The organism is Psychrobacter sp. DM8, assembly GCF_051307025.1.
In the GTDB taxonomy this organism is placed as follows: Bacteria; Pseudomonadota; Gammaproteobacteria; order Pseudomonadales; family Moraxellaceae; genus Psychrobacter.
In genome coordinates this window covers 1,153,428-1,211,098 of record NZ_CP195538.1, presented here as the reverse complement: position 1 = coordinate 1,211,098, position 57,671 = coordinate 1,153,428, and the positions used below count along the sequence as shown (strand labels likewise).

The 57,671-nt window shown below is 43.4% G+C and carries 44 protein-coding genes (2 of these 44 cut by a window edge); 14 read left to right on the top strand and 30 right to left on the bottom strand.

Annotation, left to right across the window (positions count from 1 at the left end):
• The 11 genes from betA to ACR64J_RS05215 form a co-directional block, all read right to left on the bottom strand.
• Positions 1-339, bottom strand: partial view of a choline dehydrogenase gene (gene betA, locus ACR64J_RS05265; RefSeq protein ID WP_435950826.1) — the beginning only. Its footprint begins 1,362 nt before the window's first position; only the first 339 of its 1,701 coding nucleotides appear in the window; it begins with the start codon at positions 337-339; its stop codon lies beyond the left edge, outside the window.
• Between the two features lie 158 nt (positions 340-497).
• On the bottom strand, positions 498-2,012 hold the full coding sequence (gene betB, locus ACR64J_RS05260; protein WP_435950825.1) for a betaine-aldehyde dehydrogenase: 1,515 nt from the start codon (positions 2,010-2,012) through the stop codon (positions 498-500).
• 135 nt (positions 2,013-2,147) lie between these two features.
• Positions 2,148-2,729, bottom strand: coding sequence for a TetR/AcrR family transcriptional regulator (locus ACR64J_RS05255; protein WP_435950824.1), 582 nt, complete (start codon positions 2,727-2,729; stop codon positions 2,148-2,150).
• Positions 2,730-2,760: 31 nt separating this feature from the next.
• The gene (locus ACR64J_RS05250) at positions 2,761-3,105 is read right to left on the bottom strand and encodes a DMT family transporter (RefSeq protein ID WP_198336581.1); all 345 of its coding nucleotides are present in this window, start codon (positions 3,103-3,105) and stop codon (positions 2,761-2,763) included.
• 404 nt (positions 3,106-3,509) lie between these two features.
• The gene (locus tag ACR64J_RS05245; RefSeq protein WP_435950823.1) at positions 3,510-4,712 is read right to left on the bottom strand and encodes a low temperature requirement protein A; all 1,203 of its coding nucleotides are present in this window, start codon (positions 4,710-4,712) and stop codon (positions 3,510-3,512) included.
• Between the two features lie 117 nt (positions 4,713-4,829).
• The gene (locus tag ACR64J_RS05240) at positions 4,830-5,555 is read right to left on the bottom strand and encodes a DUF3726 domain-containing protein (RefSeq protein WP_435950822.1); all 726 of its coding nucleotides are present in this window, start codon (positions 5,553-5,555) and stop codon (positions 4,830-4,832) included.
• Positions 5,552-7,315, bottom strand: coding sequence for a hypothetical protein (locus ACR64J_RS05235; protein ID WP_435950821.1), 1,764 nt, complete (start codon positions 7,313-7,315; stop codon positions 5,552-5,554). The genes ACR64J_RS05240 and ACR64J_RS05235 overlap by 4 nt, the downstream gene beginning before the upstream one ends.
• A 161-nt stretch (positions 7,316-7,476) precedes the next feature.
• On the bottom strand, positions 7,477-9,147 hold the full coding sequence (locus ACR64J_RS05230; RefSeq protein ID WP_435950820.1) for a BCCT family transporter: 1,671 nt from the start codon (positions 9,145-9,147) through the stop codon (positions 7,477-7,479).
• A gap of 184 nt (positions 9,148-9,331) precedes the next feature.
• Positions 9,332-10,321 (bottom strand): membrane dipeptidase, encoded by a 990-nt coding sequence (locus ACR64J_RS05225; protein ID WP_435950819.1) that lies wholly within the window; start codon positions 10,319-10,321, stop codon positions 9,332-9,334.
• A gap of 199 nt (positions 10,322-10,520) precedes the next feature.
• A complete protein-coding gene (locus tag ACR64J_RS05220) occupies positions 10,521-11,996 on the bottom strand; it encodes an aldehyde dehydrogenase family protein (protein WP_435950818.1) in 1,476 nt (491 codons plus the stop codon).
• Positions 11,997-12,061: 65 nt separating this feature from the next.
• Positions 12,062-12,451, bottom strand: coding sequence for a RidA family protein (locus tag ACR64J_RS05215; RefSeq protein WP_435950817.1), 390 nt, complete (start codon positions 12,449-12,451; stop codon positions 12,062-12,064).
• Positions 12,452-12,677: 226 nt separating this feature from the next.
• On the opposite strand from ACR64J_RS05215, the gene ACR64J_RS05210 reads away from it, so the two are divergent.
• Complete coding sequence (locus tag ACR64J_RS05210) at positions 12,678-13,616, top strand: LysR family transcriptional regulator (protein WP_435950816.1); 939 nt, start codon at positions 12,678-12,680, stop codon at positions 13,614-13,616.
• 132 nt (positions 13,617-13,748) lie between these two features.
• Complete coding sequence (locus ACR64J_RS05205) at positions 13,749-14,453, top strand: sulfite exporter TauE/SafE family protein (protein ID WP_435950815.1); 705 nt, start codon at positions 13,749-13,751, stop codon at positions 14,451-14,453.
• Positions 14,454-14,958: 505 nt separating this feature from the next.
• Here ACR64J_RS05205 and ACR64J_RS05200 read toward each other — a convergent pair.
• The 15 genes from ACR64J_RS05200 to ACR64J_RS05130 all read right to left on the bottom strand — a co-directional run bounded on the left by ACR64J_RS05200 (position 14,959) and on the right by ACR64J_RS05130 (position 34,991).
• A complete protein-coding gene (locus tag ACR64J_RS05200) occupies positions 14,959-16,026 on the bottom strand; it encodes a hypothetical protein (RefSeq protein WP_435950814.1) in 1,068 nt (355 codons plus the stop codon).
• Positions 16,027-16,036: 10 nt separating this feature from the next.
• A complete protein-coding gene (locus ACR64J_RS05195; RefSeq protein WP_435950813.1) occupies positions 16,037-18,106 on the bottom strand; it encodes a hypothetical protein in 2,070 nt (689 codons plus the stop codon).
• Positions 18,107-18,295: 189 nt separating this feature from the next.
• Positions 18,296-18,733, bottom strand: coding sequence for a hypothetical protein (locus ACR64J_RS05190; protein ID WP_435950812.1), 438 nt, complete (start codon positions 18,731-18,733; stop codon positions 18,296-18,298).
• Positions 18,733-20,202, bottom strand: coding sequence for a hypothetical protein (locus ACR64J_RS05185; protein WP_435950811.1), 1,470 nt, complete (start codon positions 20,200-20,202; stop codon positions 18,733-18,735). Before ACR64J_RS05185 ends, ACR64J_RS05190 begins: the two co-directional genes overlap by 1 nt.
• Before the next feature lie 74 nt (positions 20,203-20,276).
• A complete protein-coding gene (locus ACR64J_RS05180; protein WP_435950810.1) occupies positions 20,277-23,201 on the bottom strand; it encodes a contractile injection system protein, VgrG/Pvc8 family in 2,925 nt (974 codons plus the stop codon).
• Positions 23,202-23,247: 46 nt separating this feature from the next.
• Positions 23,248-24,378 carry a type VI secretion system protein TssA gene (gene tssA / locus ACR64J_RS05175; protein ID WP_435950809.1) on the bottom strand — a complete coding sequence of 377 codons (1,131 nt, stop codon included), beginning with the start codon at positions 24,376-24,378 and terminating at the stop codon, positions 23,248-23,250.
• Positions 24,378-27,332 carry a type VI secretion system ATPase TssH gene (gene tssH, locus ACR64J_RS05170; RefSeq protein ID WP_435950808.1) on the bottom strand — a complete coding sequence of 985 codons (2,955 nt, stop codon included), beginning with the start codon at positions 27,330-27,332 and terminating at the stop codon, positions 24,378-24,380. Before tssH ends, tssA begins: the two co-directional genes overlap by 1 nt.
• A gap of 104 nt (positions 27,333-27,436) precedes the next feature.
• Positions 27,437-28,456 (bottom strand): type VI secretion system baseplate subunit TssG, encoded by a 1,020-nt coding sequence (gene tssG / locus ACR64J_RS05165; protein WP_435950807.1) that lies wholly within the window; start codon positions 28,454-28,456, stop codon positions 27,437-27,439.
• The gene (gene tssF, locus ACR64J_RS05160) at positions 28,420-30,243 is read right to left on the bottom strand and encodes a type VI secretion system baseplate subunit TssF (protein ID WP_435950806.1); all 1,824 of its coding nucleotides are present in this window, start codon (positions 30,241-30,243) and stop codon (positions 28,420-28,422) included. The genes tssG and tssF overlap by 37 nt, the downstream gene beginning before the upstream one ends.
• 74 nt (positions 30,244-30,317) lie before the next feature.
• Positions 30,318-30,797 carry a type VI secretion system baseplate subunit TssE gene (tssE, locus tag ACR64J_RS05155; RefSeq protein ID WP_435950805.1) on the bottom strand — a complete coding sequence of 160 codons (480 nt, stop codon included), beginning with the start codon at positions 30,795-30,797 and terminating at the stop codon, positions 30,318-30,320.
• 231 nt (positions 30,798-31,028) lie between these two features.
• Positions 31,029-31,532 carry an Hcp family type VI secretion system effector gene (locus ACR64J_RS05150; RefSeq protein ID WP_435950804.1) on the bottom strand — a complete coding sequence of 168 codons (504 nt, stop codon included), beginning with the start codon at positions 31,530-31,532 and terminating at the stop codon, positions 31,029-31,031.
• Positions 31,533-31,585: 53 nt separating this feature from the next.
• Positions 31,586-33,076 carry a type VI secretion system contractile sheath large subunit gene (gene tssC / locus ACR64J_RS05145; RefSeq protein WP_435950803.1) on the bottom strand — a complete coding sequence of 497 codons (1,491 nt, stop codon included), beginning with the start codon at positions 33,074-33,076 and terminating at the stop codon, positions 31,586-31,588.
• 3 nt (positions 33,077-33,079) lie between these two features.
• Positions 33,080-33,592 (bottom strand): type VI secretion system contractile sheath small subunit, encoded by a 513-nt coding sequence (gene tssB / locus ACR64J_RS05140; RefSeq protein WP_435950802.1) that lies wholly within the window; start codon positions 33,590-33,592, stop codon positions 33,080-33,082.
• Between the two features lie 61 nt (positions 33,593-33,653).
• Positions 33,654-34,406, bottom strand: a complete 753-nt coding sequence (locus ACR64J_RS05135; protein ID WP_435950801.1) for a hypothetical protein — start codon at positions 34,404-34,406, stop codon at positions 33,654-33,656.
• Positions 34,407-34,535: 129 nt separating this feature from the next.
• The gene (locus ACR64J_RS05130; protein ID WP_435950800.1) at positions 34,536-34,991 is read right to left on the bottom strand and encodes a hypothetical protein; all 456 of its coding nucleotides are present in this window, start codon (positions 34,989-34,991) and stop codon (positions 34,536-34,538) included.
• Between the two features lie 226 nt (positions 34,992-35,217).
• Here ACR64J_RS05130 and ACR64J_RS05125 point away from each other — a divergent pair, with 226 nt between their 5' ends.
• The 7 genes from ACR64J_RS05125 (at position 35,218) to ACR64J_RS05095 (ending at position 45,032) form a co-directional block, all read left to right on the top strand.
• On the top strand, positions 35,218-38,208 hold the full coding sequence (locus ACR64J_RS05125; RefSeq protein ID WP_435950799.1) for a contractile injection system protein, VgrG/Pvc8 family: 2,991 nt from the start codon (positions 35,218-35,220) through the stop codon (positions 38,206-38,208).
• The gene (locus ACR64J_RS05120) at positions 38,201-40,702 is read left to right on the top strand and encodes a LysM peptidoglycan-binding domain-containing protein (RefSeq protein WP_435950798.1); all 2,502 of its coding nucleotides are present in this window, start codon (positions 38,201-38,203) and stop codon (positions 40,700-40,702) included. The genes ACR64J_RS05125 and ACR64J_RS05120 overlap by 8 nt, the downstream gene beginning before the upstream one ends.
• Positions 40,680-41,597 carry a hypothetical protein gene (locus ACR64J_RS05115; RefSeq protein ID WP_435950797.1) on the top strand — a complete coding sequence of 306 codons (918 nt, stop codon included), beginning with the start codon at positions 40,680-40,682 and terminating at the stop codon, positions 41,595-41,597. The genes ACR64J_RS05120 and ACR64J_RS05115 overlap by 23 nt, the downstream gene beginning before the upstream one ends.
• A 64-nt stretch (positions 41,598-41,661) precedes the next feature.
• A complete protein-coding gene (locus ACR64J_RS05110; protein ID WP_435950796.1) occupies positions 41,662-43,182 on the top strand; it encodes a hypothetical protein in 1,521 nt (506 codons plus the stop codon).
• Positions 43,183-43,185: 3 nt separating this feature from the next.
• Positions 43,186-43,821 carry a hypothetical protein gene (locus ACR64J_RS05105; protein WP_435950795.1) on the top strand — a complete coding sequence of 212 codons (636 nt, stop codon included), beginning with the start codon at positions 43,186-43,188 and terminating at the stop codon, positions 43,819-43,821.
• A gap of 398 nt (positions 43,822-44,219) precedes the next feature.
• A complete protein-coding gene (locus ACR64J_RS05100; protein ID WP_435950794.1) occupies positions 44,220-44,702 on the top strand; it encodes a hypothetical protein in 483 nt (160 codons plus the stop codon).
• A 165-nt stretch (positions 44,703-44,867) separates the two neighbouring features.
• Positions 44,868-45,032, top strand: a complete 165-nt coding sequence (locus ACR64J_RS05095; RefSeq protein WP_435950793.1) for a hypothetical protein — start codon at positions 44,868-44,870, stop codon at positions 45,030-45,032.
• Between the two features lie 271 nt (positions 45,033-45,303).
• Here ACR64J_RS05095 and icmH read toward each other — a convergent pair whose 3' ends face one another.
• The 4 genes from icmH to ACR64J_RS05075 all read right to left on the bottom strand — a co-directional run bounded on the left by icmH (position 45,304) and on the right by ACR64J_RS05075 (position 49,333).
• Positions 45,304-46,116, bottom strand: a complete 813-nt coding sequence (gene icmH / locus ACR64J_RS05090) for a type IVB secretion system protein IcmH/DotU (RefSeq protein ID WP_435950792.1) — start codon at positions 46,114-46,116, stop codon at positions 45,304-45,306.
• A gap of 104 nt (positions 46,117-46,220) precedes the next feature.
• Positions 46,221-47,567, bottom strand: a complete 1,347-nt coding sequence (gene tssK / locus ACR64J_RS05085; protein WP_435950791.1) for a type VI secretion system baseplate subunit TssK — start codon at positions 47,565-47,567, stop codon at positions 46,221-46,223.
• A gap of 9 nt (positions 47,568-47,576) precedes the next feature.
• Entirely contained in the window at positions 47,577-48,260 is a 684-nt protein-coding gene (locus ACR64J_RS05080) for a hypothetical protein (RefSeq protein ID WP_317200891.1), read from the bottom strand.
• 50 nt (positions 48,261-48,310) lie between these two features.
• On the bottom strand, positions 48,311-49,333 hold the full coding sequence (locus ACR64J_RS05075; protein ID WP_435950790.1) for a M15 family metallopeptidase: 1,023 nt from the start codon (positions 49,331-49,333) through the stop codon (positions 48,311-48,313).
• Positions 49,334-49,647: 314 nt separating this feature from the next.
• Here ACR64J_RS05075 and ACR64J_RS05070 point away from each other — a divergent pair, with 314 nt between their 5' ends.
• The 5 genes from ACR64J_RS05070 to ACR64J_RS05050 form a co-directional block, all read left to right on the top strand.
• Positions 49,648-51,285 carry a hypothetical protein gene (locus tag ACR64J_RS05070; RefSeq protein ID WP_435950789.1) on the top strand — a complete coding sequence of 546 codons (1,638 nt, stop codon included), beginning with the start codon at positions 49,648-49,650 and terminating at the stop codon, positions 51,283-51,285.
• Between the two features lie 86 nt (positions 51,286-51,371).
• On the top strand, positions 51,372-55,391 hold the full coding sequence (gene tssM / locus ACR64J_RS05065; RefSeq protein WP_435950788.1) for a type VI secretion system membrane subunit TssM: 4,020 nt from the start codon (positions 51,372-51,374) through the stop codon (positions 55,389-55,391).
• Positions 55,388-56,368, top strand: a complete 981-nt coding sequence (gene tagF / locus ACR64J_RS05060; RefSeq protein WP_435950787.1) for a type VI secretion system-associated protein TagF — start codon at positions 55,388-55,390, stop codon at positions 56,366-56,368. The genes tssM and tagF overlap by 4 nt, the downstream gene beginning before the upstream one ends.
• A gap of 86 nt (positions 56,369-56,454) precedes the next feature.
• A complete protein-coding gene (locus tag ACR64J_RS05055; protein ID WP_435950786.1) occupies positions 56,455-57,288 on the top strand; it encodes an OmpA family protein in 834 nt (277 codons plus the stop codon).
• A gap of 73 nt (positions 57,289-57,361) precedes the next feature.
• A protein-coding gene (locus ACR64J_RS05050; RefSeq protein WP_435950785.1) for a DUF2345 domain-containing protein crosses the window boundary here: on the top strand, positions 57,362-57,671 show its beginning. It continues 2,369 nt past the right edge of the window; only the first 310 of its 2,679 coding nucleotides appear in the window; its start codon is at positions 57,362-57,364; its stop codon lies off the right edge, out of view.

The window sequence follows — 57,671 nt, the reverse complement described above, 5'->3', positions numbered from 1 at the left end:
GGCCCAGTCGTCAAAATCGAGCGCATTACCACGGATATAGCACATGCCATTGATGAGTGATGAACCGCCCAGCCCTTTACCGCGGCCACAGTCCATGACGCGGTTATTCATATATGGCTCAGGATCGGTTTTGTAGCCCCAGTTATACGTAGTGCCTTGTAGCGGCATCGCGAGCGCCGCTGGCATCTGCGTACGAAAGTCTAGTCGATAATCAGGTCGACCAGCTTCTAATAGCAACACCTTAATGTTGGCATCTTCGGTCAAGCGCGTGGCCAGCACGTTTCCGGCTGAGCCTGCACCGACAATGATGTAGTCATATTCAGGTGTGGTTGATGTCATAAAACGCTCCATAATAGTAAAAATACGTCATGTCATTAGTAAGCTCACATCATGCCGGCGTATTTACCTACATGACGTGCTTACTAACGACAGCTTTCTTTGTACATTAAAACAAGTGGTTAAAACAGATAGTTAAAAAACAAGCAGTTAACAAGCAGTTAAAATACTGACTCAAACTTACCCAGCTCTACTTGGATAGATTTGGTCTGCGTATAGTGTTCAAGGGCTTCGATGCCGTTTTCGCGGCCGATACCTGAATGCTTATAACCGCCAACTGGCATTTGCGCAGGCGACTCGCCCCAAGTATTTAACCAGCAAATACCCGCCTCTATCTGTCCGATGACGCGATGCGCGCGGGTTAGATCTTTGGTTACCACCCCTGCCGCCAAGCCGTACTCGGTATCATTAGCACGGCGAATGACTTCTTCCTCAGTCTCATAAGTCAATATCGACATCACAGGGCCAAAGATTTCTTCACGCACAATAGTCATGTCATCGGTGCAATCGGTAAACACCGTCGGTGCGACATACGCGCCTTTAGCCAGCTCGTCTGTCGTCTCTCGCTCACCGCCCGCCAATAGACGCGCGCCACCCGCTTTACCTTGCTCGATATAGCCAAGCACTCGCTCCATATGAGGGAAGCTCACTAGTGGTCCCATATTGATATCTTCATCCATCGGATCGCCGAGTTTGATACGTTTGACCCGCGTCAAGATCGCTTCTTCAAACTTAGCTTGTAGCGCTTTTGGGATAAATACACGCGTGCCATTGGTACAGACCTGACCGGTGCTATAGAAGTTCGCCATCATGGCGATATCCGCTGCCATATCGATATCAGCATCGTCAAAGATAATCAATGGCGACTTACCGCCCAGCTCTAAGGTTACGTCTTTGAGAGACGATGATGCCGCGCTTGCCATGACTTTTTTGCCCGTTGGCACGCCGCCTGTAAACGAGACTTTGGCAATATCAGGATGCTGAGTTAATGCTTCGCCTACTTTATAATCGCCTTGTACGACGTTAAAGACGCCATCTGGCATGCCCGCCTCAGTAAAGATTTCCGCCAGTTTAAGTGCCGTCAGTGGCGTGACTTCTGAGGGTTTAAAAATCATCGCATTACCAGCAGCCAACGCTGGCGCGGCCTTCCACATTGCGATCTGAATCGGATAGTTCCATGCGCCGATACCAGCGACGACGCCGAGTGGCTCACGGCGCGTATAGACAAAGCTGCTATCACGTAGTGGAATCTGACGACCCTCAATCATTGGCGCAAGACCTGCATAGTATTCAACGACATCGGCACCTGTGACGATATCGACATACTTAGTCTCAGAAAGCGCTTTGCCCGTGTCTTTGGTTTCAAGCAATGCCAGTACATCATTACGCTCGCGCAATATCGCAACTGCCTTTGACAAAATACGGCCACGCTCAACTGCGGTCATTGCCGCCCACACTTTTTGCCCTTGTTGCGCCGCTTTTACCGCTTCATCGATTTGCTCGGCAGTGGTTTGCTGAATGCTCGCCAGCACTTCACCTGTCGCTGGGTTGATATCGTCAAAGGTCGTTAAAGAATCATCAACCGCCAGATAGCGACCGTTAATATAAGCGGTCTGCGTTTGCGTTAAATCAATAATGTCTTGTAAATTATTTACGTTTGTCTGAGTAGTTGTCATAAGTTTTCCTTAAGGCGACTGAGAATTTATAAAAAAGCGTTCAGTCAATCATGCCGTCATAGGTTAAAGATAAAATTTTCTATGTACGTGTTATTGACCAAAGCTGTTTATCAAGTTATTGGTCAAAGTCATTTATCAAAACTGTTTATCAAAGTCTTGCTGCGTCATATTTATCAAGCGCTCACGTATTGAGGCTTTGTCCGAGATATCGATACCCGAAAAGTCAGAGAGCCAAATACCATCGGCGACCAGACGTACCATACATAGCATTTCGCTATTGTCGGTAGCGGCATATTTTTTTAGCTGCTCATTTGACCACTCAGCCCAGCGTTCGCGTAGCATCCGGTCTCCTAGCATCAACACATACAAAGTCGCTTGGCTATTAAACTCGGCCTGCCCTTTTTCGCCTAAGCTGATGGTGGCGTCTATATAAGCGCGGGTAAACGAGCCGTAGCTGACCGGATCCTTTGCCATGGCAGCATTGACTTCTGCCTCAAACTTGGCCATCGCATCATAAAATACCTCTAAGATAAGCGCGTCCTTGGTAGCAAAATGATGCATCACTCCGCCTTTGGTCACGCCGACGGCATCTGCCACCGCTTGAAAAGTCACTTTAGACAAGCCCTGCTCTAGCGTGATACGTGCTGCCTCATCGAGCAGCGCCCGCCGCACCAGCTCTGGCTGTTTTTTACGTTTATGCGCGTTTTGTGTTTCCATTTTTGTGTCCATGTTCATTTTTACCTACCTGTCAGTGCACCACCGAGTTTGACAATACGTTCATCACCACCACGCCGCCGACGATCATCGCGATACCGACCACCGCCGCGGTATCAAGACTTTGCTTAAAAAAGAACACCCCAACCAGTGAGGTCAGTACAATCCCCAGACCGCCCCACAGCGCATAGGCGATGCCAAGTGGTATAGTCTTGATGGCCTGGGTCAACAAATAAAACGAGATGGCATAAAGCACGCCCATAATCAAGGTCGGCACCAAACGGGTAAATTGCTCTGACTTGACCAAAAAGGTCGTGCCAACCACTTCACAAATAATAGCGATGGCGAGATAACCGTAAGCAATGATGGTAGGACTCATAGCTAAGACACCTATGTTAAATCCAGCGTACACGCTTGATTGAGTGAAATGGATAAGCAATAAATAATAGAATGCAGACCCAAAGAAACCACACGGTCGGTATTTTATAGAAATAATCCAGCAATGTGAAGGGCTAGTATGCCATTTCGTTGACCTAGCCAGTATTCTTTAGGGTCTATTCAGATCTATTTAGTCAATTCTTAGCGACATAAAAAAACCGATCTACTTATAGATCGGTTGCTCGTTTCATATGCCAAGTTATTTAGAGCTAGTATTTTTGAATCTGCTTTATTACGTCACCATGTCGTATGTATACGTTGTGAACAATGCCTGCGGTGGTATGACCTAAATTGCACAGCATAAATTCAATACGTTTTATAAAAAGTTGAAACTGTTAAACGCACTTAGTGTCTAACTTGCGGCTGCCATTTTTTGTTGTCTTGTTTAAAGTACCAAGTCATGATGGTAGGCGCAAGAATGCTCAGCCAAATACCGTAGGTAATAGGTAAGCCTTGAGTGACTGCCAGATAACTTAAGCCAACGATAATAGTGGCAAAGATAAGAGCGATGAGATTGTGACTTGATTGTCGGCACATTAAGCTGCGAAGTAAGGTTAAGCTCATTAAAAACGCCAACAGCATAACCATTAATAGCCCCATAGCATAAGGCTGCGTAATGCTCTGATCCATCGTATTCGCCCGAGCATTAGTCACTAAGTCCAATGCGCTGCCAAGAGCCGCAAGGGTTGCTAAAACAAAAAAGTGCCCATAACCGAATAAAAAAAAGTCATAACTGCGGCGCATATTATCTAAGATAGTACCAAAGGGAATAGTAAAGTATAGCCACCATAATGCAAACACTAGTGCCACTAGGCTTGAGCCTACTAAAATAATGACACTAGCCGCTGAATCGGAGTTCACTAAAAAGTACTGAATACTATTGCTGACGCCGAGCACGCCCTCGCCTAAAACAATAATGGTCAACAGACCATAACGCTCGGCAATATGACGGGGGTGCCAATTGAGGTTCTGCGCTGCACGCTCCCATAGCGGCATCACCAGCTCAGCAATGATAAAGATAAATAACGCTGGCATCTGCATCGAAGCAGGTAAAAACAGCCAAAGGATCCACAGGCTTTGTAAAAGAAGTAATCCGACAATACTGCGGCCTGCGACCCGCTGATGACCGTCGACTTGTTTATAGACGCGCCACCACTGACTACAGCTGGCAAGGCGCATAATCGCGTAACCAGTAACCCCTATCCACGTCAGACCCTGCTCAAAAAACTGATTGATATTGGCAGCGATCATCAGCGAGCCAAACATCTGCAGCATCACTGAGAGCCGATAGTACCAATCATCGGGATCATAGCCTGAGGCAGGCCAAGTAAAGCTTATCCAAGCATTCCACAAGATAAAAAAGGCAATGATAAAGGTTAAAAACCCTGAAAAATCATGTGCGAGCAAACGCTCGTGCAAGCCACTTGCGGCAGCAGAAACGGCAATCACATAAACCAAATCAAAGAACAGCTCAAGCGTAGTTGAGGCGCGGTTAGGCTCATTAGGGTCTCTGGCATAGATTTTTTTGATGGTCACATTACCAAACATTTACAGGCTCCAAACTAGAGGCTAAGATAAACCGCACAAAAAAGCGGCTTGTTATCATAACAAACCGCTCTCTTTATTTTATAAATTAACTGTGTTTTTGCTCAAGCGCCCTAGCTACTAGACGCCGCCTGCACCTTTACTGGACGCCTCACTGTTTTCGACCAGTATCGCAGCCGCCGTCTGTTTGAGTATCGCCCACTGCTCATCATCGACATAGATGCCTTGTTTCCATGCGCGCTGATGGGTTTCATATAGCTCATCAGTCGATATCTTATGTCTAAAGTGCTCAATCTCCTGCTCGATATCAAAATTACTCGTGGCAAGCTCGATGACCATATCGTTGGTATCGTGGCGCGTTTGCCTCTCATCAAAGAAGTAGATATCTGGATAAACAAAACCTTGATTCAGGGTAAATAGCGTATGCTTAGGCGCAGTACCGTTATCCCATTTTGCAAGGCAAGCTAAGCCTTTGGCAGCCAAACTCACAAGCTCGCTATAGGCCAGCCAGCGATTGTGGCAGTTGTGCAAGGTCACTTTAAAATGATCGCGATTGTCCATCAGCTCAAGCGCATAGTCCATCACCGCAGGCAGATGACAAGCCAGACTACTATCATGTAGATTTAAACTCACCTCACCTATATCTTGATGCATAATCTCTATAGGCGTATCTTGTTCAGTCAAAATATAGGGCGTGGCGTTGTTAAATTGCCCTACGCCATCGAGTCCTGCCATCTGCAATTCTGCGACCATAGTGGCGACCAGATCGGCTTCCCCGACTTCTCGATGCAAGCCTGAAAACGCCTTGTATACCATAGAGACGATCTCGTTGCGCGAGACGATCATAGCGACGCCTCCTGATCAGACGCTGGTATGGTTAATACCGCTGCGTCGTGTTTAGGGTCGGTCTCAGACTCATCAAGCTTAGGTAATAGCGGAAACAACCACTCATCACTATGCACCTCATGAAATAAAGGCGCACCCTGAAACAAGGTAACGCGTACCCAGCGATCGGATCTGGGATCAAACTTGGTGGCGCCAAACATAGAGAGCTTACAGCGGAGTAAATGAATAGGTAAAGTGTCTTTTTGAAGCACGTTGATCTGGATGTCGCCCATAGGCTTGTGTCCCATCGTCCAGACGCGTCTGGCGATAGCGCGATGTTTGGGCGCACCTAAGACAAACTGCGAGATAAGCTGTTTGGGGTCGACCTGTTTTAGTGCCAAATATAGCTTGTTGGTTTGGCGGGCAATATCCAAGAACAGCTCTCGATCATCGCCAGGCTCTTGTCCGCGTACGCCCATACGCGGCTCTTCTTTGTCCACTGAGCGATACCAAAACCAGTAGCTGTTATCAGGTGCACTGAAATCTATCGTAATTGCCCATTGATAGTGAGTCTCGAGCACCAAGATTAAGTCCTGAACGGTTTTGCCTTTAGGCAGCGATAGCGTCTCATCGGCATTCACCTTTTCTTGAAAGCTATCCACGCGCTCAGGATACAGCTCAATTAAGCAAGAGATTATTACCTCTTGACTCTCGTAACTGAGATGCTCATGATCTTGTAAAAAATCACTCCAACGCTTATAGCCCTTCATTGTCATAAGTAGGTTACTTTGTAATAGCGTGAGCTCTGTGACGACAGTATTGTTCAACGTCACTTGCTGCGCATCAATAGTGACAATCTCAGTGAAATGCTGAATGGCGCGGCTTAGTAAACTTAAAAAATAAGCCACTTTATCAGGCTCAATCGTGCACACTAAAACGGATTGTAGTGCCTCTTCACGCGTGGTAAGCCATTGATCAACGACACAGGGATGATTAATCAGATACGGCGCCATACCCAGACCTGTCGCGTTACCGATACCTAGATAACGCTTAATCTCTGGATGCAAGGTGACCGATTTGCTGCCGCCTTTTTTCTTCGCCAAAAAATCCACCCAATCTAGGCTAAATTCGCGCAGCAAGTACACCGCGCACATCTGCGCGCGAAACGACTGATTAAAGTCCTCGCTGTGATCGAGTGGTTTGAAGTCATAGATACCGAACTTACCATTGCCATAGACCGCCGTGGTACGCAAGATATAACCGACTTGCGCCAAAATATCAAGATCAGGCTGCGCGCCTTTAGCTAAGGAGGTGACGATATGATCAAAGACGCGCACGCTTTTGTTAGCGCGCGCCAGCACCATCACCATGTTGGAGTTGCGTCCGGCTTCTTGTAGTGGCACGTTAGCTTTTAGGTTATCGAGTAGCTCTTGACCGATCTCGCCAAAGACTAGACCAAAGGTGACATCCCACTTTTGTGCGATAACCCGATCATTACGCTCATCATCGGCAAGCTCTTGGCAAAACACCACCAAGTGATAAGTATGCTCGGGCGTTTGCAAGCGATAAATCACTTGCCCATAGCCGCTATCATCCAAATCCCAAAGATGGGTTGAGAGTGTCCATTGCTCCTTATCGATTTTGCGTAGTAACGTGCGCACAAAGCTGATGCGCGTTTGATGCATCGCCCCAAGCCTTTGAGCGTTCATCACTACATCAGGGCTACGTAAAGGCAATACCGCTTCGTTAAGACTATTATTACTTGTATCAATCAAATTCATAATGCCACTACCTTACCTAAAGAGTTGAACCTAAACAGACTCAACCGTTACGACAAACAACCTCTTTTATCTGTTTAGGGTATGTTGTCATTCAAAACGAATACATACCCTATAAATTACTGGTTTTATTAATAATTCACTAGTGAGCCAGTCTCTTTTTCTTAGCGTCCTTGTCTATCCTTAGCAAGCTGCTCCTCAGCGATTTTATAATCAGTCTCAACTCGGTTCGGGCGATACAGATCTTGCTCACGCGCCATTTGCTGCGCAATTTGCGGCCCGTTCCAAAGTGACGGCAGCAAAATAAAGGACACGGGCACCGCAGTAATGACGATAAAGGACTGCAATGCGCTGACGCCCCCTGCACCCAAAGAGATTAGGACGATAGCAGTAATCCCCATCATCACACCCCAAAAGGTACGTATCATAGCGTTTGGCTCATGCTCACCGCTGATGACGACACTAATGGTATAAGTCATTGAATCCCCGGTGGTCACAATAAAGACAGTCGTCAAAATTAAGAACAATATCGAGGTAATCAGAGGAAACGGTAATTGCTGCGTGACCGCAAGGAGCGCGCCTGGCAAGTTAAAGCCTTCAAAAGCGGCGCTCACACTACCTGGATTGGCAATCTCAAAAGCCAGACCTGAACCGCCAACGACAGTGAACCAAAAACAAGTCACTAGTGGTGCAATAATACAAACCGTTGTGATGAGCTGGCGAATGGTACGACCGCGCGAGATACGAGCGATAAAGATCGCCATCATCGGGCCATAACCCAAAAACCAACCCCAAAAGAATACCGTCCACCAGCCAAGCCAGTCCTCATCACCGCGAAACGTCGCCATCGGAATGAAGTTTTGGACCATCGTGCCTACGCCTTGAATATAGCCATTTGTGATAAAGTTGGTTGGGCCAAAGATTAAGATAAACACCATTAGCGCGACGGCTAATATGACATTAAAACGGCTCAATAGCTGCATACCGCGAGCCAGACCACTAATAGCCGAAATCGTATATAGAATAATCGCAAAGACAATAATAATCAGCTGAGTCACAAAAGTATCAGGAATACCAAACAGCTCATTTAGCGCATAGCTCGTCTGTAATCCTAAAAATCCAATAGGCCCAATCGTGCCCGCTGCTACTGCAATAATACAACAGGCGTCAATAATAGCGCCGGTCTGACCGGTGAGCACACGCTCGCCGAACACAGGATATAACAGCGTACGCGGCTTGAGCGGAAGGCCTTTGTCATAATGCAAGTGCATGACAACGATGGCGGTTAAGCTACCAACGATCGACCATGCCAAAAAGCCCCAATGCATAAAAGACTGAGATAACGCATTAAAAGCACGCTGCTGCAAATCTGGCGACTCACCATACAAAGGCGGCGCTGAGACAAAATGTGCGATAGGTTCAGCCGCTGCCCAAAACACCCCACCGCCTGCCAGCAGCGTACAAAACAAGATCGCCATCCACTTAAAATTATCCATCTCAGGCTTAGGTAGATTGCCTAGAATAACTCGTCCCGTGCGACCTGCCCCAACGGCTAAGGCAATGACAAAAGTTGCTAATAGTAATATCTGCCAAAAGGGGCCAAAGATGTTGGCTGACCATGTAAAAGCAGTATTTACAATTATACCTAGCTGCTCTTCTGCAAATATTGCCATCAAGACAAAGAGAGTGATAAAACCGCCGCTATACCAAAAGGCGGGGTTTTTAAGACCCAAAGTATCTGTTGACACCTCCGTGCGCGTTAGATGACCCGTAGCTGCGCGTAGATTATGTGAGCGTCCTTGCTCTTTATCGTTAAATCCCTTTAAATCTGCCATGGTATGGCTCCAGTCCTGTTGCATCAAAATTAACTAAGGTACAAATTCAATGAGAGACAAAATAGGATAATCATCCTTAAAATCTGTATCCTTAAATGGCAATGAGCGCTATAGAACAGCAGGTGCTTTATAGCGAAGTGACTTTTGACGGTAATAAATATCTATGCTTACAAGGTTTTTAATGCTAAGGCGCAGGCTTAAGTCCCTGCTCCAAAAAGTCAAACCAGTTTTGTCCGATGATCTTGCCAGCGTCAACCTCATTAAAGCCATGCTGGAGCAGACCGTTATAAATATTCTCCATACCTTTCTCACCTGCAAACCAAGGCAAGTTATCAGGCCAGCCTGAATTGTTAGCGCTGCCTTCGCCATAGTCCATTGCCTTTGACCAGCGCCCGTTACGCATCCATTCGAGCACAGATTTGGGCTGATTGAGGCATAAGTCACTACCAATCGCTAAATGCTCGACGCCGTACTTGTCCGCGCAGTTGGCAATCATGGTACAAAAATCATCAAGCGTACAGTCGCTACCGTTCGGCAAATGAAACGGGTATAAGCTAAAGCCTAATAGCCCGCCTGCTTGAGTTAAGGCGCTAATGACCGTATCTGACTTGTTACGTAGCGCATCGTGCGCGGTAGTCGGATTGGCATGGCTAATACAGATCGGACGCGACGATACCTCTATCGCCTCAAGCGTGGACTGCTCGGCACTGTGTGACATATCGACAATCATTCCGACGCGGTTCATCTCTTTGATGGCTTGCTCACCAAAACGCGTCACCCCACTATCTTTTGACTCATAACAGCCTGTCGCAAGCAGGCTCTGATTGTTATACGTCAGCTGCATAATGAGTAACCCCAATCGGCGCATGACGCTAATCAGACCTATCTCATCATCGATAGGCGAGCAGTTTTGCGCGCCAAAAAAGATTCCGACTTTGCCTTGCTCTTTTGCCGTTTTGATATCGTTGGTAGAATACACAGGCATAATCAAATCACTATTTTGCTCAAAGCGCGCATGCCACTCAGCAAAACGAGTCATCGTTTGGCGTGCGTTTTCGTGATAGACCAAGGTCACATGCACCGCATTGATACCACTATTTTGCAGCATCTTAAAATAATCATGATCCCAGTTGCTATATTGCAAGCCGTCGATGACGATATGATCTTGGTACATATCTATTCCTTATTGTGCTTTCTTAATTTTACGAACTGGCTTTTAACTTAAGGTTTGCTTAGGGTGGGTTAGCGATAGCGTAACCCACCTTTATTCAACAATTTGTATTTGAAATGGTGGGTTACGTTTTATCTGCACTCTCTGCGAGAGTTTGAAAAACTAACCCACCCTACGCCTTTATCCTTTATCCCTTCAAAGATTAATACGCCTTTTGATAAGCCGTTTTCACGATGGTATAAAACTCTTTAGCGTATTGACCTTGCTCGCGTGGGCCAAAGCTCGACTCTTTACGACCACCAAAGGGTACGTGATAATCCGTCCCCGCTGTCGCTAGATTGACCATGACGCAGCCTGCTTGTACTTGTTCTTTAAACATTGCGCTATTACGCAAGCTTTGGGTGATAATACCGCCAGTCAGACCAAAGCGCGTGTCATTAGTCATGGCAATCGCTTCTTCCAAATCTTTGGCGCGCATCACACAAGCTAATGGCGCAAACACTTCTTCTTGGTTGATATCCCAGCTGTTATCCGTCTCGGTGAACAAGGTTGGTGCCATATAATAGCCATCGTGTGACATCTCTAGACGCTCACCGCCAAAGGCTAAATTGCCGCCCGCCTGCTTCCCTTTTTCGATCCAATCCATATTTGCTGCCAGCTGTTTATCATCGACTACTGGTCCCATAAAGATACCGTCATCTAGAGCGTGACCGACTTTTAGCGTTTTCATCCGCTCGATCATGGCATCAACGAAAGCATCATGAACACCGTCCATAACGATCAAGCGTGAAGAGGCGGTACATTTTTGACCTGAACCACCGAACGCACCAGCGATTGCCGCGTCCACAGCGACTTGCATATCAGCATCATCAGCGATGACCAAGGCGTTTTTGCTGCCCATCTCAAGCTGGCAACGCACAAAGTTTGGCGCAGTAGCCGCAGCGACTTTGCGACCTGTCGGTACTGAGCCTGTAAAGCTGACCGCGTCGATATCTTTTGAGTGAATAAGCGTATCACCGACCGATGAGCCGCCGCCTAATAGCAAATTAAACGTGCCCTCAGGTAGTCCTTGACGATGAATAATCTCAGCCATAGCGACTGCGCTGGCTGGCGTCAAGTTTGCAGGTTTCCAGATGACACTATTACCAAAGGCTAACGCCGGCGCGATTTTCCAAACCGCCGTTGCCGTCGGGAAGTTCCAAGGCGAGATAATCGCGACCACGCCGACCGCTTCACGAGTGACTTCGACTTTGACCCCAGGGCGGACTGAATCTGCGGTATCACCAATTTGACGTAGTACTTCGGCCGCATAGTAATGAAAGAACTGCCCTGCGCGGTAAATCTCGCCGCGACCTTCCGCAAAGGGCTTACCTTCCTCACGTGAAAGCAATGTACCCAACTCATCACAGCGGGCGATCATCTCATCGCCGATCGCTTGCAATATAGATTGTTTTTTCTCAAGTGGCGTCGCTTCCCATTTTGGCTGAGCATGGCGGGCAGCAGCGATAGCGTCTTTGACTTGATCTGCGCTTGCCTGCGCAAAATCGCCAATGCTTTCACTAGTGTCTGAGGGATTGATGTTGTTGATAGTATCGGTGCCCGCTTGCCACTCCCCATTGATATAGAGTGATTGGCTTGGGTCTTGTTGTAATACTTGTTTGGTAGTTTGAATTGACATAAAAAATCCTTAATAAAGGTTAAGAGCGTGATAAATGATTAACATACGTTTTTATAATTATAAATTTATGGCACAGCGGCATAAACGACCAGCTCAACGAGCATCTCTTCTCGCGCCAGTCCTGCGATCACTAAAGCTGCGCGGTTGGGATAAGGCGCTTCAAAGTATTCAGCATAGACTTGATTGACCGTCTTTAGATAATTGCGATCAGTCACATAAATGAGCACTTGCAGTACCGCATCCATGCCAACGCCAGCACTCTCTAGCGTATGCTTGAGGTTATCCAATGTCTGACGCGTTTGCGCCTCGATACCGCCGCTAACGACTTCCCCTTTATCATCAATTGGAATCTGCGCGGTATAAAGCGTACCGTTACTGGTGACTGCCCACTCAAGGGATGCTTTTGAGGCGTATAATGAGGTTTTGACAGCTTGCTTAGGTGAGTGAGTGGTCATAAAACACTAATCCTTTAAGTAGTGGGTATCTAGATTGAGCCAGATACTTAGACGTTCCTTGGGTTAGCATTTATGCTACTCTTTTGGCTTTAACAAATCTAACTCATTAAATATTAATAATGATAAATTTAATCTATCACGTGCTATAGTTCTTATAAATAGCACAGCTTGTGCTTGTCTCAATACATAAGAATTTATCACCTAGGGATTTATCGGATAACAAGGTATGAAGTTACAGCAGCTAAGACACTTCTTATTAGTGGTAGAAGCAGGCGGCTTTCGCGCAGCAGCAGATCGCGCCAATCGTACGCAGGCTGCGTTATCCGCTTCTATTAAAGAGCTAGAAAAGTCGCTCGGTCAAAGACTGTTTGAGAGTGGCAATACCGCAACCCTTAGCGCCTTTGGGCAGACTTGCCTGCCAAAGATTGAGCAGTTTGTAAGTTATGCTCAGACACTTGAGGAGGACTTAAAATCGGTTGCGGCAGGAGACAAGGGTAAGATCAGGATCGCAAGCGTGCCATCCTTGGTCACAAAATTACTGCCAAGCGTACTAGCCGCCTACTCGCAGAGATACCCTGATATTGAGATTGTATTGATAGATGATAACTCTGTCGGCGTCGCCAATAGGTTGTTGGCCGGCGAAGTCGATGTAGCTTTGGGCAACGATATGCAAGTGGATCAAGCAGATATTGACTTCACTGCACTCATCTCAGACCCTATCGGTGTCGTGTGCTTAAAGAGTAATGTATTATGCCAGCAGTTGATGCAACCAAAGCGCGCATCTTCCAAACCCTTGCAAAAGGAATTGACCTCACAACAAGGTTTAACCTGGCAACAGTTAGTCGGTCAGCCATTTATCTATAATGGTACTTGCCGCTTGCTCGAGAACACCCAAGCGCAAGTGCTAAACCGGCAGGCGCGCTATACGGTTGAGAATATTACCTCTTTATTCTCCCTACTTCGGCACGACCTTGGCGTTACAACCCTACCCAAACTCGCCTTTCCCTCTAATGAGTCGGAGCTCATATGGATACCACTACTTGAGCCTGCTTTGACGCGGCAGGTCGGTATTTTTAAACTGACAGACAAAAGCATTTCTCCTGCGGCTACCGCCTTTTATGAGCTGTGCGTTCAACATATTGAAGATCATTATCTGTTGTCATGAGTCTGCTTTCATTAGGTTCTAAATGAGTAAAAGTAGAGGACTATAAAGTAAATAATTATGATTTTAGAGGCGATATTTAACCTTGTGCAAACCATACCTGCTTGGCATTTAGCGGGCCTTTTTGCTATAGCTATGATTGCTTTTATTGTCTCCACCATATCAGGTGGCGGCGGCGCTTTGTTACTGATACCTATAACCTCTTGGATGCTCGGAGCATCAGCTGCGCCGCCAGTCATCAACTTAGGGACTTTTATTAGTCGTCCTGTGCGCTTGTATCTATTTTGGCAAGATATTGACTGGTCACTCATCAAATACTATGTGCCGAGTGCGGTCGTTGGGGCGTGGCTCGCAGCACTGTTATTTAGTCGGCTAGATGGGAGCTGGATTCAGCTATTGGTTGGCGGGTTTTTGATCTCTACCGTGTTTCAGTATCGCTTTGGTAGGATCGATAAGAGCTTCGATATGCCAAAGTTAGGGTTTATCCCATTAGGGTTTGTCACCGCTTTTATCAGTACTTTGGTCGGTGGCCTTGGTCCCGTACTCAATCCATTTTATATGAATACAGGTCTGCAAAAAGAGCGCCTTATCGCCACCAAAACCGCAAACTCATTTTTTGTTGGACTGGCGCAAATTGGTAGTTATGCCTTTTTTGGCGTATTGACCGCCCAACTGTGGATGTATGGTTTAGCGCTTGGACTTGGCGCGGCGCTTGGCAATATCATCGGTAAGCGCTTTTTGGCGGGTATGAGTGTTTATCAATTTAGACTTATGCTAATAGCGCTGATGGTCGTGAGCGGAATAGTAATGATTAGCGCGAATGTAAAAGATTTGTTTTAATGTACTCAAAGCCACTTAAACTCAGTTAACAACACTACTGCACAGTTAAAGAGCCATAATTGTTAAAGTAATAAGACTGTCATCAACAAGGAGTGATCATGACTTTTCTATCGAAGAATAAACCGAGCCTAGTATATATGGCTGACGACACTTGCCATTGCACGAAGTGTAATTGTAGTAGTACGGCCACCTACAAAAACTGTAGCTGCTGTAGCAACTGCTGTCAGTGTGGTTAAAGGCTTAAAGGTAAGCTGTTTAATAAAAGCGTTTATTTAAAAAAGCCAGCATTCTAATTTATAGAGTGCTGGCTTTATTGATTTTATTGCTGTTTAAATAAGCTTAGCACTTGTTGTGCTGAGCCATACAATGACTTAATTAACGTTTTAACATAGTCTAAAAGTTAATTATCTATATTTTTGCTATAGAGATGCTTGACAGGGTTACGAAACTCACTGATATGAGTGGCAAAGTCATTGCGTAGTTGCATGTCTTATCTCAATTCCCATCAACTATTATAAGCCATAACAGCCCAAGCAAACAAACTCACGTTAATCGTAATTGCTATGATCCAGCGTAAGTTAACTTGCCAATTTTTACTCTCAAATGCTTTCTCCGCCTCTTGCGTGATTGGCTTTATCGGATAAGGATTATTCTGACAGTCCCATGTCAGTAACTTTTGAACATCAGGATGTAGGATAGCTCGCTTGGCAGTTTGATAATTATTTCCTTGCAACAAATATCCCAATGCATAGAAGCTACTGGCGATAAGCATAACAATACCGCCCGCGCCTGAATGCTGCGCGTTAAGAATTCCGTATTTACGAAAGACGATATCACTACAAGCAAATAATGATTTGCTTGTGTCTACTGGGTAGGCTTCACAGAACTCAGGGTTTATCGGTAAATCTTCGGCATCGCTTTCCATATAAGTGCGGATAAACGCCCAATGTACACGAGGGTCAACACTGACATCATGCGGTTTTATATGATGAGTAATATCTCCTGTCTTAGGATCTGCAATATATAAGTTTAGCGGCGTATAAGCAGTATTTTGTTTGATTGTGTGTATTTCAGGAATGAGGTCTTTATAATTTACTACTTTTAACTCAAAAGGTTTAAAAAACTGTAGTGAGGGTCGATAGTAGTAGGCTATTTTCTGCTCTTTTTTTAAAAAATAATATTGAATGCGGTATGGATGTTTTTTAATAAACTGATAAAGGAGTACGAAGATAGGTATACCGGCTGCAACAAGATAAAGTAATGTACCTATAATATTAATCAATCCCCATCCTTCAGGTCTAACGTACACGTAAGTAATGTCATCATAGATAAAATTAGATAGGAACAAAGCTGATACGTAAACCCATCCTATTCCAAAATACCAATACCAAAAATAACTAGGAAAAAAGGTTAAATAGTCAGGATCAACATTGGCAATCTCCTTATTGAGATGCTCGATATCCTCGCTATCTTTTAATAACGCTTTATTTATTTCGCTACTGTAAGGACTTTCAAGAACTTCTTGCAGCTCATTGATATGTTTGGCAAATTGACTGTGCTTGTCTTCAATCATTGGCTTATCTCTATTGACTCGTTACTGTTGTACGTAGCAGATAATGAGGATAAGTGCCAGGATTTAATTCATAAATGACCATGATCTTTAACTTTTCCGTCTCCGCGCTTGGGTTGTTTTGCGACTCCCTTTTTGCTTGTGTTGCTTCGTCTTCATCAAAAGCATTATATGTACCTGTCATATCCGTTACTAGATAACCAGAGCTCGGCTGAAAGTGACTGACTGTTGGAATATCTAGACTAAATTTTAGAATGCCCTCTTCGTTTATAGTCGCTTTATTCTGCGTTAGTAGCTCCTCGACCGTATAGCCTCTGATATCACTATTTAAGTCATTGTCATCCTTTATAAAGTCAACGGCTACATAGCTGTTAGCATTGAACTGATTAATACTCACTTCAACTTTTCCTGATAAGGTTTCACGAAAATCTATGACTTTTTTTGTAAATACTGGCGTAACCGTAACTTGAGTCATGGACAGCACATATGCTTTTAGGTCGTGTTCAAGCGTGTGCATATTAGACTTACCCTCTTTACTAAACGGGTTGTTTTGGTATTTATTGACGTCAATCATGTTTTTATTGCCAAAGACGCCAGCATCTAACCAATAGTGAATGGGTAGTATATTGCTTTTGTCATAGGTATGGGCAATCCATTGAGCGATGACGCTTATAGCCCAAGCGACTGCCATAATACCTACAAGCCAAGGCATAACAATAGCACCTGTACCTAGGAATACTAAAGTACCATAACCAAAACCTGCTACACCTGCTGCGCCCGCTGCACCCATCGCGATATTAGTAGCTACTTGACTAACCTCACTCTTATTCTCAATATGTCTTTCACGACTTATGTTTAAACTATACACCTCAAACCCAGCGCCGACTGCACCAAGGACACCTACGCTCAGACCTAGTCTTGCCACCCAAGCACTACGTGCCGCCTTCATCTGTATACCTGCGTTGACGACATCGACGCTAGCGCTAGTGAGTGCCAATGTCAAGCTGGCATAACTGGTCATATACTCAAGACCTATGCGATCGCCTCGGCTTGCCATAGCGCCAATACTGCTTTTGCCGATCCACATACTACGCAACTGAAACAGACCGATACCTGCTGATACTAATGCAGCCTTACCCGCTGATTGGCGCTCTAACTGCTGATGTTGACCATTTATAGGATCAAGATCACGGTTTAGTTGTGCCACTTGTTGCGCCAAGTCCTGATTGATCGTTTGCGTGGCACGTGCTGACTCTTCACTCGTGTACATAGTGACGACCGTTAGCGCGGTTTTGTTATCAGAGGCGGCTTTGTCGAAGACATCCGTCATTTTTTGACCGATACCATAGGTTTTTTGAAAGTCGATTGCAATAGGCGCTTTGGTTGAAGAGGATGTCCCTACCGCGTTAGTATCTATGCTCGCAGGCAGCAAGGCACTATGCGGTTTGGCTTTATTAATAGATTGACTTAGTCTTTGACTACCATAATTTAATATAACTTCTGGGCTATATTTAAGCACTTTTTGAGCAAGACGAAAGCCTGTAGATTGATAAACAGTGGCTTGTGACCACAGATCAAGTTTATACAATAATTTATTATTGTCTCTAATATGAGCCATATTAGTGCTCATAGTGAGTAATATCTGAGCTTTATGATTGGCTAGTTTGTTTATACTATCCCTTTGAGCAGCGATAGCTGTATTGATTTTATTTTGCTGCTGTCTGTTCTTAAATGCCAATACCCAACTGGTGCTCGTACCAACAAAGTCAGCGGCTCGGGCTAAGTTTTCAAAGGATGGAGCATTTTCCATCTTTCGGTTGTCTTCTGGATTAAGCCCAATCAACGCTTTAATCAGCCAGTTATCTTCAATAGGCTTCTCACCTGAGATACAGGGTAGTAGCGATTGCTCAAACTCTTGCTTAGCGGTCATACCTGTTGCTTGCTCGGGCTTATAATCTGCCCATATCGCATCTGGGATGCCGATGTTACTCTCATCAATACCGATACCTTGAATGGCTCGAGCTATGATCTGACAATATCCAGAATGACTGTCCTCGTCGTCCTCCAAAAAGTCTTCACGCATAATAAATGCAAAGTCAGGACTTTTAATAGCATCTATAAAAGGTTGTCGTGCAGCAGCAATCGCTTGTTTGTCTTGACGGCTTTTCTTTGCATCGTCTAAAACAGCTTTAAATTTTGCCTCATTAATATAATCATAGATATTCTTGTTAGTTGCTTTGTTTATCTGATCGAGTCGAATTATAAGTGTTTTCTATTGTCCTACTCGCTTCGCCCACCATATAAAAAAACTACTTCCAATTAACCAAAATAAACCAAGACCTAAAGATACAACATTTAAAACTAGCCACTTATAATGCTTCTTAACCAATAAAAGTGCATTTTTTTCATCTAAGTTAGCATGCATCACACTAGTACCATTACCGCCCTTAAACATTGGCAGATATCCTTTTCTTTTATATACAAAGTGATATTGAATAAAGATGGGAGTTGCGATAAAGGTCATAAAAAACATTTGGTACATGTTTAACTTACCTTCATAAAAGTATTCATCCCCATAAAGGTAATAACATAACGATTTTAAGTTTTTTTGTGTATAACGAATGACTAGTTGATGTGAAATCATTGTAATTATGATACCTCCAATGAATGTAACAATAGCGAGCCACTCTATAATATTCTTCCAGTCCATTATATTCTCTTATTAATTAAATCAGCTATTTCATCACCAATTTCACCACCTGCAAGACCTCCAACCGTACCGCCTATCACTGCACCAGCGCCTAATACAACAAAACCTAACCCACCTGTAGTTACACCAAAAGCGACGGCTAAAATTGCTGCTCCTGCAACAGAGCCATAGTATCCTCCCCCAATACTACCACCAAACTTAAGAGTCTCCGTTATGGCTGTTTTTGTTATATGATCACTATCACCTGTCTTGCGAGCATCTTCAATATTCATATAAGCTTGAGCCGCACCTACTCCAATAAGCACATTACCGCCAAGATAAGTGAACCTGCTAATCTTACCCATATTTCTAAGATTATCAGTATAGGCTGGTATGCCTCCTTTATAATTATGAGGTCTTGCAAAAACGTTTTTATCAATTTGCTTTCTTAGGTTATTAGTTTGAATACCTGTTTCATATTTGAAGAATTCTTGTGAAAATGCGTGATCATAATTTTTGAACAATTTTGCATACTTTTTTCTAAATAGCTTAAAATTCTTAGGGTTTGCTAATTTAGATCCTTTTGATTTTTCATACTCCAATGCTTTGTAAATCTTTGCATAGTTTTTTTGAACTAATTCATTGCTATGCTCGTAAAAAGTAACGATACCTTGAGATGTACCTGCTGCTACGGCAGCAAGATTGATATTACCTGATGGTTTATCTAAACTTTTTACGGGATCTTTAGTCAAAGCTACATAATCTGCTTGCATAAGCATACCTTGTAAGGCGTCAGCATTGTAAGCGAATGATTCAGCATTAAACTTATAGTCCTTTTTTACTTTTTCAAACTCAATCTTAGCGGCTCTAGCCTCTTTTTTTATTTTTGCTAATTCTTTGTTACTACTATTTGATGTGTTAGATAACACAACAACATCACCAGGCAGCAAAGTAAGAATAGGAGTGCCTGTCAGATGTGAGTTGTTTGCTCGGAAAATATTCTCTTCTTTTGAAGTCGGTGTATATATGTATATTCTTTTCAAGAAATCCTTAACTGACTCTTGTCTTTTTACTAAATACCAAGCAACCTCAGTCGTATCAAGCAGTACTTCTTTAATCGTATTAGGACTCTTTTTTGCCTGAGCAGGCGTAGTTTTCAATTCAAATTGAGTACCATTAGTATTATTAGACTTCATTTTCTTAAACACTTCAGCATTGACAGTTGCAACTATGTCGTCACCATCTTTGTCTTTCGTAGTAGCTCTTATAATATATCTGGCTTTAGTAGCATTATCTGGCAATACATATGTCTTTGTCTTACCGTCAGACTTGAATACTAAGTTTTTACCTCCGCTTTTTTTCTCGAGAGACACACCTGGTCTACCATATTTTTTCATTGATACATTGACCCAATACTCAAGATCAAACTTTAATTTCTTGATGTCTGTTTTATTATTTATAATAAGCTTAAACCTAGTATATTTTGCCACTGCTCATATCCTTCTAATCTAAAGGCTATTAAACCTATTTCGTTCAATTCACGACATTTTTTATTATTGTTTATTCAAAACGTTGTGCTCTCACCATCGTATTCTTGATGAACCATAACATGCAACTCATACTCATTCGGTTCATCATCAATAATTATTTTTAACTTACCCTCATAATCAGTCTTGTGCATCTCAATTGAACCATCAGGCTTAGTAAGCATACATTTGGTAAAGGGAAGTGGCTCGTCATCTTGATCACGGACGATATATGTCAGATAGTGATCCATGTTTTCAAGCAGTTTTGCTGTTGGCAGATGCACAGCTGGAAACCCTACACCGCCCCCACTGCCCCAAATCACCTTACTCGCCTTATACCCGACTTGCTTGGGCGTGATAAACGTCACCTTACCCCCTGATATCTCAATACCGCTCCCTGCGGCTTTTAGGGTCAGGGTGTCAGGCGCGATGATCTCAATACTGTCACGGCTATGAATACGTAGCACCTGCTCGCTATCAAGGCGCATCTCATCATGATGCGCGTGAATAGTCACATCGCCATGAGCAGCGGTATGGGTTTGTGCTTTATTGGCGTAGTAGTGAATGTCGCCTGCGACTAATTGGTTCATCTGGGCTTGGCTGTGATGATGGGTGTTATCTGTCGCATGAGCGTGCGTGCTATTCGTGCTGGTTTGCTGACTGTGTTGCCCACTGAGTATGGCGAGGTGACGCTGGGAGTCGATAAGCAGGTGCGGCTGTTGCCATTGTCCCGTTTCGCTTAGCGTGTTGTCGTTGGTGTCACGGCTTATTTGAGCAAAGGGCGTTGTCTGTTCTTGCTGGTTGCTTTGTTTATTACTTTGTTTGCTGCTGATACTCTCTAATCCCACTGCTTTGTGTGCTTCCGCCAATTGCGTGTGCGCTTGCTGATGCTGATCGGCGGTTTGCAATTTGCCATGGCTGTCATGACTCATATGATTGTTTGACGTATCACTAGCATTGTGGCTACTGATATGTAGTCCGGTGCTGCCTTGCACGTTGGCAGCCGCCTGAGTTTCAAGACTGATGCCTTGTCCGCGAGCAGTACCTCGGGTGTGATCGCTGTGCTGGTACAGATGACCGATAGTGAGGCTAGATTGGTAGCTGGTGCTATAGAGATTGATTTGTGGACTGTTTAGGTGGGTGTCGAACATGAGCTGGTTATAGCCGTTGGTGGCGCTGTCTTTGTTAGCCTCTCCGGTGCGGCTGCTGTCAATACTTTGGGTTTTAATACCGTCGATGGGATACGCATGGCTGTGGTTGATAAACCAAGCGGGGCTGGTGGCGTCGATATTATCTGAGTCGCTGGCAATGCGGTTATGCTGGGCGTCATCATTGCCTTGTCCGTTATGGGTGCTGCCGATGATAATCGGATGAGTGATGTCGCCGCCAATAAAGTCGATGAGGACGTGTTGACCGTGACGCAGAGGATGGGTATGTCCCATGTGATCGCCGACTAGGTGACTGGCGATGGGTACCCACTGTGCGCTGCTGCTTGGTTCACTGCTGTCGTCTTCACTTTCCCAGTGATAACGAATATGGGCGCGGTGATTGCGGTCGGTATCTACCGCACGACCGCTATTGGTGTCTATGATGCTGGCGCTCATGAGTCCTGTGAGACTTGGATGCGGTGCGCCAAGTTTAGTAAGCTGTTCACCAAAGGGGATGTGATGATGGTGCGGGTATGGTAGGTAGCAGGCTATGATTTGATGGACGGTGTCATCGTCATTATTATTGTTGTTGATGTCATCGGTTGGTGCGTTGTTTAGATTTGGATTGGGCTGTAGGGTGATAGGGTCAAAGGGCGCTGTCCCCAGCCAGTCTGTAGGTAGGTGGTTATTAATCTGATGGTGAATGGAGATGAGGCTTAAGGGTTCTGTGATATAGGGGTTGCCGTCGATGTAGTGGGCGCTTGGTAGACTTAGATGACGGAGGTTGCCGGTTAGGCTACCTAGGTTAGCGCTTTGCTGGGCATACTGCTGATAGCGGGTGGCAAGCGCAGTTAGTCCGTCGTCATTGAAGCGAGTATGACTATGGATGAAGCGCTGGTGATGGCTTGGGCTGTTTGTGTCTATGGGCTGCTCGCTGGTGCTACTGCCAGTATAGGTGCCTATGAGGCGGTTGTCATAGCGGGTAAGCTGGCTTTGCTGTATATGCTGGGCCATGCTTGGATAGATGGCGGTGATGCGGTCTTGTCTGTCGGCGAGACTGGCGGGGTTTTGGCTGAGGATGCTGCGGATGTCGCTGGCATCTGGACGTAGGGTTTCGCTGTCGTGTGGTAGTAGGACTAAGGTGTGACGGTCTAGGTCGTGACGGTAGTAGCCGGTGATGCCGTACAAGGTGAGGTACTGGATTAAGTAGGCTAGATCGGTTTGGTTGTATTGGACGCTGTGCTGAATATGATAGTCTGCGGCGCTTAAGCGCTCGTCTATCTCCACTTCTATATCATAAGGGCTTAGGATGTCTGTGATCAGTGCGCTTAGGCTCAGGTGATGATGACGACGGTTGTGACTGGATAAGCGCAGTTGGCTAAGGGTAGGCTCACAGATGATGCGGTAGGCGGCTTGGCCTTGGTTGCTGCCAAGGGCGATGACTTCGGTGATGATGCCATGGCGGCTTTGGCTCGGTAGTGAGATATCACCGGTATTCCAGTGGATGGCAAGGCTTTGGTCTATCCAGTCTTGGATGGTGAGTCCTGCTCGCGGGTGGAGTAAGGTTAGGCTGATGCGGTAGCCGCAGTATAGTGCCATCTGTCTCTCTTGATAGGATAGCTTGCGCTGGTCTTGGTGAAAGGGCGCAGGATAATGACTGGGGTCTGGCATAAGACTGTGTGTGTCCCAAACACTGTCAGGCAGTGGCATACCAAGTAGGTTTTCAACCACGTCGGCTTGCTGAATAAGGCTAGTTGCAATGTCAGGATGGCCGCTTGTAATCTGTAGATGCCGTTTGTCTTGAGTCCATACCATAAGAGAGTTTCCCTATTATGCTAAAGTTTTAAATTTACTGGTCTTATTAGTAGTCATCAGTATCAGACGATTCGCGCTTGGGCGCTATACCTATCATGTCAGATAGAATGGATAATTGATCTTCGTTCTTAATGATATGTTTTAGCCACTCATCAAGCGGCATATCCGCCCAATTGATCGCACGTTTTAGCAGAAATGTCACAGGGCTATGTGGCTCATTTGCCGCAAAATACTCTTGGATTTGACCCAGTAGCTTTAGGGCTTGGCGACGATTGCTTTGATGATCGCGGCTTGTTGGGCTAAAGCTGGTAGCAGCGAGCGCCGTTGGAGCACCACTCTGTACACTCTCATCATCAGTATGAATAATATCTGAGTTAGCATCCCCTTGAATGGCTGCTTCTTCAAATTCAGGTATGAGCGGTTTTAGGTGCTGCGTGATAGACACCAATAGATCTGTGACAGGCGCAAAAACGGGCGCGTCCATCCCCATCAGATCGTTGAGCTGATCGGTAAGCGCCTGCCACTGCCCGCTGATTGAAGCCAGCTCAGTTACCAGCATTTGCTGCCACTGCGCGCTACTACCCTTTATCGCTTGATTGTATTCACTTAAGGTCAACTGGCTACTCGTCGATTCACTATCTGGGTTTTGCAGGCGTTGCTTGTCATGATCACGAGCCGTTAAATAATAATTGTAGTTGTAGTGACTCGCTCGGCTATCCGCTAACGGTATCTGCTTAAGATCATCGCTTAGCGCCTTGACGAACCAAGATAGCAGGCCTGCTCTAATATCCATACTATCGTCCTCACCATCTAGGCGCGGATACATAGTCAGCCAGTACTCCTCATTAAGCGCTTGTAGCAAGCTTAGCCCATGACGAATACCTGGTAGATGATGGGTATGACTGAGCGCATCGACATACCAAAGTGCAAGCTTGATGTCTTTACTGGTATCAGTGAGCAATTGGGCGCATTGCTGTTTTACAAACCCCCAATCGGCAACTTTGAGCTCAGTGACCCAGTCGCCTTGGGCTAGTAATGGATCATCCTCAATGCGAGCGGCAACGATAGCATCAATACGAGGATCAAAGGTTAAATCCTCACCGACATTTTGATAACTGCCTTCGATAGGCGCGATCAGAGTCTCAATACTGGTCAACGAGGCATCATTGTTAGTCATTAGGATAACTCCTCATTAGTGGGCTTTTTGCTCGCAGGTTTTTTAGTACTTGGTTTTTTAGTAGCTGACTTTTTAGTATTTGCCGTTTTAGCAGTGGTCTTTTTAGTTTGTAAGATATCTTTATTATTATCTGCTTCCTGAGTCTGGCGAGCCTTGTCATCAGTTAGATCACTAAATTGAGCCATTTGATTGAGCGCTACGATAGGATCTGTCTGCAAATGATAAGTGAACTGATCGTTATCATCGACACTGACGGTGATTTTTTTGAGCACACTATTACTGTCATCATGAGCAAGTAGCTTGCCTGCCAATTGCGGCAGTAGCGTATGGCTGATGATCGCATCAGCGTTACGCGCGCCTGAGTCGACCTCATGGCAGCGTGATAGTATCAGCTCTATGACTTCTGCATCGACCGCGCAGGGCACTTCGTAATTATCGCGAATACGGCTAGTAATCTTATTGAGCTTCAGGCGAATAATTTCTGCTAGCGCATCGTCCGTCAGTGGATAATACGGTATCACTGTTAAGCGGCCTAAGAATGCAGGTTTAAAGGCTTTGTATAGATGCGGATTGATAACCTGCCTAAGCGTCTCGCTATCTGGGATTTTAAAGTCAGTGTTATTAGGATCTGTATTGATACACTGCTGCATAATGGCAGAGGAGCCTACATTGCTGGTCAGCAAAATCAGCGTGTTTTTGAAGTCAATCAAGCGCCCTTCACTATCCTCCATCACGCCTTTATCGAATACTTGATAGAACAGATCGAGCACATCGGGATGGGCTTTTTCGACTTCATCAAGTAACAGCACGCTATAAGGACGACGTCTGATAGCTTCGGTCAATACTCCGCCTTCACCATAGCCGACATAGCCTGGGGGTGAGCCTTTTAAGGAGGCCACACTATGCGCTTCTTGATACTCAGACAAATTAATAGTGATTAGATTTCGCTCACCGCCATAGAGCACATCAGACAGTGCCAACGCCGTCTCAGTCTTACCAACACCGCTTGGCCCCACCAGCATGAACACCCCTTGCGGGCGATTAGGATCATCAAGTCGTGCTTTTGCGGTATGGATACGTTTGACGATGGCATTAATAGCATGATCCTGCCCTATCACACGATCTTGCAAGGTATCCGCTAAGGTCAAAATATGGTTTTTTTCATTGCCTGCCATATCATTGAGTGGAATACCTGTCCAATCGGAGATGATCTGTTTGATAACTTGCCGATCGAGTACCGCATGCACTAGGCGATGTGATTCTTGCGCCTGCTTAAGTGCTTGCTCTGTGGTTTGATACTCCATCTGTTTTTCTAAGCGTTCACTAGCGCTAAGCTTATTAGCATCTGCCTTGCCAGTATCGTCAGTTGTGCCCTTAAGCTCTTGATTGAGCGCATCAAGCTTATCGATAAGCCCTTGTTGCTCTTGCCATCCTGCGCTCATATCAACGATGCTTTGATGGTTCGTTTGACGCTGATCATCTAAGATAGCAATTTGCTGACTGATTTTTTCTTTATCATCAATGCCACCGATGCGCTCAAGCTGCTGGCTTAGAATGTTAATATGCTGCTGAAGCTGTCTATCTGTCGCATGCAATCGATCCAGCTGGTTGGGCATTGCCGTCTTGGATAGGCTCACCCGCGCCGCCGCCGTATCAAGTACGCTGACCGCTTTATCTGGCAATTGTCTGTCGCTGATATAACGCGCCGATAGCTCAACCGCCGCTTGCAAAGCATCATCATCGATCAAAATACCGAAGTGATCTTGCATTTTGGTACTTAAACCTCGAATCATGGCCACCGCAGTATCGATATCAGGCTCATCGACTTTGACGACTTGAAAGCGACGTGAGAGCGCAGCGTCTTTTTCGAAGTACTTTTTGTACTCAGACCAAGTCGTTGCCGCGATAGTTCTAAGCTCACCACGCGCCAGTGCAGGTTTAAGTAAATTTGCCGCATCATTTTGACCTGCCTGCCCGCCTGCCCCAATCAAAGTATGGGCTTCGTCAATAAACAAGATAATCGGTAGTAGTGAGGCTTGCACCTCTTCAATAACTTGTTTTAGACGATTTTCAAACTCTCCCTTTACGCTTGCTCCCGCTTGCAAAAGCCCCATATCTAGGCTGCGTATGGTAACGTCTTTGAGTTGATCAGGGACTTGTCCTGCCACTATTTTTTGTGCCAAACCTTCGACCACTGCTGTCTTGCCAACCCCCGCCTCTCCGGTCAAAATAGGATTGTTCTGACGCCTGCGAATCAAGATATCAATCAGCTGATGGATCTCAAATTCGCGGCCTATAACAGGATCTATTTGTTCATCATCTGCTTTGGCAGTGAGATCATAAGTATACTTATCTAGTGCAGGTGTTGGCGTCTTAGTTGTCTGATTACTATCTAATAACTCATCTGATAACTCATGGGTATTATTATCACTCTTACTACCAACTTTGCTCGTCTTAGTAGAACCCTGACCCTCAGTGCTGCCTTGACATTGACGCTCGTAGTCATCTTTTAAGGTAAAACGATCTATGTACTGTAGCGGCTCAGGTAGCGTATTGAGCAAACGGCGATAACTGTCATGAGTCAATAGCACGAGTAATATATGCCCTGAACGTATGGCAAGTGGTGCGCCATCACGACTTGGCTGACTACTGGCAAGCTCCCATGAATCTTCGAGCAGAGCCATGAGACGCTGACTAAAGACAGGTGTCGATCCTGTTGCTTGCGTAAAAGTATCTAGCGACTCTGATAGCGCTAATAACAAAGACTGCTGATTTACCTTATTGAACTTCAATATCTGGTCTACATCATTGTGAGCTGTAGCTACCAACTCATGCAGCAGATGCACAATATCAACTTCAGAATGACCCTTATCGATGCACAACCTAGCAGCCTGCTGCAAACACTGACGACAGCTTGGACTTAACCGCGTAATAACCGCTTTTAATTGGCTCATAACTGTTTATCCTTATGTATTTTTATACAAAAATTAGTACTTTAAATTTACTGGCTCAATAGGTATAAAAGATAAATAGTTTTATCGAACTCACTTTTAACTTATCAACCACTGTATTCAATAGGTAATGCATAACGCATCTCATCGTGGTGCTCAGTGGCAGGATGACTCATCAAAAATCCACCACGCCCTAAACTACCAAAGCCATTTTCAGATAGAGACAGAGGTTTGATATACGCCTTGTCCAGCTCAAGCTGCATCTCAACCGCTAGAGTGACACCGCACCACTTGCGTACAAAATCGATGATCACTCGATACATATCCCCCTCAGGCAGCAATCTGATATAACGATCTGCATTCAAGCGGTGAAATATTACTCTAATCTTGCTATCGAACTGAACCACCCGAGCACCGCAGAACGCTGAAACACCCAGAGCGGCATATTGACCACCGAGTGCTGTCTGCTCAGTCACGGGCAAATCAAACCATTCAGGTACGAATTGCTCTACACTCACCTCACTGTCCAAAAAGTTAGACAACACATGAGCCAACTGATCTGCGGTCAGCCGTCCTGGTGCGATCATACCTGCATAGGCAATCAAGCTATCTATAGCCGTCAGCTTCTTGGGCTGGCGTGCTAATGCGCGCAAGCTAAGCAGGTAGCTGTCTTGTTTATGATTAAGCTCATATTGCAAAGGGAGGTTATAAAACCAGCTTGCCTGTACATAAAGGTCAGTGAGACGATGGTTGAATAAATCCAAAAATGCGGGCGCCGCTTTATCCTTGTTATGATTGACGCGTGACGCTAGATGATCGGTGTACATAGCTGGCATGGCAGACAAAGGCCCTGTCAAACCGATAACAGCAGGATAAACCTCGATCTGTGTCATTTGGGCATCATTAGCAGTGCTATCCATAGTATCTTGCGCCACCAACGTCATCGACTCAATCTCAGCCAATGGATAAGCGAGTGACAATGATGAGCGATAACGCACCTCAATGGGCGTTAGATTTTTGCTGGTCTCATGATGAATCAAACGTAGCGCTTGTAATAGCTCGTAGCGCTGCGGAGCATTCATTAAACCCGTTAAATGAGAGGAGCTAGACCACTGCGTGGCTGACATCTGTATACCTCCTCTTTAGTCGTAGCATCACTAATAGTCACTTCAACAAAGCTATTTAAGCTGGCATGGTAGCCAAAGACGTGCGCTAGTAATTGCGCAAACTGACGAATACTAACGCTTGCAAAGTTTTTCTGATTGATTTGAATATCGACGACTGTACCCCGCACAAATCCTGGCTGCGGTAAGCGCTGTATTCGCCTAGCTTTGATACTGGTCGAGACAGAAATTATCCCCTCAACCAACTGCCTGTTAGATGCTGATTGAGTAATATCATATAGCGACAAATACTCTTTCATTAGCTGAGCATCTTGCGCTGCAAGCGACAAAAAGTTCAAACTAATAAGCGAAATCAGACGCCAGCGCTCCTCCCCCGTATACTCAAATCGTGCTGTTCTGGTCGGCTGCTTGAGCAGCGTCAAACTACTAAACCCTGACATGCCCTCGCTAAACAGATCGCCGCGACTTTGACCGAATATGACTTGCGCTGGCAAGTCTCTATTGGTACAAAGCAGTGAAGTACTCATACTTACCACGCCAGCTGTGCCCTCACAGTTTTTTTCGACGAACATAATCTGATATTCAAACCCCTGTTTAAATTCCGCCATATCTTTATCACGCTTGATATGATAATAACGACCTTCGTCCTGCTGCTCATAATGGTTGAGCGCATAAAAAGGATGATAGTCATGTTGCACCAGACGATTATTCATCTGTTTTGACTCAACCACTTTGGTGACTTCATAAATCTCATGCTGGTAAAGGGCACGGGTATCAGGTATCAGGTCATAATATATGGAGCGATGCGTCACTTGAATGGGCTTTGCGGCGATTTTAAATAAATTGACCACAGGAGTACAAAACAACTTGATACTATTTACGCTCAGTTGTTGTAGGTTCTTTAGGCGTATGGTGTTCTTTTTATCGATCTTAAAATAACAGCGAATCTCAAAACCACTGCTGTCAATCTTGAGCGTAGGACACGCTTTTCCAAGATTTAGGCGCAAAAAGTTAAATTTTTCGGGGAAGTAAAAGTATTCTTTTAACAAAGCGGACGCAGCATTACTCACCCTGTTATTGGGTAAGATTTGCTGCTTGGGATCAAAGCCTATGATCTCAAAGGGACTGCCTACGCTTTTGTTAACACGCTGAGCATGGATATGGGTTTGTTTCACATCACACCACAACATATCCCACAGACTGGTGCCTTGACTGGCATCTTCATCTATATAAAGATCTATTGGCTGAGACAAAAGCGTTTGATAATCAAAGCTTGGGTTGGTGCCCTTAAACTTTATACTGATACAGCTATTCAAGAGTCCATGTTCGTTATCATAAACTTCTTGACGAGTCTCAAAACTGACACTCTCAATCTGTAGCGGAAACAAAGCCACATCGGATGTCGATTGAAACTGACAGGCAGTCCCATTGATCTTTTGTGTGGCAAAGCTACTGGCTCTGGGAACATGGATAATCTCGCTCATAGCATTGGCTTGAACCCCTATATTGAACTGAGCGATAGAAACTGAGGGAAAAGGCTTGAGATAATCGGGATAAACAACCTCTAACAACGACTCTGTAAAATCTGCATAAGAATCATCTAGCTTTTTGTTAATACGAGCGCTAATCAATGAGAACGCCTGTATTAGGCGTTCGATATGTGGGTCATCTACCGTATCGTGGCCCATCAATAGACGGTTCGCTATCTTTGGGTATTTTTTGGCAAACTCTTTGGATTGCTTATTAAATAAGCTTAGTTCATGTTCAAAATAGGGAAGTAGACTATCCATAAGACCTCAACAATAATAAATGACTTCTATATACACTTAAATCTTAAGTTTATGATCAATGATTGTAAATTGAGCTACTTTACTTGATAACGCTGCGAGCTTGGTTCAAAAAAAGCATCAAAACTCACCAGCTCTTGGGCGGGATAAACTTTGAGTAACGCTTCAATAGAAAAGCACAGCTGATTGACATCGATAGCGCCTATATCAAGCGATACCCGAACGTTTCTTAAACGCGTATCTTGCTGCTCAACCGTTTGTGCAATTTGCCGGCAGATATAATCACAGTCACTAGGGTTTGCACTACTTAGTCCAACGAAATCTAAAATGCCAAAACCTAGTATCGAGGAGCGTACATGCTGATAAGATTGCAACTGAGCTGATATCACGCAGCGGGTATTCAACAAAGACTCCAAATCACTAGCCACAGAGGATTTTAGCTCATCAATATTAAGTCGACGCATCACTAAATCGTGAGCCAATTGACGCGGCTGATCGTCAAATAATTGCTCAAATAAATTTGGTCGAAATCCCACCTCTTTAGCACCGTAATTCATTTTATCCTCTTTTCATAAACTCATCTTTTACAATGATTTGTGCCTACTATCTTAGAGCTATTTGTTATCTTAAACCTGCATCTGACAAAAACAATACTTTCAGCATATAATTGTAAAGACAATAAAAGTCGCTATAAACGTGATAGCAATTTTGAATAAAAAAAAGAAAGGCCTAGATATAAACCTTTCTTTAATAAGACAACGAATACATCATTGGGCTACCACTTGCTATTAAGCAGTATAAGTCGCAGTATTATTGGCCAATGACCATTTTTTAGTCACAGCGCCTTTTGCAGTACCATCAATATCTTGCTGGGTGTAAGTCCATTCCACTGCCGCATACTTCACGCCAACTTTTTCAACAGGCACACCTTCAGAACGTACTGTAGGCTCAACACTGGCGATAAGCGCATGCTTAAGCTTTACTTCAAGGTATTTAACACGTTTGTCACCGTTAGCACGATAAAAATCAACTTGAATCTCATCAAACGTATAACCTGCTGAACACGCTTCCCATAATTTAGGGCTAGTTGAATCAAGATCTTTCATAAAGACCATATCAGCATGCTCACAGCGCTCTGAGGTATGACCACCAACGCTACTTGCTGTTGCTGATTTTGGTTGACGAATCAAGTGATCCCATGTGTTTACTTCGAGCCAGCCTTTGTGCTCGCTATCACGTGACTCACCGTCAATTTTGTATTTACCGCGAAATTGAATGTAGATATCTTTCATGTTTTACACCTTTTTTTGGGAAGTTTAAGTCGAACTCTGGGATTAACTAAAGATTAGTTGTTGCTCGATTGTGGCAGTTGCGTGACCAGACGCAATGAGACAGACAACTCATCAAGCTGAAAATGCGGTCTCAAAAAGACCACCGACTTGTAGACACCAGGTTTTCCTGGGACTTCTACAACTTGTACAGAAGCTTCACGTAATGGATACTGTGCTTTGGCTTCTTGAGAGGCACCATCGTCTAACAAGACGTAGCGTGAAATCCAATCATTTAAAAAAGACTCAACGTTACCTGGCGCCAAGAAGCTACCCACTTTGTCACGCATCATCGCTTTTAAGTAGTGAGCAATACGAGAAACGGCCATAATGTACTGTAGCTGAGTAGATAACACCGCATTAGCGTTGGCGTCGTCGTTTTGATACGATTTTGCTTTTTGCACCGACTGCGCGCCAAAAAAAGCAGCATAATTAGTATTTTTGCAATGAACTAAGGGGATAAATCCTAAGTCGCTCAGCTCTTTTTCGCGGCGATCAGTGATAGATATCTCGGTTGGGCATTTAAGCGCAAGATCGCCCTCGTCAGTCTTAAAGGTATGCACAGGTAAACCCTCTACTAAGCCGCCACCTTCAACGCCGCGAATAGCAGCGCACCAGCGATAATCTGAAAAAGCGGAGGTCAGACGTGAGGCAAAAGCATAAGCGGCATTGACCCATAGGTAGTCGCTATGATCGTTACCTGAAACCTCTTCTACAAAATTAAAGCCTTCAACCACTGTGCCATCTTTTGGATTATATGGTAGGCGACCTAAAAAGCTCGGTACAGTCAATGCAACATAACGAGCATCTTCTGACTGCCTAAAGGCGCGCCAGCGGATATACTCTGCGGTTTCAAATATTTTTGACAAATCGCGAGGACGACCGATGTCAGTGAATGAGTCCAGTCCAAACATTTCAGCAGAAGCCGCTGATACAAAGGGTGCGTGCGCTGCTGCTGCCACGTGTGATAGTTGCTCAAGTAAATACATATCTGCGTTTTGACGAGTGAACTGAAAGTCGCCTACAATGGCGGCATAAGGTTCGCCACCAAAACTACCGAACTCTTCTTCATATATCTTTTTAAACAAAGTGCTTTGATCAAAATCAATAGACGATTGAAAGTCTTTAGTCAGTTCACGCTTATTGGTGTTTAACATACGAATTTTGAGCATAGACTCAGATGGCGTTTGACTACAAAGATAATGTAGACCACGCCAGCTTGATTCCAATTTTTGAAACTCAGGAGCATGCATGACCGTTGTCAGTTGTTTAGATATCAGCGCATCTATTTCAGCGATTCGGGCATCTATAGAAGCCGCCAAGTTATCGGACAACGTAACTGTTCCTTGCATAACTTCGTTAGCCAGTTCAGCGATTTGTGACTTAGCACGATTTTTTTCGTCGTCAGATTTAGCAATATTACTTTTATCAACGATCTCATCAAGCAAATCAAAATTGTCGACATGTGTAGCATCAGCTGCGAGCTGCTGTTGGGCTTGGGCACTCATAGCTTACTCCTCACCTTCAATTTGATTTTGTTCGGCCATTTTTTTGACTTGTTCTGTGTTTTTTAGAACATCATCTAAAAGGTCTTCAAGTTTTTCATTAGCTGATATTTTATTACGCAAATCTGCAAGACGATCGCGAGCTTGTACCAGCTGTTTAAGCGGCTGTATTTGATTAGCTACAGACTCTGGTCGAAAATCATCAATGCTATTAAAAGCTAGATCAACGGCAAACTCGCCGCCTTTATCGCTCAAGTCATTGCTAACACGAAAGGTTGCGCGCGGAGCAAGTCCTGACATTACCTCATCAAAAGTATCTAAATCAACTTCGACAAACTTTTTGTCCTTTAAGCGTGGTTGTTCAAGCGTAGAATCACCAGAGAACTCACCCAAGACACCAACAACGAATGGAATCTCTTTGGTCTCTATTGAATCGCCTACTTCGACGTCATAAGTCAGATGTACGCGGGGCGCACGTACTTTTGCTAACTTCTTTTGTACACTGTCTTGATTTGCCATAATATTAATTTACCTAAGTCATTGATAATTAATGTCATACCTATCTAACGTAAAATGCTAACTAACGTAATATACTAAATGGATCTGTAGATCTAGGATTGCTCTTCTTGGGAGCAGGCTTCACTATTTTTTTGACAGGTGCTTTTTTTGGTACGACTCGGGGTTTAGTCTTCACAACTGTCTTTTTCTTAGGAGCCGCTTTCTTTTTTGACACTATTTGAGCTTTTTTCTTGGTAGCGCGGCGCGGCACTTTTACTTTAGCTTTAACAGCTTTAGGTTTGACTACTGGCGCTGGAGGTTTGGGCAACGACTCATCATAGTTAAACCCATATACTGAACCATAAATTCTACTAAGAGCGGACTGGTATTCATTTAAGAACCGATCATCTAACTCATCTGTTAGGTAATCTTGTTGCAACTGGTTTTGGGAGACAATGGCACTGCTGTTTAATAGTATTTTTTGTAGCTTATCAGATCGATAGCCTTGGTCAATCGCTTCACTTGCTGCATATACGGCATAAGCATAATAACCATTGTTGTAATAAATTTGTGCTAATAACTCCCATGCTAAAGAGTCACTAGGATTGCTATCTAATCTCTGATTTAAAGTGGCTACTAACTGATGTAACTCTGCTGATCTTGCATCTGTATTTTTAAGTCTTTCATACTGATTTATCACATTTAGCTGTGGGTCTAGTTGTTGACCTAATGTTTCACTGTGGGCAACGCTTATCGCTGATCCCATAATAGCTATACTTGTTACAACCGCTTTATAGTATTTTGCGCCTGCTGTTATCGTTATTTTATTGTTCATGGTAGATCGATGCTCACTATCATTATATTTAATATCCTAAATACGATTGGCTTATTAGTCGCCCTTATAGGTAATAATTTTTTATAAGCGAATAAGTTATTTCAATTTAGTCATTTACTCTTAGACACATCAATCTGATGTATTGACTAATGTAGTCACTCTAGTCAACGTACTCTTAAAAGTAGCTCTGTCCTTATCTGTCATTAGCGCATTATCATGATAAGTACCGATGTTGCTTTCGGTCACTTTAATAGCAGACAACATAGCCAATTCTCGAGCTTCATTGGAGCTCTCGTCAATGTTCAATGCCTCAGTTGCAGCTCTTAATGCTCGGGCGTATCTTTTTGCTTGGTAATTATTGTTAGCAATAGCAAGCCAGCGCTTAGCTGTCATGCCGCGGCTATTATTAATTTTGACAGCTGGATCTGATAAATAAGCCAGTGAAGGGCTAGCAAGCTGAATAATAGTAGGTTTAACTCTATTGGTAGACTGAGTTTCTTTATTCTTGCCAAGAGAGCTGCAACCCGTCATCAAAAGACAAGAGAGTAAAGTTACGAAAAGCAAGCTTCTAGTATGAGAATTCATAGTTATCATAAATAAGGGATCATCGATAAAAGTATAGTGCAAAAAGTACAATGAGTTAATATATCTATTAATCGTTAAAAGAAACAACAGATTAAATTACATTCGATTATACAGATACTTGACAATATTTCAATAAACTCTATACTTTTATTACCAAATAATTTATGAATGTTTATTTTATTCTATAAACTGTGCTCCTACTCTCGCCGTCACAGGAGACTATTCCTTGCCTACCCAAACTGCCCGCTTGCATCAGCTCACTGCTCACAACGATATTCTAGCTCCTTTTGACCTCTATCCCGCCGCTTTTATCTGGACAAGCGCCCTTAATCAAAGTGAACGCGCCCATATTTTGGTCTACACCCACAGCTTCTTAGATGCAGGCGCTTGTCTATCCTTAATCGGTACACCTGTAAACTTAACGACACTCACTGCCGCCCGAAATCCAACCGACCGATGTGGGCTTATAAAAGCCATTACCTACCAGCATTCTGACGGCGCCTTGCACTTCTACAGCTTAGAGATCGTCACCCCAGACTGGCAACTCACTCAATCCATCCACACCCGCAGCTTTGTCGGTCAGTCGACCCTAGATATCATCACCACCATCCTTAGCGACTACCCCTTTGACTGGCAACTCTCAGAGCAATTACGCTCACAAGATGCCTCCTCAGATAGCGCCTCTTTGAGCGACATACATGACATACGCACCCAATCTGACATCAGCGACTATGACTTTATTATAAGCCTGCTCGCTGATAGTGGCATCTCCGCTCTATGGCGACACGGGAACTCTGCGGACGATCTAGGATACTGGTTGTTGTTTAGTGCTCTTGATGACAATGACCTACTGCCACTGGACTATCGTTACGAGCAGTCCTCTATCCCATCAGGACAGGACACCGTCGACGAGCTTCAACTGAGCAGCAAACAACTCGGTACGCGCAGTGTCATCGTACGCGCAGACGGACTCGCTGCTGACACTATCTATGAAGGACAAGCCCATGATGACTCGCCGCTAGCGCTTGAGGATACCGCCGTACTCCTTGGGGCGCCCTCACGCGTCAATAGCGACGCCGCTGCCACGCGCTTAGCTGAGCTATGGGTACGCGCCAATGGCTGTCACAGAGAATACTACACCGCCACAGGAACCCTGCGCGGCATACATACTGGCAGTCCTGTCAGCATTCATAACCTACCAAGCATTACTAGTCTAGCAAGCGTCTGTACCGCCCTGACCATAATCGGCATCGAACCAGCTAGCAATAGCGTCTCTTATCACAAACAAAGCGTCATCAAAGAATGGCTGATGCGTACTACTAAACAAGCAACCTGTACCGTACTTGAGGCCATGCCGCCCCACGCCTACAGCGCAGCCCGCGACACTGGCATCTGGGTCAAAGCTGTGCTCCTAGAATCCTCCATTGCCTACGCTCCCTACCCAAGCAAGCACGCCTTTGTCAGTCACCACTACAGCGGACTCACCCAGGCCCGTACCGGAGATGCTAGTAGCTCATCTGAGCCAAGCTACGCCTCTCAAGTCACAGATGACGGCCAGCAACAAACCCTCACCACCCCCGTCTACTCAGGTATCAGCCCCCATGATGATGGCACAACCCCGCCACTGCGCTCCCTACAACTCTCCTCAGGACAAAGTCACGGCTGGCAGTTCGCCCCAAGACTCGGACAACCCGTCCTCCTCACTCACTGGTATGGCGATATAGACAGCCCCGTGATTAGTCGCTCCCTCTATGACGGCATTGGTATGGGCGACACCGATGAGAGCGACATCACCACCCGTGACGCCGGCCTCTCCAATAGACATAACCTACAAAGCGGCTCCTCCCCCAGATGGCATGGTGGCGGCATGGGTCACGCACAGATTTGCGAGGACGATGCTCATAGCGGCTGGATCACTGGTATCGCTCAATACGGACTCACCAGTAGTACAGAGGTCAGCCTAAGCTTTGATGACACCCCAAACCAGATCGGCACGCAGTGGAGTGTCAATACAGGCAGTCGTGCCAATGCCCAAACCCCAACCCGCACAGACAGTGCTACCTTCTCCCCAGATGAGCACCTCCTCGAGCTTGGCGTGCTCCGTCATCGCTATAGCAACCATCAATCAAGCGAAAGCGGACACGGGGTTAACCTTGCCACTGATCATGGTTTGCAAGCTACCGCAGACAGTGGCGTCCTACTGTCCACCTTTGGCATTAGGCACAGCCAATCCGAGCACGAATCGGCTTGGGTCAATGACGCTGGAGTTCGACAGCTTAAACTGAGTAAAGAGTTGAGTGAGACGCTCACTGAGGCCAAACAAGCGCACTTACAATCCACCAAAGAGATAAGCAGTGCTAACGAGTCTATAAAAGCGTTTGAAACCGCAGCGCAAATAATGGATGAGAGCATGCAAACTGAAGTCTTAGGCGCCCCTGATGTGATGATGGTGAGCAAAGACAGTATTCTGGCATCTGCTAATAATACGCTAACTACGGCGAAGACACTCATACGCCAATCAGGTAGCACCCAGTCGGATGTGGTGGCAGGCAACTATACCCTAACGGCAGATCGTATCGAGTCGCTGTCAGGGATTGCTGGACAAGCAGCGATGTCGGGACTGCATATCAGTGCTAATACGGGGCCTGTGGCGATACAGGCACAAGGCGGTGAGTTACAACTCCATAGCCAACTTGGCATGACGATCGGTAGCGCGTCGGGTCAGGTGAACATCTCTAGTCCTAAGCGTATTAAGTTTCAGACCAGCGCGGGGGCGTCACTGACCATTGATGAGAGCGGGATTAAGTTTGTGTGTCCGGGGGTGATTAAGATTCAGGCGGTGAGGAAGGCGTTGGTGGGCGGGGCAAGAGCGAATTACTCTGTACCGATGATGCCTGAGACGATTCCGCTGTTTAGTAATAAGCTGGATGTTTATGATTTGTTTTATCAGCATGATTTTAAAGATATTGAGTTTCAGATGCTGCGCCCCGATGGGCAGCTGATAGAAGGAGTGTTAGATGCACATGGACGCACCGCACCTGTGATTAGTGATAAAGAAGAAGAGGTTGAGGTACTAGTCGGCTTTAAAGATACAGATTGGGGTGTTGAGTTTGAACCTGATGAAGAGGATGAAATAGAAGTTTCTAACGAGAATGATGGCAATCAGATAAACGATTCTTTAGATCAAGACTCCTATCAGGAGAGCAACGATGAGTAAAACCAAAAGTATTGTATTTCAACTCAAGTTTGTTGATCTTCTCAATAAGCCTTTTCCTAATTTATATCATGAAATTCGAGAAGCAGGACGCCTTATTAGTAGTGCTCGTTCTAATAGCGAAGGTCTTGGCACGCCGATCAGCCGACCGCCTAGTACTATATTAGTCGTTCAGGTTCGTCACCCTTTGACTAAGAAAATGATGACAGTCAATAGTCGTATCGTTGTTCCTCCTAAAAAAGGCAATATTAAACTCAAAGCCTCATTCTCTATTCAAACGGTCAAGCTTCGAGCACTGAATCCTAGCGCTGGTTCCTACAAAAGAAGCACACATAAAGTTGTAGCAGGTAAAGACGAGTATGAAGTTAAAAAGGGTCAAGATCTGTACACGATTGCAAAGATGCATAGCACCACTTGGCAGATACTAGCGCAGCTCAACAAGGCAACCATCAAAGACCCTGATAAGATAAATTCAGGTCAAATAATTAAAGTGCCACCCAAAGGCAGTAGCTTAACAGGCATTACTAATAACAGACCTGATTCTCTAAAAAATCAAACTCATTATAAGGTAAAAAATGGAGAAACATTATCTGGTATCTCACAAAGAAGTGGTGTGTCAGTAGAGCAACTCAAACGTATGAATGGAATAACGAACCCAACAACATTGCAGGCGGGTCAAACGATCAAGCTACGTGGCGCTGGTTCAGCACAATCTCATACAACACCTAAACCCATCCCCACTGCGAGACCTACACCAAAACCCTCATCGAAACCCTCTTCTTCTGATGAAGATGAAGGGTTTTTCGGTGGCGTTCTTGAAAACATAGGAGAGGGGTTAGGCGCTTTAGGTGACAGGGCAAAAGAAGGTTTAGAGAGTATTAATGAAGCTATGAGCGGTGCCAAAAATGATAAGCCAGCTGGAGGAGCGCCTGCCGCTGGTACTGATTCAGGTAATAGCTCCTCATCTATATCAGGTGATTATACCGTGAAAAGAGGTGATACTTTGAGCGGTATCGCGCGACAGCATGGCGTTGATACTAATGATTTAGCTCGTACTAATGGCTTGAAACTGACTGATACTATCCGCCCAGGTGATAGATTAACGATTCCCAAAGGTGGCGCTACTTCTTCGTCCACAGGTCGTTCTTCTCAATCAAGTAAGCCAGATAAACCTGTAAACATAACTACAAAACCTAGTAATAGCTCTGATGGTACGCCAAAGGTTGTCGCTACTACTAATGGTGCTTGTATTTGTAAGGCACATGATCTGATTTGGGGTGCAAAAGTAGACTGTGATTTTAGAAAAAAGGTTATTGAGATAAGCCAAGACTTATGGCCTGATGACTATTTAGCAATGGCTAATAATTTAATGGCTGTATTTGCTTGGGAAAGCGGAGAAAAATTTGAATCAGGCGCACCTAATAAACAAAATTCAAGAGCTACTGGATTAATTCAATTTATGCCAGACACTTACGAAGGTTTGACTGGAGAAAAACCAATCATTGAAACAGTTGAAAACTATTGGGGTAACGGTAAAAGATTAGAAAGAATTAAACAACTTGCGGAGATGGATGAAATCAACCAGTTAGATTTGGTAAAAAAATATTTTGAACCTAAGCGCGATAAAAAGTTAGAATTTATCGACTTCTATCTTCAAGTTTTATTTCCTGTCTCAAGTGGAAAGCCTGATCATGTGGTATTCGCAGATAGTCATAGCAAACTAGATTTCCCTAATGAAAGGGAACGAATTAGAAATAAGAGAGTAGAAAAATTTTCAAGAAACAACATGGACAAGAATAATGATGGCAAGGTCATGAAGTCCGAAATCGCCCAATCAGTGGAACATTTTTTGACAGACGGTGAAAAATACAAATCATTTGGCAAGTGTGAGACATTTATTGTTATTGAGCAGCCAGTTTCAACTAATGATAATTGCCCTTCTAATATAGAGGGCTGTTTTTGTAACAGAAACAATAAAATGCCTATGCAAGCTGGATTCCTAACTCATTCTCGTATAATAAAGCATCATACTCCTAAGCTTGAAAGAAGGGATTATACTCAAGAAATTAGAAAAATAATTTTGCATCGAACTGTTAATAGTTCCGCTCAATCAACATTTAATTCTTTTAGTAGGGGATCAAAACCATATGGCACACATTTTGTTGTAGACAAAGATGGTAAAATTTATCAAACAGCTAACTTGAATAAACTTACTATACACGCTGGTAATGCAAATCCCTATTCAGTAGGAATTGAAGTTGTAGGTATGCCCCTTGACAAGAATGGAAAGCCAACAGTTGGACCTCCAAATGGAAACAAGGTACACAGTTGGCAGAAACTTACTATGAAACAAACTCAAAGCGTTGCTTGCCTTACGAGATATTTACTTATTCATTATGGATTGACTCAGTCTAATATAGCAGTACACGAAGATGTTGCAGCTAAAACCGAAGGTGAAGGAAGGACAGTATACAATGCTATTAAAGAATATTTGTAAACCTATAATTATATTATCAGTCACTCTATATCTACTTGCCTGCCAAGAGGAAGCAGAGGTTTATCAAACCATATGTATTGACGCAGATACTACAGTTAAGAACGACGTACATAAAGAAGGCATTTTATGGTCATTGTCTACAGATGATTTTAAACATCTGATCTCATTAGTCAAGAAAGAGTCATCTCGAAACATTTATGTTATGAATTCTATTACAACCTGCGAAATGAAGTTTGATAATATTGAAGTAGATAACAATATTTGTAAAACAACCTTAAATGCTGGAGCTTACGGCTATACAGAATGTAATGATGGCTCTAAATACAGCTTTGGATGTTACAAAAAAGAATGCGATCAATACTTTCCATTTCCTTTCAAAGATGAAGAAGGAGTTGACTTAGAACTTGATTATTTAGATGAGACTGAGCCTACTAGTGGGAAAGCGTATATTGAAAACTATAAAAACTATCTTGATACAATGAATAAGAAATTAGTTAAAAATAAGCTAGCTGTAAAAGTTTATTTTGAAAACTCAAATTTAGATGACTCAAGTTATGTTATTCGATATGTAGATAAAGCATTGCCACTCAAAAACAGCATCCAAGAATATTTGAACGGTTTAACGCCAGAAGAAAAAAAGCTAGGATTTGAGTCAAGTAATTTTGGCAATAATAGTTTTCAAGTAAAAATTGAGAAGAAAACTGCCTTTATAAATTTTACAAGTTACAAATTACGAATCATAAGACCAGAACAAATATTAAACTTTGATTATAATATTTCAAAAACAGCTGAGCAGTTTGATACTGTAGATAAAACAGAAATCTGTGTCAATAATATTTATAACTATCAAATGGCTTTTTTAGCTAATGAACAACCTATTGAATGTCCTTTCTAATTTTAGATTTTATTCTTATTTAAACTAAGTCTGCACGTATAGGAAATACTAATCCATTTACAGCATGGCTTTTCCCGTCACAGGAGACTTAAACGGACAGACTAAAGTACTCAAAGTCCCTGTCGTCGCCTTTAGTATCAAATTTGTCGACAACAACAATCAACCCATATCCCATTACGAATTTAAAACCCTATATCGTGGCAGACAATCTGCTCTAAAAAGAGCCAACGGCCAAGGTATTAGCACTATAAAAGCCCTTGCTGGTGAAAAGCTTACTGTCATCGATGGACAAGGTAGAGCGCAAACAACTGCCATTGTTACCTACGGCTCCAAACAATGGACTATGATCATAGGCACAGACATCTCTACAGAAGATATCAGCGATGCCTCAGATACCGATACCTTGAGTCAAGAAGCATCGACTACTCCAGAGACCAGTGAACAAGATGACACCCCAAAACCTCAAACAGAGCAAGACCCTGTCATCAAAGTAGAAAAGCCAAAGGTAATAGAGGTTGAAAAGAAAACAGAAGACGGGCCAACGCTTGAGGTTGCCTCAGATGAAGCCAGAATTACTATAAAGTTCGTTGATGAATCAACAAATAAGCCCTTATCGGGGCTTTCGTACTGGACGCAATCAGATAAATACGGTAAAAATCCGTCAGTAACGGGTAGTGACGGTACAAGAGGTCGAACCCATGATTCGCTAGTAGGTGTTGATATAACAGTACTGGCATATGAAGATGGTAAAGAAGTTAAAAAGGATGTTATTACAGCGGATGTTGGTAGAAATGATATTCCCTATGTTTATAAGGCGAAGAAGCCTGAATTTGAGCAAGGCATCATTACATATAATATCTACGAGAATAATCAAATTATTAAGTATATACCGAAAAGTATATTTTCAAGCAATAAACAAAAATATAAGTATATATACTATGAGAAAAATGGTAGAAAACATCATATCTGTACTGTTAATTGGAATAAAACTAAAGAAAAAAGTGTTGGACATAAAAAAAGCTCAAAACCAACACATTCAAAAGTTATTTATGATCGGAAAGTCAATGATGGTCAAACACATCGCAGAGTAAAGTATCAAAATGGTGATATTGCAGAATATGGCATCAATAAAGGAAAATACTTTTGGAGATTATTTATAGCGCAGCAAAACGAAATACTATTAGTTAAAATGCCTGATAACCTAAAATACAATCAAAATAATATAAAAGTTGAGTATTCATTCTCTAATACTAAGAGACGCTATACTAGTCCAGGACACCTAGCCTGTTTTATAGGTGCTCTAGCCTATACTGGAATAAAAATGACATCAACTGGAAGTTGTTTTGAAGAAGGAACAGGTTTTCCAAGCTATTCACATAATAATGGTAGAAGTATTGATACCAAGTACCTTAGTTCAAGATCTAATCAACAAAAATATATAACTGCTATGAAAGATTTTGGGTGTTATAAACAACTTCAAGGTAAGAATATTCATAAGTATAAACATACTACTCCTGCTAATTACCATAATGATCATCTTCATTCAATGTTTGATAAGAGTCACATAACAATTATTAAGGAATAAGAAATGCAAAAAATTTGCTGGTTATTTTTACTGTCGATTGCGTTGCAGTCATGTAAGTTACCTACGAATATTGGTGAATTAAATAGTCCTACTAAGTTAAATGGTTCTGTTTCGTTTAAGCAAGAGGGATTCAACAGAATAAAAGATAAAAAATTTATAGCTGAAATACAAAAAAGCTGTCTACAATCGATTAAATGTAAATATTATACACTATTAGATACTGATCAATATTTTCCTAAAAATATTGAAAATAACGATCATACTGATTTAATTTTAAGTGATGAAATTAGTCTTTCAAAACAATACTATCTTGGTTCACGAAATAATGAAGGCGAAGTTAATAGCAAGTCAATCACTTTAAAGTCTATAAAAAACAATAAAGTAGTAGACTCTTTAAAAATTTATTTTTTAGAACTAGGAGATTACTATTATGTTGAAAGAACTTACTATATTGATAAAAACTTTGATATTTGGATATTAGATATATACTCTGAGGAAGATAGCTTATTTGTTCATTCATGGCATAAGTACACCGTAGATTCTAAATCTGGAAAATTTAAACAACATCATGATGTTAATTTTATTTCTGAAAATCATGATTCCATACCTTCATTCGTTGACTCATTACTTAATTTATAACTCAAACTCAACTATGTAGTTTAGCGCATCTACATAGATAAGTTATGCTAGTCTTCAAGCTACGCCTCTCAAGTCACAGACGACGGCCAGCAACAAACCCTCACCACCCCCGTCTACTCAGGTATCAGCCCCCATGATAATGGCGTCACCCCGCCACTTAGAGCACTACAACTCTCCTCAGGACAAAGTCACGGCTGGCAGTTCGCTCCAAGACTCGGACAACCCGTCCTGCTCACTCACTGGTATGGCGACATCGACAGCCCTATGATCAGTCGCTCCTTGTATAACAATATTAAATCTTAGAAAAATTACGATTACTTATATAGTAAAAACCAAGGTTCAGCATCCAGCTTAAAGTCGCGTGGTATTCTTGAAGATATTTAATAAGGACATTTAGAATGAGATGTTTATCATTAACTTTGTTTTGTATTCTCTTAACAGCTTGCAACATAAACAACGAAGCCACTACAGAAGTTGATGCTATTAAAGCTGATAACAACGTAGTTAAAGTTAACACTACTGACACTATTAATTTTGATAATAACGATAAGGATAACGTTTTAGTCGAGGTTTCAAATAATAAAGTATTAGAATGCCATAACACCATACCAGATTGGCAGATTGCAGAGTTAGCCAAAGTTCCTTGTTTGGAATTACCGATTTCTAATCATGACTTCCTAGATATAAAGAAGTTTGATAATGGTATGTTTGATGTTGAAGGCGATAGAAAATACCCAAAATCTCAAGATTATTATAAGCAAATATTACTGGGTCTCATCCCATACAATGACGAAGAAACGTTTTTGCTTAGTTTTAGTAACGATCAAGCTGAATATATGTATCCAAATCAGTCATTTCATACTTCCAAAGTAAGAAAGTAAAATGAAGAAGGCAGTCTCTATACTTTAGGTTTTTATCCTCTAGGACTTGTAAACTACGATTTTCAGGACAGCGAATTAACCAAACTAGGCATAGACCCTAATGAATTTGCAGATATCGACTTCAATACTCTTGGCCAAGAAAATATCCCTATAGATGATGTATGTATGATGAACTTCAATATTGCTACTGATTGGCGCTTAACTCGCTCATATACTTGTCAAAATAGTCAAGTTGATAAAGAAATTATCGACAGTTTTAAAGAACAATTCGGTTTTGAGTATCGCTTGGCCAATACAGATATGGGCATGAACTATGAGAGAGTGGATTAAAATGACGTTATTATTAGATTGATTCACTATCTAAACTGTTATCAGTTTAAATGAATTTACTTCTTTGAACTATAATTATAGTGGAATCAGTCATCACTGCCCTATCCCATCAATTATAAAAATCAGAAGTTTATGATAAGTGAAAAAACTATAGTTAAGAGCTTCACTGTGCTACTTATCAGTTTAATTATAGCCTCTTGCCAAGAAGAAGATTACCATAATATAGATCGCCAGACTTTGTGTGTTGATGGGGAGTAAAATCCTTACTCTTCTAAGGCAAAAATATAGAAATATGTGCCTGCTCTTTGTTCTCTTGAATAATAGTATCGTAAGCGGACAGCTGAGTGTCTGTAAAGCTATTCGTCAAATACCACATAGTAGTGAATATCGCCGTCAATAATACCGCCATGACTGCTAAAATAACCCACAACGGCGTCTCGTTGGTCAGTGTGTGCTTGATTTGATCGGGAATCGCCCAAAATGGCGAGAACTCGTTTTTATTACCGCGTAGATGTTCAATCTCATCACCTAAGCGTGAGATGAGATAACGAATTTTTTCTGGTGCTTCTAGGCGATACTTACCCTGAAACCCAAGTAGCATAGCATAGTGATAGACTTCTAGTGCTGGCAGACGTTTCTCGCCTTGCTCACGCAAACCATCTAAACGCTCAAAGAACTCGTTGCCAGCGACTTGTGATCCAAAGAGATCTAGCTGTAGCGGATTGAGCTCCCACGCATCTTTAAGCGTTTGAAACTCAGGCTCTTGTGAGGTCATGATAGTCTCATCTATCAGCGCGCAATAGGCATATTTGGCTTCATGAATATCCTCTGACATAAAGCCTTTTTTGCGAGCATTAATCTCATACTTATCCAAAAAGCTATAGATCTTTTGACGAAACTGGCGCGGTTCGGTACTAAAATAATGATTACGTAATAAAAACACCAAATAAAAGCCGTCATACATAATGTCTACTAACGACTGACTATTTAGGCGCTTATCAAGACCCTCTGTCGAGACTTTTGAGGCCACCTCACCCGAATCTAATAGCGAGGGCGCTGACCCTGTAGAATTATTACCTGCCATGATTATTCCTAATACTTGTCATCTCAAAAATGAGGTTTAATAGTTCATGAACCCTATGTTTTGCACTGTAAAATATAGAGACTCCATACTTTTGTATACCTTAGCTACTGTACAATCGCCATCAACTCGATTTTTAGATCATCGAAACCGTTAGGAACGTAGATACAGATTGATTCAGATTTGATCATCTCGTCATATAGCTCACCTATAGGCTCAATCGTAAAGTAACTAAATCCTGGACGTACAGGTATAGCACTAGGCACTTGTGTCACGTGCGATATAGGGGTACCAGGTAGGGCCGATAGTACACGCTTTTCTACCGAATCAGGAGTTGCTACTTTGAATCGGCGTGGCACGATATCTATAAGTTCATGCATAGCCACGGAGGAGCTAATAGACAAGTATAATTGTGAATTGCGAGTAATTTTATCACTGCTCAAATCACCTGTGTAATAAGAAGGTTTGTTCTGGCGTAGTGGAATGGAGATAAAGTTACTAGCAATAACGGTATTTAATAGCTCACGGATGATAATAATGATATTTACAAACGAATCATGGGTATTGTTGTGATGATACGAGGGTAAGTCGCCAACTTTATACAAGGAGCTAAAGGTAGCCAGTTGGCTGGCGACGTTAAGTAGTGACTCATAAAGTCTCTCAGGATGTAGTTTTGGATTATTATAAAGGTGGCTTAACTGCGAGTAAGCGGTGTTTAGGGCATGAAGTAACCAAAACGAGGCAATATCTGAGGAGCGAAACTCAAGCAAATCATTATTAGACTGGCGATGATGATCGTACAAGGCGCTGGACTTAGTATTAATCATCGTCATCAAACGATACACTTGGCTTAGCAACGCCGCATTACTCTCAATATGAATACTCGGAGCGATGTAATCTTCATCTACCTGATACACGCCTTGCGTCGTGCGAGAGAGCTTGGCTATCAGTAGCGACACGGTGTCTTGACTAGGCGTTTGCGACGAGTGACTTAGTTGCAAGCTGGGTGATAGCTTTATGATATCAATGACCGCTTCGGCCGCTTGGCTATATAAGTCTTGAGCATTGATGTTATCTTTGATGTAGCGAGCTGGATTGTCGCTATGCTCAGTTTGAATATTATGACCACTGCTATGTACAATCTCTAAACTCAGAAACACATAGACGTCGTCGCCATTATCTTGAGTATCAAGGGTGACAGGTTTAGGTAAGGCGTCTGTGCGCGGCGCTTGATAAATAGTACCATCAGGTAATACACCATAGATACTGTTAAAACTTAATAGATTGCTCTCTAACAGCTGCTTGTCGATCTGTACATCAGCAATGCCATAAGCATACGGGTGAGAGAGCATCATACTCAGTGCACGCTGCGAGTTGTGATAGCTGTCTTGAATTTGAAAATGCTGAGGACGCAAAAACAGACCTTCGCCCCATAGTACTCTTTGTTTGCTCAAGATCTTCTCCTAAGAGCAGCTAACCAGAGGTTGCTGATAGTATTTAAGTTTGGTCGTAAATGTAGGCGTCAGCTCTGGTAAGATACCGTCTTCGATGTTGATATCACAAGCGCCAATATTCAATGTTAGTGACTTGTCAAAATCTAAACTACTAATCGGAATCAGTAGTTGAGAGCGCTTTTTGGTATATCTGAGTCCAACTTTTATAGCGATGAACTGGGCGTCTTGTGGGATATTTAGCTTCAGACTGCTTTGGCGCTGAGGAATAATACTAACCTCTTTGGTTGCCATCTCTTCAATCTCAGTGAACTGTTGCTCATTTTCTAAAAAAGCAATATACGCAGTACTTGCTGTACCTTGCTGATTGCGACCTGCGTTCGCCTCTTTGTTAGCAGATATATCAAGATTGATGCTCTGACGCTTTAGTACTTCTTGCAGCGCTTGCTGCTCGTCGCTCATTGCTTTTAATTGCTGTTGCTGCTGCTCTAGCTGATCTTTTAATATCTGTAAATCATCATTAACTGGAGCACTATCGTCATTGATAATGCTTTTTATTTTGTCAGTGATAGATGGCGTTTGAGCCACAGGAACAGATGTAGACGCCGGTTTTACAAGTTCATCTCCACTACTACAACCAAAAATGGTTGTAGTCAAAGCGCAGCATAACGCTACTTTTGTGATAGATATTTTCATACAGTTGTCCATAATTTTGGGTTATTATTATTAGTTATTGACTGGATTAGCTATTGACTGGTCAAAATTTCAGCCATATCTGGTCGTCCTAGTATCCCTTTTTTACGAAGTTCTACATGACCTAAATCCATCATTCGCCAGTCACCGCCCCACACAAGTCCAGCAGATTTGGCTACTTTACCATATAACTTATAACCCTGCATCGCCCAAGGATCCTTTTCAGTAATCACAATTTTACCATTTCTAATAAAAGCACTATCCCCTGCCAATCCAAATTGATGATAGCTTTTATACGCGCCAGCGTTAGTCACATGTGCGCCCTTATTTAATAAACGGGCTTGACGTTTTGGACTACGATAACCCTCTAAAAGTACCATCTCATAACCATACTTATCGCGCATCACTTTGTATACTGTCAATAGCCGTTGCACAAATTCTGAGTTCATTTTTTCCCAGTTGCGATCCGCGTTTTTTATGTTGATTTGATCATTGTGTATATGCGATGCCAGTACATCTCCAGAATAACCTGTAGCCGTATCTTGTGTATTGAGATCAGACAAGTCAGGCTCAGGTAACATCAGTGGTCTAGTCGTTGTAACTGGATTGTTCGGGGCATCTGACCAATAGCCTTCATCCATCTGTGAGGCTTGATAACTTGCAATTTCAGCTTCAAGTTCTGCGAATAATTCCTCTGGTGGTGCAGGCGGCGGACTTAAGCGCTCCCCTACTAATAACTGATTAATTTGCGAGCTTGCCGTGCTAACAGGTGTAATTTGTGCGTGGTAGACCGCAAGAGAGTTATGAGTGATCAAAAAATAGCACATACCCAAAGTGGCGATAATCGCAAACAGTGAAAGCATAGACACTACAGGAATAGTAATAGACGTCGTATCGAGCCGGCGTTTAAGTGATTCTCTTTTTTTGGGTATAGACTTTTTTATATCTACCTTGGGTAGTCGATGAGATACCAGAGTTATATAAGTAAAGAGGCGCGCCAGCAGCTGCCGATCAAAAAGCATGATAATAATCAGTATCGAGAGCATGATAAAAAAGGCAGCTAATAGATAGATCATAAAGAAGTATGAGACTAAAGAGTCTATTAATCAAAGGCTTACTATTATATAGAAAATCTTCCAGAAATTTTAGCTGAAACCAAACTTAATTGTAGTGAATGTTTAACAGCACATTATTCATCTTGACCAACTATGTACACTCGTTATTCAAATTTGTGATTGTAGTCCTAAGATATCTGTTACTAGTACCTACTAACAATAGTAACGAACTTAAGTAGCTTGATGGCTTTAAATATCATAAAATAGCGGCTGATTGAATAGCCATGTTCACAGATAATTAATAATACGAGAGTGTTGAAAATGAGGTCTGGTAGATGACGACAAAAAAACTAATGACGTATGCACGAGTGGTTCTAGTCGTCATTCTCCTCATCTATCTATTATTGGTATGGATGTACTTTAAAGATAATGTATCGCAGCTAACTTCCTTCAACTTATTGGTGTGGTTCGTTGTGGTTCCACTACTCATTTTTAGCACTATCCTTCTTATACGGTGGCGACAAAAAAAACGTGAACAACAGCCAGAACCTGAGTCTGTAAAGACAGCCGTTGATAAATCTGTATCATCCTCTGATAGTTATCCGCTATTTATTTATAGTAGCCTATGCTTGCCAGAAGGGGATAGCTGGGCTGAGATTATAGAAAACGATAATGATCTGACATTATTAAGTGAGACATTAACGGACTTTGATGGTTTACCTATGCTGATAAAACCTATCGATAGAGTCATAACGCAACCAGCTTTTGTTTATGATGATGACCTGCCAGCTCGCACTGACGACAATGATGATTTGTTAAATTCAGGCAACGCTAACCTGATTGATGTAGATATAGATACGCTAACCTTGCGTTTAGCAGCCCTGATATCAGAGCAACTAAACTTGAGCGAGGCCGCTTTGTCTGTTCTTACTCAGCACTATGATTTGATTGCGCATCAAGAGCACAATGAGACCAACGCTGCGCTCCATGCACATCCTGAATGGCAAACTCATTATATAACCAGTACCCATGACGACGAATCGGTGTCTGCTGATACCCCGACTACCCTTATATCTGAGCTGAATATATACCTTTGTGTACCCTCTATAGCCGATACTGATTATCTTGTTAAGTTTGTCAAACAACAATTAATGACTTACGGTCTCCCTGAGACGCTACTCGCTATAACGCTTCTTGAGGCGAATAGCGAAGATCATAACCCCTTACAGTTTTTTGAAGAGCAGCTGGTAGTGCTGTCCGCTGATGAAGCAAAAGTGTGTCTGCTGCTAGCGGCGGACTCTCAAATCAGTGAGGTTTGGTTAGATGAGTATCTGAACACCACCGAAACTCTCAATCATATACCAACCGAGGCAAGTACCTTATTTATTTTTTATAATCAGGCAGCACGGACGGTATTAGATATAGAGGGTACTACTAACGTATCAGCGCTAAAAATCACTGACGACGCTGAGCAAATCAACAGAGCCAATGATGAAACGATATCTGCTCGATCGTCTCAATATTACACTCGCCATCTTCGTAAGATTAAACGCTTGTTATCAAACAATGCTTTTGTCCTCTCAGCATTGAGAGAGGACAAAGCGCATTCAAAAAACGACCCACAAATAAAGACCAAAGCCACACCGCCTGATCATGAGTCAACGACAACGCATTCGCTTAGTACAAAAAGCCTCAAAATACTCTCAGACATTAATCCATCAAAGCAGCCTTATGATTTGGCAGTTTTTATGACGTTTGTAGATAGTTTTGTAGAAAAAGGCGCTCTAGTAAATGAGCATCATTTAGGGCATTATATGCCTTTAAACTTGTGGTTACAGTCACTTATAAGTCTATCAATACTGACTCAGCTAGCAGTTGAAGACCAACATGAGTCTGATATCAAGTTTTTGATCACTCAACATAAGCACTGTTGTATGCTGTGGCTTGTAGAAGATTTCGATACTTCTGAATAGAGTTACCCTCATCAATACTCACAATTAATAATTACAAAGATACGCCCACTCTCTAAATTCTTTTAGGCTAATACTAGGTAGCAAGCATGTTCTCAAGGTTCTTTCATCTTATATATAATCCCAGAGTATTGTTAGTTTTAGGTATCATTGTCGCTTTGGTACTCTTGTATGATTACGTCACTATCAATACTTTTATTATGATTGTGGGTGTTTTCGTCGCTAGCATAATATTAGGACTGCTCGGCTATTTATATAGGAAAAAGCGTAAAAAAGCCTCCGCTGAGCTGGCTGATTTGGTTGAGGACAATAATGATGATGCTAGTAATAATGCACAGGTTGCCAAAGATGAAAACGCGCAAGAAGTACAGGCACTTCGCCAGCAAATGCAAGACGCTATCAAGACCATACGTAAATCAAAAATAGGGGATCAAACGGGCAAAGCAGCTCTTTATGAGCTACCTTGGTATATGGTTATCGGCAATCCAGCAGCAGGTAAAAGCTCAGCGGTGCTGCATTCAGGTCTTAAATTTCCATTTATGGAGCAGACCAATAAACTTTCGGTAAAAGGCGTTGGTGGTACCCGTAACTGCGATTGGTTTTTTTCAACTGAAGGCATCTTGCTTGATACCGCAGGTCGCTACTCAGCCTATGAAGATGACCGCTCAGAGTGGTTGTCGTTTTTAAATTTACTCAAAAAGAGCCGTCCAAAAGCTCCTATTAACGGCATTATCATCGCCGTCAGTATCGCGGAGCTGACCAAAAATGATCCAAATTATGCCCTTGAATTGGCAAAAAACTTACGTAGCCGTGTACAGGATTTGACGGAACAGCTAGAAGTTTATGCCCCCGTCTACGTCGTCTTTACCAAGATGGATCTAGTCTCAGGGTTTCGAGATTTCTTTAACGATTACGAACAAGAAGAGCGCCATCAGGTTTGGGGCGCGACCATCCCCTACCCTGAAGATCCTGAAAATATCAATATTACTGATGTGTTCGAAGAGCACTTTGGTGTACTGGTCAACGGTCTAAAAGACTTGAGCACGACCAAACTATCGCTACGTCATCAGCGTACTGTATCCCCAAGCCTTATGACCTTTCCCATGGAATTTCAATCTTTGCGTCCTATGATCAGAACGCTGATGCACGCATTGTTTGAGGACAATCCTTTTCAGTTCAAACCTATACTACGCGGGTTCTATTTCACTAGTGCCTTACAAGAGGGTCAAGTCACAAGCCAAATGACCCAGCAGATGGTGCAAAATTACGACTTAAAATCCCCTGCAGTACCTCTGAACGCTCAGCAAGAAGCGGCCGATAAGCCTTACTTTTTGCAAGATTTATTCTCAAAGGTTATCCTAAAAGACAAACATTTGGTCAAGCAGCACAAAAACCGCAATAAGCGGAGTCACCGCGCTATTGCAACACTGAGTTCAGTTGCTGTACTGTGTCTCGCCGTTGGTCTATGGACTTGGTCTTATACTAATAACAAACAACTCACTGAACGTGTTGACGCTGATCTACAGCAAGTGGCGCAAATTCAAAGCAGCGCCAATGGTGATTTACAATCTCAACTTGAGTCGCTCACTATTTTACAAAGCCGGATAGAACAGCTTGAAGGCTATGAAGACAGTCGGCCTATGTCACTCAGGTTCGGTCTGTATCAGGGTGATAAGCTCAAGCAAAAACTATTGTCTGAATATTATAATGGTATCAGTATCATTTTATTAGCACCGACCACTCAAAACATTGAAGGATTTTTAACAGAAGTCAATAGCAACGCTGAGCGTTTACAAGTGCAAGACGTCTCAGAGGATGATACGCAAGAGGTTAGCAGTGACACCTATATTCAATCCGATCCTACGGATGTCGAAGATGCCTATAACGCCCTAAAAGCTTATCTTATGCTTGGCAATCATGACAATCTAGAGACCAGTCACTTAAGTGATCAGATGACGCGGTTTTGGCGTACTTGGCTTGAGGCCAATCGTGCCGATATGCCACGTGACAAGATGATACGCCAAGCGGAACGTATATTAAGCTTTTCTCTCGCTCATGTTGATGATCCTGCCTTTCCGCTGATCCAAAATGATTTAGGTTTAGTCGATAAGACGCGCACGACGCTATCGACTGTTAGTAAAGGTCAACCCGCTCGCGAACGCGTTTACTCTGAGATCAAAATGCGCGCATCAGCTCGCTTTCCTTCTGTCACTGTCGCCCAAATTACTCAAAATAATGCCAATGAAGCTCTGCTAGGCGGCTATGTCATTTCAGGTACCTTTACTCGTCAAGCATGGGAGTCATTTGTTAGTGATGAGATCGATAAAGCGGCGACAAATAAAGTGGTCGCTGATGATTGGGTGCTTGCCACTAGTAGCAATGACGACCTGACACTGACAGGCAGCCCTGAACAGATCCGTCAGTATTTGGTTAATCGCTATAAACAGGAGTATATCTCTGAGTGGAAGCGCTTTATGTCACAGGTTTATGTGCGTGACAGTGAGGGCTTTGATGATCATGCGGTTCTCTTAAATCAGTTATCTAACTCTGCAGAATCACCGCTTAAAACTTTGTTTGAGACCGTTGATCGTCAAACTCAGTGGGACAACCAAGCAGCTAGTCAAGGATCAGGAAATGGTGCGCAATCTCGTCGCGGCTTTATTAATTGGTTCAAGCAAACCATCCTGCGCCAAAGTCCAGCTGAGCTACGTATGGCTGAATCGGCTATGAACAATAATAGCAACGATAGCACGGCACCAGCGGCTATACCTGCTAGCACGGGTATGGTTGCTCAAGAGTTTGCCTCTATCCATGCTCTAGTTACCCCAAGAGAGGACAATCAAGATTTGTCGTTATTAGACAATTATCTAGCCAGCTTGGGCGATATCAGAACGCGCTTTAACAATATAGCTCGTAGTAGTGATATCGGACCTGACGCTCTACTCTTTGCCTCGCAAACGCTCAGCCCTGATGGCTCAGAGCTGACCAAGTCTTTACAGATTTTAGATGAGCAGATACTCAGTCAAGCCAATTCAGAGATCAAGCAATTGGTACGTCCGCTGCTCAGTGAGCCATTGACGCGCTCGTTCAATATGCTACTCACACCAACTAGAAGCGAGATCAACAAGGTATGGCAAGCTCAGGTACAAAAGCCCTTTAATGACAATTTGAGTCAAAAATACCCTTTTACTGCCAATGCCAATCTTGAGGCTACCCCTGCTGAAATTGGACAGTTCTTTGGCGAAGATGGTTATGTTGCTAAGTTTGTTAATGAGACCTTATCACCCTTCATTATTCGCCGCGGTGATCAAATATCTAGTAAGATTTGGAACGGTGCTGGTCTAGGGTTGAACCCCAAGTTTGTGGCCGACTTTGGTCGCTATTTTACCAATTACACTGGCAACGCTGGTAGCGGTTCAAACGCTAGCAATAATAGCGGGGCTGCCAATCAAACCACTTTTCAGATCATGCCTTTGCCCGTAAGCGGTCTGACGGAGTATACGATTGTCGTTGATGGACAACAGTTGCGCTACCGTATGGGTAGTCAAGCTTGGACGACCTTTGTATGGCCCAATCCTAGTAGCCAACCTGGCGCTAGTATCAGAGCTAAGGATTATGATGGCAAAGACTATACGATATTTGAGGAAGCAGGTAGCTTTGGGGTTGAGCGTTTGATCAATAGTGCACGCCGTACCGAGCTTGGTAACGATGTCTTTGAGATGGCATGGTCAGGAGACGGCATCACTATTCCTGTACGGTTTAGAATTATCAGTGGTAATAGTAATACGGCCAGTCAAGGGCGCTCAACCAATCCTTTTACTGGGATGAAGTTACCAGAGGAGGTCATCGGACTTGGGGTCACTCGTACCGCTAGGCCAACAGACGATAATGCCAATGATGCCACTAGCAGTAATGCGGCTATGCCCCCGCCAGCAAGTACGGCAAACCGTAGCGGGGCAACCGCCGCACCGAGCACTACTACTGAGCAAACAAGCCCCTCACAGGCGGCTACCAACCCTACTTTGATCAATAATGACGAAGATAGCGGTAATACTCAAAACGCCAGCCCACCCCAAAATGATAACCAAGCACAGGAGTCCTCTCAATGACTCCTGACTCACTCCCTTTAGTATATTTTGGCAAGCTACCTGCTCGTGGTGATTTCATTCGTGCACGAGTTCATATCAGCGAAACTACCCTTATAGATCAGTGGGTCAGCGAGGCCTTGACTCGTTCAAAATCTATCTTGAACGAGTCAATAGATGACAACTCTTCTTTGAATGCGGCACAGTTTTTGAATTTTAGTCATGTCGATACGGCTGCTAACCAGATAATGACAGGTGTCTTGATTCCAAGCCATGATAGTAGCCATAGGCAATATCCTCTAATAGGGTTTGGTCTTATGCATGTAGACAAACCTAAGCTGTGGATGAATTATCTACCTATAAAATCCTTAAAAATGTGGGACGATACTTATGCCGCACTTAGCGCCGCTAAATCTCAAGCTGACAGCACTCAGGCAACTGACGATCTAAATCATTGCTCGCTCACTATCGATAAAAACGCCAGTACACACTATTACGATTTTATTAATAAAACGACCCTACAAGACATAGCTGCTTCTATGGCTATTGATAAGTTGCACCTGGTTCAGCAAATTATTGCGACAGGCTTATTGTTTTTGCCAACTTACAGCAAAGGGTTCAATAGTCTCAATAAAACCATTTGCTGGTGCTTACCTGCCGACAAGGCGAGCGCTATCTTTATGGCAACTTTTTGGCACGATTTGATCAGTGGGTTTTACCAGCCGCATCATTTGTATTTAAACACCTATCTGTACCGCGATACTGATCATTACTGCTTACTTATGAATTTTAGTAAACCTGATAGCCATGTCCTAAGTCAATTAACGAGCTCTACGGATACGCGTCCTGATGACTGGGTTGTCATCGCTCAAAGCGGCTGGACACAAGGTTATATCGATAATGATATCGGTCTTACTCGATTCAACAAAATATTGATGCAAGATGATCTTTACCTGTATGATACTAGACAACTGTTTAAGCAAATATTTTTAGCGCAATAGTACTACTATCATAATAGTATTAGCAGAAAAAGAGCGTTGAAAGTTACTTTTCGGACAAGTTTACCGACACTACAAAAGGTATGTTTATGTTTCGCCGTTTACCACCTAGCATCAAGCCTAAACCTCACAAAAAAAGCCTGATACTGGCAGGCGTAGTTGCTTTATCAGCAAGTGCTATGGTGCTGGCCGCTCAAAGTGATATAAGCCCTGCTACTAGTACTCAGGATATTCCTGTAGTCATAAAGGGCGTAGTTGCCTCTAGCTCAGATAAGCAGCAATTGCTTGATAAACTCAAAGCCCAATACCCAAACAAACCCGTTAGAGATGAGATCGAAGTACGCTCAAATATCAGTGTACCAACCAATTGGCAACAGGTGGCGACGGCTATCATCGATAGTGATATCTCAAACATCCGTCAAGGCCGTATCGATATCCATGGTACGACCATCGGCTTGCATGGCAAAGTGAGTAACCTAGAGCAAAGCCGAGCTATTCAAAATCGTATTCATAGCCGATTAACGGATCTATATCAGCTCGATAATCAGCTCGTTGTCACCGCAGGTGAGCAAGGTCTTATTGACGACACTTTAGGTAATCGCATCGTAGAGTTTGAATCTGGTAGCGCTAACTTGACGCCAATGGGGCTTGGCATCTTGGATGACATGGCCGACGTATTGCGCCGTGTCGGTGACAAGCCTGTCGTTATCACTGGTCACACTGACAATGTGGGCAATTCAGATGCTAATTTAGCGCTCTCCAACCAGCGCGCCAAAGCCGTCAAACAGTACCTTATCGGACGTAATATAGACGCCTCTCGTATCAGCGTCACAGGCAAAGGGGATACCGATCCTGTTGCCAGTAACGATAACGAAGAGGGTCGCACTCGTAACCGCCGCATTGAATTTACTATAGCTGAATAAAAGATCTTGATATTTCTGTAGTGCCAGTATGATGATACCTACTACTGGCACTTAAGCAAGAGGGACCACACCCATGCACCGCATAAGCAACACCCCCCTGCCTATGATCGCTGACAGGCTCTACGCCAGTGAGACTAGCACCCAAGCCCCTTATGCCAGTAGTCGTCAAGACACCCATAGCCATCAAGCCTGGCTCGACGCTCTGATAGACGCCCATGATGAATCCGCCCTCATCGCCGCGCTCAATAGAAATCGTCTGGGCACCTCCTCATTGACACAGCACTACCAGCACAGCATCGATACCTACGTCCTCCACGTTTATATCCATGAGCGGCATCTGCCCGCTTTTAGCCCTTTGCATACTCTCATTAATAGCCCCTTGA

Coding starts and splice junctions, on each gene's coding strand:
- betB (WP_435950825.1), bottom strand. CDS start 2,012: ATGACAACTACTCAGACAAACGTAAATAATTTACAAGACATTATTGAT.
- ACR64J_RS05255 (WP_435950824.1), bottom strand. CDS start 2,729: ATGGAAACACAAAACGCGCATAAACGTAAAAAACAGCCAGAGCTGGTG.
- ACR64J_RS05250 (WP_198336581.1), bottom strand. CDS start 3,105: ATGAGTCCTACCATCATTGCTTACGGTTATCTCGCCATCGCTATTATT.
- ACR64J_RS05245 (WP_435950823.1), bottom strand. CDS start 4,712: ATGTTTGGTAATGTGACCATCAAAAAAATCTATGCCAGAGACCCTAAT.
- ACR64J_RS05240 (WP_435950822.1), bottom strand. CDS start 5,555: ATGATCGTCTCGCGCAACGAGATCGTCTCTATGGTATACAAGGCGTTT.
- ACR64J_RS05235 (WP_435950821.1), bottom strand. CDS start 7,315: ATGAATTTGATTGATACAAGTAATAATAGTCTTAACGAAGCGGTATTG.
- ACR64J_RS05230 (WP_435950820.1), bottom strand. CDS start 9,147: ATGGCAGATTTAAAGGGATTTAACGATAAAGAGCAAGGACGCTCACAT.
- ACR64J_RS05225 (WP_435950819.1), bottom strand. CDS start 10,321: ATGTACCAAGATCATATCGTCATCGACGGCTTGCAATATAGCAACTGG.
- ACR64J_RS05220 (WP_435950818.1), bottom strand. CDS start 11,996: ATGTCAATTCAAACTACCAAACAAGTATTACAACAAGACCCAAGCCAA.
- ACR64J_RS05215 (WP_435950817.1), bottom strand. CDS start 12,451: ATGACCACTCACTCACCTAAGCAAGCTGTCAAAACCTCATTATACGCC.
- ACR64J_RS05210 (WP_435950816.1), top strand. CDS start 12,678: ATGAAGTTACAGCAGCTAAGACACTTCTTATTAGTGGTAGAAGCAGGC.
- ACR64J_RS05205 (WP_435950815.1), top strand. CDS start 13,749: ATGATTGCTTTTATTGTCTCCACCATATCAGGTGGCGGCGGCGCTTTG.
- ACR64J_RS05200 (WP_435950814.1), bottom strand. CDS start 16,026: ATGATTGAAGACAAGCACAGTCAATTTGCCAAACATATCAATGAGCTG.
- ACR64J_RS05195 (WP_435950813.1), bottom strand. CDS start 18,106: ATGCGTGAAGACTTTTTGGAGGACGACGAGGACAGTCATTCTGGATAT.
- ACR64J_RS05190 (WP_435950812.1), bottom strand. CDS start 18,733: ATGGACTGGAAGAATATTATAGAGTGGCTCGCTATTGTTACATTCATT.
- ACR64J_RS05180 (WP_435950810.1), bottom strand. CDS start 23,201: ATGGTATGGACTCAAGACAAACGGCATCTACAGATTACAAGCGGCCAT.
- tssA (WP_435950809.1), bottom strand. CDS start 24,378: ATGACTAACAATGATGCCTCGTTGACCAGTATTGAGACTCTGATCGCG.
- tssH (WP_435950808.1), bottom strand. CDS start 27,332: ATGAGCCAATTAAAAGCGGTTATTACGCGGTTAAGTCCAAGCTGTCGT.
- tssG (WP_435950807.1), bottom strand. CDS start 28,456: ATGTCAGCCACGCAGTGGTCTAGCTCCTCTCATTTAACGGGTTTAATG.
- tssF (WP_435950806.1), bottom strand. CDS start 30,243: ATGGATAGTCTACTTCCCTATTTTGAACATGAACTAAGCTTATTTAAT.
- tssE (WP_435950805.1), bottom strand. CDS start 30,797: ATGAATTACGGTGCTAAAGAGGTGGGATTTCGACCAAATTTATTTGAG.
- ACR64J_RS05150 (WP_435950804.1), bottom strand. CDS start 31,532: ATGAAAGATATCTACATTCAATTTCGCGGTAAATACAAAATTGACGGT.
- tssC (WP_435950803.1), bottom strand. CDS start 33,076: ATGAGTGCCCAAGCCCAACAGCAGCTCGCAGCTGATGCTACACATGTC.
- tssB (WP_435950802.1), bottom strand. CDS start 33,592: ATGGCAAATCAAGACAGTGTACAAAAGAAGTTAGCAAAAGTACGTGCG.
- ACR64J_RS05135 (WP_435950801.1), bottom strand. CDS start 34,406: ATGAACAATAAAATAACGATAACAGCAGGCGCAAAATACTATAAAGCG.
- ACR64J_RS05130 (WP_435950800.1), bottom strand. CDS start 34,991: ATGAATTCTCATACTAGAAGCTTGCTTTTCGTAACTTTACTCTCTTGT.
- ACR64J_RS05120 (WP_435950798.1), top strand. CDS start 38,201: ATGAGTAAAACCAAAAGTATTGTATTTCAACTCAAGTTTGTTGATCTT.
- ACR64J_RS05115 (WP_435950797.1), top strand. CDS start 40,680: ATGCTATTAAAGAATATTTGTAAACCTATAATTATATTATCAGTCACT.
- ACR64J_RS05110 (WP_435950796.1), top strand. CDS start 41,662: ATGGCTTTTCCCGTCACAGGAGACTTAAACGGACAGACTAAAGTACTC.
- ACR64J_RS05105 (WP_435950795.1), top strand. CDS start 43,186: ATGCAAAAAATTTGCTGGTTATTTTTACTGTCGATTGCGTTGCAGTCA.
- ACR64J_RS05100 (WP_435950794.1), top strand. CDS start 44,220: ATGAGATGTTTATCATTAACTTTGTTTTGTATTCTCTTAACAGCTTGC.
- ACR64J_RS05095 (WP_435950793.1), top strand. CDS start 44,868: ATGATGAACTTCAATATTGCTACTGATTGGCGCTTAACTCGCTCATAT.
- icmH (WP_435950792.1), bottom strand. CDS start 46,116: ATGGCAGGTAATAATTCTACAGGGTCAGCGCCCTCGCTATTAGATTCG.
- ACR64J_RS05080 (WP_317200891.1), bottom strand. CDS start 48,260: ATGAAAATATCTATCACAAAAGTAGCGTTATGCTGCGCTTTGACTACA.
- ACR64J_RS05075 (WP_435950790.1), bottom strand. CDS start 49,333: ATGATCTATCTATTAGCTGCCTTTTTTATCATGCTCTCGATACTGATT.
- ACR64J_RS05070 (WP_435950789.1), top strand. CDS start 49,648: ATGACGACAAAAAAACTAATGACGTATGCACGAGTGGTTCTAGTCGTC.
- tssM (WP_435950788.1), top strand. CDS start 51,372: ATGTTCTCAAGGTTCTTTCATCTTATATATAATCCCAGAGTATTGTTA.
- tagF (WP_435950787.1), top strand. CDS start 55,388: ATGACTCCTGACTCACTCCCTTTAGTATATTTTGGCAAGCTACCTGCT.
- ACR64J_RS05055 (WP_435950786.1), top strand. CDS start 56,455: ATGTTTCGCCGTTTACCACCTAGCATCAAGCCTAAACCTCACAAAAAA.